The organism is Streptomyces sp. NPDC014734, from assembly GCF_043083325.1.
Classification (GTDB): domain Bacteria; phylum Actinomycetota; class Actinomycetes; order Streptomycetales; family Streptomycetaceae; genus Streptomyces.
Genome location: NZ_JBIBYN010000023.1, coordinates 88599 through 145233, shown reverse-complemented (window position 1 = coordinate 145233; position 56635 = coordinate 88599). Strand labels below are relative to the sequence as shown.

Genomic DNA, 56635 nt, shown 5'->3' with positions numbered 1-56635 from the left:
GGCGATCTGCTGATTGCTCATGCCGGACGCGATCAGCTCCATGACCTCCACCTCTCGTGAACTCAGCCCGTACTGCTGCCTGTTGAGGGAGTCGCCCGGCCCCCCAGTCACGGAAGACTGTGCCACAACCGGTTGCAGATGCGAAAGACCCTGAGAGGGTTGGACCGCTCGCGTCGCAGGTGGAACAGGTTCTGGCTCGGGTATGTGTGCAGGCGCACCGTGTTGTTCGACAGGGGCCGGGGGGTGGCCGTCGTAGCCGGATCCCTGATAGGGAACACCCGTGGTCAGGGCCGTACCGAGCCCCTCCGGGAGTGGCTTTCCGTACCCTCCGGGACCCTGGCGCATGTGGGCCAGGAGCGCGTTGGCCGCGGTGGCGGTGAAGTGGGCGCGACCGTTCTTCGTATCGCGGACGGCCTGCACCAATTGGTCGGCGGTGAATTCGCCGTGGACCAGGTAGCCGCTCGCACCCAGGCGCAGCGCCTCGTGGACGATCTCGTTCTCACGGCTGTAGGTGAGCATCATGACCGGCGCCACCTGCACGAGGTGCGGCAGCGCGGATATGCCGTCGACGCCGGGCATGCGCACGTCGAGCAGGACGACGTCCGGGCGGTGCCGGACGGCCACCTCGTAGGCCTGGCGGCCGTCCACGGCCTCGGCCACGACGTCGATGTCGTCACGGCCGGACAGCAGGACGCCCAGACCCGCCCGGACCACGGGGTTGTCGTCGGCGACGACGACCCTCAGGGCACCGGCGGGAGCGGGCGGTGACGGGGGGAAGGCGGGCATGGATCCGGATGCCGCGGACTGCTGGGAGACAGGGAGGGGGACCGGGAGCGCGCTGGTGCCGGTCTCCGAGGTGAGCGGTGTGACGTGCGGGGACGTGTGCTGGGAAGCATGGTTCCGCGCTGCCCAGTTCCGGCCCGACACACGGGAGACGTCGTCCGGCATCTGCGACCTCCTCTCAGGGTTCTATGGGGGGTGAGGGTGGACTTCAACCTGTTCGATGCGATCGCTATTCAGTTCGAGTGAAGGGTCATTGTGGTTACTTCGCTTCCTTTGCCGTGTTGAGAGCGGCGATCGGAAGTTCCAGGCGTACCTCGGTGCCCTTGGCTGCCTGACCCCTTCCGATGCGTATGCGGGCACCGATGGACGCGGCGCGTTCGACCATGCCGACGAGGCCGAAGTGTCCGGCGTACCGGAGATCGTCGAGCGTGGTGCCGACGGGCAGGCCGCGACCGTCGTCGTACACGCTGACGCGCAGGACACCGCCCTTCACACCGACCAGCACGATGAGGTACGTGGGCTGGGCGTGGCGCCGGGCGTTCTCCATCGCCTCGGAGGCGACGGTGAGCAACTGGCGTGCGACCGCCTGGGGGACCTTCGGAACCGGAATCTCATTGGAAAGGCGGAACGTGGCCGCGAGGTCACCACGCCGGGTGAAGTCCTCCGCCCGCGCGCGTAGTTCGCACACCACGTCGACGCCTCCATCGAGCCCGGACTCACGGCGCAGGTCGGAGAGAAGTTCCCGGGATTCGGCTGCTGCACGGCGGGCGGCACGGGCAACCAGTTCGGCCTGGTGCTTGATGGTGACCGGGTCCATGCGGTCGGACGATCCGGCCAGGCCGTCTGCGGCCAGCGCCAGCCCGTGCAGGGTCTTGGCGACCGAGTCGTGCATCTCCCGTGCGAGACGGGTGCGTTCGCCCTCCACCGCCTCGTTGACGGCAAGGCGAGCCCGGGTCTCGGTAAGGGCCTGACTGGCCGTTCCGAACCGGAGGAGCAGGTTGCGCAGAGTGACACCGACAGCACCTGCGATGATGCAGAAGCCGGGCAGGAGAAGCGCCGTGGAGTCGGCCGGCTGAAGCTTCGGATCGGTGGCGTACACCCCGAGGACGATGACGGTCTGAAGCGCGGCGAAGACCGCCGCGCCCCGCCAGCCGGAGACGAGACCGGCAAGCATCGGGGTGCACACCGTGACGTACGCGAGTGTGGATTCGGGGCTTGCCGTGACCAGCAGCAACGCTCCGAAGAAGGCATCAATGCCGAGCAGCCAGGGGTGACGCAGAAGCACGGGCCCGAAACGTTCCCAGTCGCGGAACAGGACGTAGGAGCCCATGAAGGTGACGAGGATGGCCGCGCCGATCAGCCAGGAGGCCGGGCCGGAGGCGGTGTGGGCGATGGCGAACGGCGTGGCCATGGCGATCATCGCGAGCCGGAATCCGAAAACCTGCCTGCACATCGCCTGGAGCGCGTTGAGCTGGATGGCGAACGCAGGACGCGACCCGGGGTCTGCTATCGCCTGCCGAACTTCCGCGCCCAGTCCGGTCTGGGCTCCGCCGAGCTGGAATGCCATGGGTCTGTCACCTCCCCCGCCCCGTCCTGTCTGCCATCCGCGTCGCTCATGTCAGCCCCCGGAGAGGAAGCCCAAGTCAATGTTGGCTCCGTAGACGAAGCCGACGGTCAGGAGCACCAACGTCCCCGGAAGGAGGAAGGTGGTAACCGCGAAGGTCGCCTTGGGAACGGCCCTGGCAGCCTTGCGACGCGCGTTCTGGGCATCGGTACGCCGCATGTCGTTGGCGATCTGGATCAATGTCTCGACAATCGGGGCACCGAGTTCCTCTCCCTGCTGGAGAGTGGTCACGAACATGGCGACCTGTTCCGAGTCGTTGCGCCTGCGCAGTTGGTCGAACGCCTCACGACGGCTGACGCCCATGTCCATCTGGCGCAACGTGATGCGGAGTTCGTCGGCCCAGGGACCCTCGTACTTATCGGCGACCCTGGCCAATGCCTGTCGGAAGCCGAGTCCTGCCGAGACCACGACGGCAAGCACGTCGAGGAAGTCGGGGAGTGTCCGGTCGATGTGGTCACGACGGATCCGGACCGCGGACCAGAGGCCGGCCTCGACCCAGAACAGGCCGAAGGCGATCAGCAGCAGGGCCAGGAAGAGCTGCCCGCGCATGAGCATGGTGAAGGCGCCGAGCCCGCCGAGGCCGCCGTAGACAGCACGGCGTGCGGCGTAGCGGTCGATGGTCAGACCGCCCGGGTTGCCCGCCAGGTCGATCTGGCGGCGCTTCTTGTTGACGGCCTTCGGGCCCATCATCCGCAGGATCGCGGGGGCCCAGCGCATGCCGAGCCGGTCGATGCCGGAACCGACCGCGCCGGTGCGGGTGGAACCGACCTCCAGGGCGATCGCGAGGTCTCCGGGGAGCTTCGCGTCACGACGGTACATACGGATGCCGGCGATGACGCCGTACACCGCGAGGCCCATCAGGCCGGCGAGCAACAGGCCCATGTTTCCCCCGCTCATCAGACGTCGATCCGGGACATGCGGCGGATCACGATGAATCCGATCGCGTACAGGGCGATGGAGATGACCACCGCGACCTGACCGATGAAGGCTCCTGTCATGCGGTCGAGTGCGCCGGGCATCACCGCGTTCATCAGGAGCATGGCACCCAGGCCGAATATCGGGACGGCGTAGGCGGTGACGGTCACCTGGGAGAGCTGGGTCTTGACCTCGCGCCGGGTCTCCTTGCGCTCCTCCAGCGTCTCGGTGAGGTTGCGCAGGGAGCTGACGACCGTACCGCCGGCCCGGTTGGACAGGACGAGCGTGGTGACGAGGACGACGAGTTCGCGCGAGGGCAGTCGGTCGGTCAGCTCGCTGAGGGCGTCGTCGAGGGTCTCGCCGACGGCGAGGCGGCGGGAGACTCTGGCCAGCTCCTCGCCGGCCGGGTTCTCCATCTCGTCCGCCGCCATACCGATCGACGTGCGCAGCGCGAGGCCGGCCTGGGTGGCGTTGGCGAGGATGCGGGCGAGCTCCGGAAGCTGGTTGATGAACCGTTCGGTGCGCTTGGTCCGCTGCCAGTTCAGGAAGGCATTGGTTCCCCAGAGCCCGATCAGGGCGGCGACCGGGCCGAAGAAGCTGGCGAGCATGGACGAGGCGATCATCCACAGGGCGGCCATGGCGAGAACCGCGTACACGAAGAACTCGCCCGGGGTGATGTCCAGGCCGGTGGCGGCCAGCTTCAGTTCGATCTTCCGGCCCAGAGTCGTGTTGCGGAGCTGCTTGTCGAAGCTCCGGAAGCGTCGGTGTCGGCCGGTCTCGGGGGTATGACCGGTGTGCGAGAGCCGGTCCACCAGGGCATCGCGATCGGCCTTGCCGCCGGAGTAGGCGTGCAGGCCGGCCACACCGGTGACTCCGGCGAGCAGAGTGACGCCAATGGTGAGAAGAGGGAGATTGGTCATGGCTCGGTACCTAGTTGGCCTCTCGGGTGGCGAGCTGTTCGGCGGAATCGGCAACCCCGAAGGCCTGCGGGATCGGTTGGCTGGCCATGTAGAGGCGGTCGGCGATCCTGCGTGGGATCGGGAGGTACTGGAACTCGCCGTTGATCCGCCCCTCGGCGTCCATCGGCTGCGCGTTGAAGCGGGCGACGGACACGATGCGGTACGGGTCGCGGCCGTGCGAGTCGAGGACGGCGATCTCGGTGATCTTGCGAGAACCGTCGGCGTGCCGGGTGAGCTGGACGATGACGTCGACGGCGCTGTTGATCTGATCGTGCAACGCCTCGAACGGGATATCGATCTCGGACATCGACGCCAGGGTCTGCAGACGCATCAGCGCGTCCTCGGCGTTGTTGGCGTGGACGGTGGCCAGCGAGCCGTCGTGACCGGTGGACATCGCCTGGAGCATGTCGAGCGACTCTCCGCCACGGACCTCACCGACGACGATGCGGTCGGGGCGCATTCGCAGGGAGTTGCGGACCAGGTCGCGGATGGTGATCTGGCCCTTGCCCTCGACGTTCGCCGGGCGGGACTCCAGTCGGATCACGTGGCTCTGCTGGAGCTGGAGTTCGGCGGAGTCCTCGATGGTGACGATGCGCTCGCTGTTCGGGATGAGGCCGGAGAGCGCGTTGAGCAGGGTCGTCTTGCCGGTGCCGGTGGCACCGGAGACGATGACGTTCAGTTTCGCCTGGACGAGACCGGAGAGCAGAATCAGCATCTGCTCGTCGAGCGAGCCGACGTTGATCATCTCCTGGAGCGTGAACGCCCTGGGGAACCGTCGGATGGTGAGGGTCGCACCGGTCAGGGACAGCGGTGGGATGATGACGTTGACACGTTCACCACTGGGCAGACGCGCGTCGACCATGGGATTCGACTCGTCGACACGGCGGTTGACGGTGGACACGATGCGCTCGATGGTCTGCATCAACTGCTCGTGCGAGCTGAAGCGCATCGGGAGCTGTTCCACCCTGCCGCTGCGTTCGACGAAGATCTGGTCCGGTCCGTTCACCATGATTTCGGTGATGGACGCGTCCTCCAGGAGCGGTTCCAGGATGCCGAGGCCGAGCGCCTCGTCGACGACCCGGCGGATCAGTTGGGTGCGCTCGACGGTCGAGAGGACCGGGCCCTCACGGCTGATGATGTGGCTGAGGACGCGCTCCAGCCTCGCCCGCCGGTCTGCGGCGGCGAGCGAGGACATCTCCGCCAGGTCGATCTCTTCGAGCAGCTTGGCGCGGAAGACCGCCACCATGTGGCTGTCCTCCCGCCCCCCGCCGTTCTTCTCGGGGGCGCTCATACGGGCCCGCAGACTCATGCGTAACTCCTCGTTCCCACTTGCTCGTCAAGCCACCGAAAGGCAGTCGTTCAGTGCGCCGCCCGGTCAGGTGCGGGGCATCGTGGCGCTTCGTTCGGCTGTGCTCCACCGGTGGAAGCCCGGGATGATGTTGGGCACTTTCACCCTGGTGACGCAGGTGACCTGATCGTCGGACGACCTGTGCGGGCCGAGAGTGGCCCGCTTGGCGGTCCAATCGCTCATCGCGTCCTTGGCCACGTCCAGATCACAGCCCCCGTAGGACATGCTGGCCATACGGGCCGCCGCTCTGGCCCCGGTCCCCGCCTGGTTGGCCGCGTACGCGGCGAGACCCGCCTGGATGGCCAGCAGGGCGACCAGGAGCAGCAGGGGAATGAAGCCCAGGTATTCCATGGCGACCTGGCCGCGGTCGCGGCGGCCGGTGCGGCCGGAGGACGCGACAGTACGGTCACCAGCCATGCGCGTGCTCATCACTCAGCCCTCCGCCGGATACGCGCCGTTGCCCTCGACGGGGAACGACCAGTTGAGTACGCCCGGCACCAGGATCGGCACCTTGAGGTCGACCTTCGCGGTGTACATGCCCGACGAGGACATCCGGCAGGTGGTCCTCATCGTTTTGGCCCAGGCCTTCGGCATGTCCTTCTTCGCCCCGTCCTGGCATTCCAGCCGCCGGATGCTCTCCGTCACCGCGCCCTGGTGAGCCGCCTGGTCCGCGGCGTTGCCCGCGAGGGAGAACGTGAAGCCGATCAGGGCGCACTGCCAGAGCACGATCACGATCAGGATGATCAGCGGCGTCATGCCCAGGAACTCGATCGCGGTCTGCCCCCGGTCGCGCCCGCGGCCGACCAGCCGCGCGCGCAGCCCGCCCGGGAGCCGACGAGACGTCAGCCCCCGGGCCCGGGCGGGCGGATCACCGGGGCGTCGCCCCCGTATCTCCATGTCTGTGGTCGTCCCGTTGAGTGCCATCGGTCAACTTGCCCCCTTGGTCGTCGCCCGGTTCCGGGAGTCGCCGTCGCGTCGGCCGACGCGCGGGCGTCCGATCGAGCCTCGGTCGTTCTTGAACTTCGCAACGGCCTTCGCACCGCTCTTCGCGCCGTTCTTCTCCTTCTCAGGAACCTTGACGATGCCCAGCTCGCCCGCAAGGGCCCAGAGGGCCTGTTTGACGGTGCTCTTGGAGTCGAGTTCGTGGAGCCGGCCGGCGTCGACGACGTTCTGGAGCTCCTTGAAGTTCGCGGGAATGGCGGTCTCGGCCATCCGCGTTCCGGTGATCTTCTCGACAAGCGGCGGCTGGATCTCGGTGTTGCGGGTGAAACGGTTGACGAGAGTGACCGTTTCCTCCGCCTTGCGGATCTGGAGCCGTTCCCACATCCGTACGAGGCGTTTGGCCCCGCGCACCGCGATCACGTCGGGGGTGGTGACCAGCAGGGCCGTGTCGGCCATCTCGATGGCCGCCGCGCTCGCGCCCTGCAGCTGACTGCCGCAGTCGATGATCACGACCTCGTAGCGCGAGCGCAGTGCGCTGACGATCTGGCGGGCCGAGCGGTCGCTCACCTCCTCGGCGCTCTCGCCCTCGCCCGGTGCCAGGAGCAGCGACAGCCCGGTGCCGTGGGTGAAGATGGCGTCGGACAGGACGCGCGGCGAGATGTCGGTGATCGTGGAGAGGTCGACGATGGACCGGCGGAACTGCACGTCGAGGTACGAGCCGATGTCGCCGGCCTGGAGGTCCATGTCGACAAGGGCGACATTGCGCCCGGACGTCTGGGCCGCCAGGGCGATTTGTACGGCGGTGACGGTGCTGCCGACGCCGCCCTTGGCGCCGCTGACCGTGATGACGGTGCCGCCGGGGCCGGTGAAGACCTCGTTCCCGGTGCTCAGGTGGCGGCGGACACCGGTGGACCACTGGGCCGCGGACTGGACCCGGTTGGCGAGTTCCTCGTAGCTCAGGGGCAGGGTGACGACGCCGCGCGCGCCCGACTCCATCGCGGACGAGAACAGGCCGGGCGTGACGTCGGCGGTGATCAGCACGACCCCGATCGCGGGGAAGCGCAGTGAGACCTCCCGGATCAGTTCCAGCGCCGGCACCGGGCCGATCCGCTCGTGGACCAGCACGACCTCGGGCAGTTCGTCGAGCGACTCGCCCGCCAACCGGGCGAGTGCGTCGATGAGCTGGGTCGAGTCGGTGACCGGGGTGGCCGGTTCGGCGTCGGGGAGCTGGCTGAGCAGCGTGGTGACGGATCTGGCCGCGTCGACGTCACCGACGGCCGGGAGGATCCTCGTGGTCATTCGATCCTCACTTGTCCTTGTTGAGCGTGTAGGTGCGGTCGCCCGGGCGGATGGTGCTGTCGCTGCCGGAGGCCAGGAGCGCGAGGCGTACGTGCTCGGCGAAGGACTCGGCGTACGCGATGCGCTGGGTGTCGAGCGTGTTGAGGGCGAAGGTGATCGGGACGGCCTCGGTGCCCATGTTCGACTTGCCGTCGCGGTTCGGCTCCAGGGCCGTCAGCTTGCCGACGTCCAGGACCTTGGCGTTGGAGACGATGACCTTCGACTGGGAGGGATCGCCGTCGCGCTCACCGGCGAAGGTGGCGTAGATGTTGACGGTGGCCCCGGGGGTGATCTTGCCGGCGACACCGGTCGCGGCGTCGATCATGATGGCGATCTCCTGTTCCCCGGGCTGCAGTTCGGGGCGCTTCTGCATCATGTCGGACTGGAGCAGGGAACCCTTGCGCAGCTGGGTGACGGCGATCTTGCCGTTCACCTCGGAGAGGTCGGTCACGGCGTTGGTGGAGAGCCAGCGCTTCGGCATCGAGATCTTCTCGAACTGCCCGGACGACAGAGCGGTGTAGGGAGCGATGTCGGACTTCAGCTGGTAGGCGGAGACCTCGGGGCCGACCTTGGAGTTGACGTCGCTGATCACCGAGAGCACACCGGCAAAGGCGCCGAAGGCGCACAGAACCGACAGGAGCAGGAGTATCACGCCGCGGCGCTGGCGGGAGTTCATGGGCCGGACAACCTCGTTCGATTCGGATGCGTGGGGCAGCGGGCAGGAGGGGGTCCACGGAGGAAAGCGGAAGCGCTAGGACTGCGGTGGGGCGAGCGCTTCGTGGCTGAGGACACCGGCTGAGTGCATTCGGTTCTCGGCTGCGGGAAGCGGGGAGGAACAGAACCCGCAGAGGTCACCGATGAGTTCCATTCGGCACCAGTGACAGATCTCCCGACGCACGGAAGAGACCAGTTGGTACAGGACGGAAATGTCTGGCAGATAGGCAGCGAATTCCACAAGTTTCCCGGTTCCCCACCAAGCCGGGGAATCGGAGGGAAGCGGGGCCTCGTGAATGGACTGGACCTTCCACGCGGGCCCGAGAGTCTGTTTCACCCACTCGGACTGCGACTGCCCCTTGGCGGTCATCAGATCGGTGGGAAATTCCGGCCCGGTCGGCGGGTCCGACTTGGGGCCGATCCTGACGAGCTGGGACTCCGGCCCCGCGACCACCGCGAACTGCGACCCCGGCACCCAGGACTTGGCATGGGTACGGAGATCCACCGGCACCCGGTCGAACTTGGTGACGGAATGCAGCAGGGCGCCCGCATGGACGTAATGGGACAGCAGCCGAGCGGCGGAGGCGACCACTCCCGGGCTGAAGTCGCAGATGGACAGCTGGCGCAGCTGCCGTACGAGTACGGCAACGCCCAGTGGAGGAAGGTCCACCTTGAGCAGAGCGATGCGATCGCTCTCCAGAACGGAGCGAACGGAGTATAGCCGACGCTCGTGGGCGGGCGCGATGCCGCTCGGGTAGACGGCGACGACGTAGCCGTGCTGCTCCAGCAGCACGTGCATGTCGCCGATGGCCATCTCCAGCGACTGGTCGTCCGGCGACTGCAACAGGGCAGCTGTCGGCGTCTGCTGATCGGTCGGAGGTAGTACCAAATCAGCACTGGTCACTGCTATTGCGGTTGGCACGCTGTTCCCCGTTTCGGCTCCAGCCAAACACCGGTCATGATGTCGGCCGCAATCGCTCCTGCGCCGCGGTTCCGTCTCAGCACTTTATCCACGTCTTACCTGGCAGAGAACACTTTTCGGAGGCCAGTACGACAACGCGAGGAAGACGTCGCGGCGGCGACCCCGAGCCAAATCGGATCAAATCGAAATTCGTTAACTCCTGTACCACTGCGGAGTGTTACGAATCAACCTTCCGGTTACCCGCGACCCCGAATTCATCGCCGCACGTCAGGCCGGATGCGGAACCGGACCCCCGCCGCCGCGGCGGCTACTGGCCGGTCACTGTCCGAGCATCCGGACGGCGTCACCCGCACGGGGCCGCCACGGGGTCAACAAATCGTCAACTCGTGGTGGGGCGGCGGGAGCTGTGAAGGGTTCGCGAGGTGTTCACAGGGGCCCGGCGCGCCGGCGTGGAGGAGCCGTCGCGAACCCGGGCCCGAACGGCCTTCGTTGCCAGAGGTCTTGACAACTCGATTGGTCTGGACCAGCTTATCGGCCAGCGGTGACCACCGCCGTCCGGCTTTCTCCTTCTCTTCATCACCGCTTCATCTCACCCCCCGCCGCACCGACTTCCCGGAACCCCGGGGCTCCCCCGATCCCCCGGACTCCTCGATTCCCCCACGGAGGCAGCAAGTGGAACCTTCCCCCGTCAGCGGACACAGAATCCGCAGGCGCCACACCCGCCCGCTCCTCGGCGCGGCGATGGCCGTCCTCGCGGCCGGCGCGCTGACCGCCACCGGCCTCGTCGGCAGTGCCCAGGCCGCCGACATCAACGTGGCCAAGAACCCCGGCTTCGAGTCGGGGCTCGCCAACTGGTCATGTTCCGGGGGCACCGGCGCCGTCGTCTCCTCCCCCGTGCACGGCGGCACCGGCGCCCTGAAGGCCACCCCGGCCGGGCAGGACAACGCCATGTGCTCGCAGACCGTGGCGGTGAAGCCCGACTCGACGTACACGCTCGGCGCGTGGGTGCAGGGCGGCTACGCCTACCTCGGCGCGAGCGGCACCGGCACGACGGACGTGTCGACCTGGTCCCCGGGCTCCTCCGCCTGGACCCAGCTCACGACCAGCTTCAAGACCGGCCCGAGCACCACCTCGGTCACGGTGTACACGCACGGCTGGTACGGGCAGGCCGCCTATCTGGTGGACGACTTCTCGGTCAACGGCCCCGACGGCGGTGGCGGCGGACCCGAGACGCCTCAGGTCCCCGGAACGCCGGCCGGCCTGTCGGTCGGTGCGACCACGACCTCCTCCGTGGCCCTGTCCTGGAACGCGGTGTCCGGCGCCACCGGCTACACCGTCTACCGGGACGGCGCCAAGGCCACCACGACCACCGGAACCTCCGCCACCGTCACCGGACTTGCCGCCGACACGGCGTACCAGTTCACGGTGAGCGCCACCAACGAGGCCGGTGAGTCCGTCAAGTCCGCCGCCGTGAGCGGCCGTACGGCCAAGGAGGGCGGCGGCACCCCGATTCCCGGCACGTCCGTTCCGAAGCACGCCGTGACCGGCTACTGGCAGAACTTCAACAACGGCGCGACCGTGCAGAAGCTCAGCGACGTGCCCGCGAACTACGACATCATCGCGGTCTCGTTCGCCGATGCCACGGGCACGCCCGGCGCCGTCACCTTCAACCTGGACACGGCGGGTCTGAACGGCTACACCGTCGACCAGTTCAAGGCAGACGTCAAGGCGAAGCAGGCCGCCGGGAAGAACGTCATCATCTCGGTCGGCGGCGAGAAGGGCACCGTCTCCGTCAACAGCGACGCCTCGGCCAACAACTTCGCCAACTCGCTCTACTCGCTCATCCAGGAGTACGGCTTCAACGGCGTCGACATCGACCTGGAGAACGGCCTCAACTCCACGTACATGACGAAGGCGCTGCGCTCCCTGTCGCAGAAGGTCGGTTCCGGCCTCGTCATCACGATGGCCCCGCAGACCATCGACATGCAGTCGACCGGGGGCGAGTACTTCAAGACGGCGCTCAACATCAAGGACATCCTGACCGTCGTCAACATGCAGTACTACAACAGCGGTGCGATGCTCGGCTGCGACGGCAAGGTCTACTCGCAGGGCTCGGTGGACTTCCTCACCGCGCTCGCCTGCATCCAGCTTGAGGGCGGCCTCGACCCGTCCCAGGTCGGTCTCGGCGTCCCCGCCTCCACCAGCGCCGCGGGCGGCGGCTACGTCTCCCCGTCGGTCGTGAACGCGGCCCTGGACTGCCTGGCCTCGGGCATCAACTGCGGTTCCTTCAAGCCCTCGAAGACGTACCCGGGCATCCGCGGTGCGATGACCTGGTCGACCGCCTGGGACGCCAAGTCGGGCAACGCCTGGTCGAACGCGGTGGCCCCGCACGTCCACGGCCTGCCGTAACCCGGACCGGTGCCCCGCCCGGTGATGCGGGACGGGGCACCGACCGGGCCGTACGGCACGCATGACCGGCAGCGCCGCCGCTCCCCCGGCGGCGCTGCCGCACGTCCGACGGCACTGCGCACGTCCGGAGCGACGGCGCCCCGCCCCGTACACAGCACGGCGCCCCGCCCCGTATACAGCACGGCGCCCCGTCCCGTAGGGGCGGGGCGCCGTCGGCGTCGTGGGGGCGGAGCCTGCCGGGTGGCCTCCGACCGGGCTCTCAGCCGAGGACCGCGAGGGCGTCGATCTCGATGAGGAGGCCCTTGGGGAGGCCGACGTAGACCGTGGTGCGGGCGGCCGGCGGCGCCTTCAGGTCCTGGTCGGCGAAGTAGGCGTTGTAGATCTCGTTCATCTCGGCGAAGTGGTCCACGTCCGTGAGGTAGACGCGCATCATCATCACGTCGTCCCAGCTCGCACCGCCCTCCTCCAGGATCGCCTTGACGTTGGCGAAGGTCTGGAGGGTCTGCTCGCGCAGCGTCGGTCCGGCGGGTGTGGGGGCCTGGCCGGACCCGGTGTGGTCGGCGGGGAGGAAGCCGACCTGTCCGGCGACCTGGAGGATGTTCCCCTTCTTCACCCCGTGCGAGAACTTCGCGGGCGGGGTGGTGTGGGTGCTCGGGGTGAGCGCGGTCTTCTCGGTCATGACTGTTCAGGCTCTCCTGGGGTGGTTGCTGCCGGAGTACTCCCGGCTGATGGTGTCGGCGGTGCGCCGCACCAGCGGGAGCAGGGTGAGGAGTTCCTCCGCCGTGACGACGACGTTGGGCGCGGAGACCGACATCGCGGCGACGACACGCCCGTCCGCGCCCCGGACGGGGGCGCCGACACAGTTGATGGACTCCTCGTGGCCACCGAGGTCGGTGGCCCAGCCCTGTTCGCGTACGGCGGCGAGCTCCTTGAGGAAGGCGCCGGCGTTCGGGGTCGAACGGGACGTGTACATGGGGTAGTCGAGCCTCTCGGCGACGGCGCGCCGCTCGGGCTCGGGGAGGTCGGCGAGGAGCAGCTTCGCGACGGCGGCGACGGTGATCGCCACCGGTTTTCCGATCCGGGAGTACATCCGGACCGGATAGCGGCTCTCGACCTTGTCGATGTAGAGGACCTCGTTCTCCTCGTACACCGCGAGATGCACGGTGTGACCGCAGCTCTCGTTGAGTTCGGCGAGGTGGGGGTGGGCGATCTCGCGGACGTCGAGGCTCTCGACGGCTTCCTGCGCGAGGGCGAAGAGGCGGGCGCCGAGCCGGTAGCGGTGGTCCTGCTGCCGGTAGACGAGTCCGTGTTCGTGAAGGGTACGAAGGAGGCGCAGGGCGGTGGACTTGTGGACGCCGAGGCGCTCGGCCACCTGCCCGAGGTCGGCGGGGCCCCGGGCCAGCAGGGGCAGGATGTTCAGTGCCCGGTCGACGGTCTGGCTCATGCGCGGGCCCCACTGCTCTCGCCGGTCCTGGTCCGGTCGCCGCCAAAAACGCCCCTCGTGTCCGTTCGCCGGGCGCTCCCCGGGTACCGGTCGTCGCCCGTGCGCTCGTCGCGGTCGTTCACGTCGTACGTACCTCCTGGTCGTCCCCCGTCCAGCCGGGGCCGAGTCGAAGTCTCCCCCAGGCCGCGTCGTCCAGCGCGGCGAGGGCGTCGGCGCGGGCGCGGGGCGGCGGGTCGGTGAAGTCGCCGGGGACGGTGAGCACGGCGGCGGCCATGAGGTGGCCGTGCCGCACCCGGTCGCGCAGCGGAAGGTCCCGGAGGGTGGCGGAGAGGAACCCGGCGGCGAAGGCGTCACCGGCCCCGACGGGCGCGACGACATCGACGCGGAGGGCGGGCACGGTGGTGACCGCGTCGGTGGAGGACGAGAAGACGGTGGCCCCCTCGGACCCGCGCTTCACGACCAGGGTCCCGGGTTCCGGGAGTGCCGCGCGGATCGCCTCGGCACCGCCTTCCACGCCCCAGGCAGCCTCCGCCTCGTCCTCGCCGACGAAGACCAGGTCGCAGCGGCGGGCCAGTTCCAGCAGCACGCCGGGGCCCGTGGCGGCGTCGCGCCACAGGCCCGGCCGGTGGTTGACGTCGAAGGAGACGAGCGGGCGGTCGGGGCGGTGTGCGGTCAGTTCGTGGAGCAGGGCCAGGCAGCCGGCGGAGAGCGCCGCCGTGATGCCGGACAGGTGCAGGATCCGGGTCGTGGGCAGGGCCTCGTACGGAACGTTGTCCGGGGACATCGCGGAGGCGGCGGACCCGGCCCGGTAGTAGGCGACCTCGTGCACGTCGGTGGCCCGGTCCGTCGCGGTGCGGAAGTAGATCCCGGTCGGCCGTGCCGGGTCGCGGCGCACGGCGGAGGTGTCGACCCCGTACCCGGTGACGGTCTCGACGAGGTGGTCGCCGAATCCGTCCGCGCCGACCCTGCTCACCCAGGCCACCCGGTGTCCGGCCCCCGCCAGCGCGCAGGCGACGTTCGACTCGGCGCCTCCGACGGCGCGGCCGAAGGACGGGACGTCGGCGAGGCGTCCGGGCCGCGACGGGAGGAACGTCACCATGGACTCGCCGAGGCAGACGACCTCGGCGGACGTGCGGGGGTCGGCGGTCCTGGCCGGGATTCCGGACACTCGGGGCTCCTCGCGTGGTCGACGGGTTCGGACGGTGTGGACGGGTCGGGGCGGTGCGCGTGGTTCGGGCGGTGCGGTGGTTCGAGTGGCTCGGCGGCTCTCGGCGGTTCAGTGGTTCTCGGCGGTTCGGTGGTTCTCGGAGGTGCGGAGCGTGTGTCGCGGGGTGGCGGTGGACGGACCGGCCGCGCGTACCGGGAGTTCGGTGGCGGCCGAACGGGTCGGGACGCCGGTTCCCGGCCATTGACCCGGCGTCGGCTCGGATGTTAGACAGCCCCGAGCGTTATACGCAATGAGCGTTGCATATGATGCAACAGCGGCTTCGGCTGCGACGACCCTTCGATCGAGGAGGCACCCTTGGCCGCCGACCGCCCCGCAGCCCGGCTCGCCGACGAGCTGGTCGACCACCGCTTCAAGGCGCTCCCGCCCGACGCGGAGGGACTGACCGTCGGCGCTCTCGCCGCCGAACGGCGCGATCTCTTCACGGGAGGCTTCACCACCCCGGTACTCGCCCTGTCTGCGGAGTCGGTCGAGCACAACCTCGTGCTGCTGGAGTCGTACGCCGAACGCCATGGGCTCGCCTTCGCCCCGCACGGCAAGACGTCCATGTCCCCGCAGCTCTTCGACCGCCAGCTTGAGCACGGCGCGTGGGGCATCACCGCGGCCGTGCCGCACCAGGCGCGTGTCTACCGGGCGTACGGCGTCCAGCGGATCTTCCTGGCCAACGAGCTGGTCGACGCCGCGGCCCTGCGCTGGCTGGCCGGCGAGCTGGACCGCGACCCGGAGTTCCGTTTCGTCTGCTACGTGGACTCGGCGCGGGGCGTCGAGCTGATGGACGAGGCGCTGCGGGCGGCGGGCGCCTCCCGGCCGGTGGACGTGGTCGTGGAGCTGGGCGCGGGCGAGGGCGCGCGCACCGGCGCCCGCACCGAGGCCGATTGCGCGGCGGTCGCCGACGCGGTGGCTGCGACGGGCACACTGCGCCTGGTGGGGGTCGCCGGTTACGAGGGAGAGGTACCGGACGCGTCCGGAGAGCGGGTGCGGGAGTGGCTGAGGCGCCTGGTCGCGCTTGCCGTCTCCTTCGACCGGGCGGGCAGGTTCGCGGCGTCGGGCGCGGCGGACGACGGCATCGTGATCAGCGCGGGCGGCAGCGCCTGGTTCGACGCGGTCGCGGACGTGTTCGCCGGGATTCCCGATCTGTCCGGCCCGGTGCTGAAGCTGCTGCGCTCGGGGGCGTACGTCTCGCACGACGACGGCCACTACCGCCACCTCACCCCCTTCAACCGCGTTCCCGGGGAGGGCGCCCTGCGCCCCGCCTTCCGGCTCTGGGCGCAGGTCGTCTCCCGCCCCTCCGCCGAGCAGGCGTTCCTGAACGCGGGCAAGCGGGACGCGGCGTACGACCTCGACCTGCCGCAGGCCCAGGTGGTCCGCTCGGGCCGCGACGGAACGGTCCGGCCCGCGACGGGCATCACGGTCAGCGGCCTGTCCGACCAGCACACCTGGGTGCGCACCGAGCCCGGTGCCGAGCTGGAGGTCGGCGACTGGGTCGGGATGGGGCTGTCGCACCCGTGCACCAGCTTCGACAAGTGGCAGCTGATTCCGCTGGTGGCGGCGGACGGCACGGTCACGGACTACATCCGCACGTTCTTCTGATCCCGGCGCCCTCCCCCTCCCCTCCCTCCTTTCCTCCCTCCTGCTCCTTCTCCCCTCTCCTCTCTCCCTCTCTCCCTCTTTCACCATCCCTTGATCCCTCGCTTCCGATCCCCGGACAGCCCGGAAGGCGATCCCCATGGACCTGGTCATCCGCGACGCATACGTCATCGACGGCACCGGAGCCCCCGGCCGCCGCGCCGACGTGACGATCGACGGCGGCCGGATCGCCGATATCCGCCCCGAGCACGCCCCCGGGCCGCGTCCGTCCGGCCGTCGGGTCCTCGACGCCGACGGGCTCGCCCTCGCCCCCGGCTTCATCGACATGCACGCGCACAGCGACCTGGCGCTGCTCCGCGACCCCGACCACAGCGCCAAGGCCGCGCAGGGTGTGACGCTCGAAGTCCTCGGTCAGGACGGTCTGTCGTACGCCCCGGTCGACGACCGGACACTGGCCGAGGTCCGCCGCGCCATCGCCGGCTGGAACGGCGGCGGGCCCGAGGACCCGGGCATCGACTTCGACTGGCGTACGGTCGGCGAGTACCTGGACCGTCTGGACCACGGTTTCGACGGCCGGGGCATCGCGGTCAACGCGGCGTACCTCGTCCCGCAGGGCACGGTCCGGATGTACGCGATGGGCTGGGAGGACCGCCCGCCCACCGATGCCGAACTGACCCGGATGAAGGGGCTCGTGGCGCAGGGCATGACGGACGGCGCGGTCGGCATGTCCTCCGGCCTCACCTACACCCCCGGCATGTACGCGGACGACGCCGAACTCACCGAACTGTGCCGGGTGGTGGCCCGGTACGGCGGCTACTACTGCCCTCACCACCGCTCGTACGGGGCGGGCGCGCTCGCCGCGTACGAGGAGATGGTGCGGCTCACCCGGAACGCGGGCTGCGCCCTCCATCTCGCCCACGCCACCATGAACTTCGGCGTGAACGAGGGCCGGGCGCCGGAGTTGCTCGCGCTGCTCGACGCGGCCCTCGACGCGGGCGCCGACATCTCCCTCGACAGCTACCCGTACACCCCCGGCTGCACGACCCTGGTCGCGATGCTGCCGAGCTGGGCGAGCGAGGGCGGTCCGGAGGCGGTTCTCGCCCGTCTCGCGGACGACGCGACGGCGGAGCGGATACGGCACGACATGGAGGTGGTCGGGTCGGACGGCTGCCACGGCGTGCCGATCGAGTGGGACACGATCGAGATCTCGGGCGTCACCGTGCCCGGCCTCGCCGGCCACGTGGGCCGCACGGTGGCCGAGTCGGCCCGGCTGCGCGGCGAGGCCCCCTGGGCGACCGCCCGCCGGCTGCTCGTCGACGACCGGCTCGGCTCCACGATCCTCCAGCACGTGGGGCACGAGGAGAACGTCCGGCGGATCATGCGGCACCGGGTGCACACCGCCGGCAGCGACGGCATCCTCCAGGGCGACAAGCCCCACCCCCGCGCGTACGGCACGTTCCCGCACTATCTCGGACGGTACGTGAGGGAGTTGGGCGTCCTGTCGCTGGAGGAGTGCGTCGCCCGGCTCACCGGCCGCCCGGCACGGCGACTGCGGCTGGCCGACCGCGGGCAGGTCCGCGAGGGCTTCCGTGCCGACCTGGTCCTCTTCGACCCGGCGACGGTGGCGGCGGGCTCGACGTTCGAGCGCCCGCGCACCCTGCCGGTCGGCATCCCGCACGTCCTGATCGACGGCCGATTCGTCATCGAGGACGGTCGCCGGACCCAGGTGCTGGCGGGCAGGACCGTACGCGGAGCGGGACGCGCCCGAAGCCTGTGAGGCCCCCGGATCCGTCTTCCGGAACCGTCACCCGGATTTGTCTTCCGGAGCCGCCGTCCCGAACCGCCGTCCCGAACCGCCTTCCGGAACCGTCTCCCGGGACGGTCCGGGAACCCACGGTTCCCTCTCCCACCCACCCACGGCACCGCCACCCACGGAACCCGCCCACGGCATCCGCCGCCCGTGGCGCCTACGGCTCCTGCCCCGCCCGTTCCCGCGCCCAGGCCAGGTCCTCCTCGGTCGGTGCGTCGTCCTGGGTGAGCTTCGCCCGCCAGTAACCGCTGAACTCCACGGCGGCCCGGGGCAGTCCGCGCTCCTCCACCAGGTGGCGGCGCAGTGCCCGTACCGCCGCCGCCTCGCCCGCCAGCCATGCGGCCCCGGCACCGGCGGGCAGTCCGGCGGACCGGACCGCGTCCACCAGTGTTCCGCCCCGGTCACGGTGCACCCAGTGGACGGTCACCTCGCCCGGCGAACCGAGCACCTGCTGTTCGGCCTCGTCGGCGACCTCGGCGTACACCACCGCCCGCGCACCGGCCGGGAGCGACTCCAGGAGCGTGCCGATCGCGGGGAGCGCCGTCTCGTCACCGGCCAGCAGCAGCCAGTCGGCGGCGGGCAACGGCCGGGCATAGGCCGACGACGGGCCGACCATGCCGAGGACGTCCCCGGGGCACGCCGCCCGGCCCCAGCGGGCGGCGGGGCCGTCGTCGCCGTGGAGCACGAAGTCGACGGTCATCAGCCCGGCCGCGCGGTCGTACCCGCGCACCGTGAAGCTCCGCATGAGCGGGCGTTCGGACTCGGGGATCGCGAGGTACGCCTCGTACCACCGCATGCCGTACGTGTCGTCGGCGTCCGGCTCCGGCAGCCGGGGCGCGTCCTGGCCCGGCCCCGGGAAGCAGAGTTTCATCTGCTGGTCGGGGCGGTCCTCCAGGATCTCCGCCATCGCGTCCCCGTCGAAGGAGACGCGTGCGACCCGCGGAGTGACCCGCTCCACGCCCACGACCCGCACGTACGACACGGGCAACACCTGGCCCATCGCGGCACCGGCCTCTCCTGATAGTTTATGGCGTAAGGAATTGAAATCGACGAGGCGAAGTTACTTTACGCCGTAAGGAGTTGCAAGTGGTGGTCTTTGCCGGACAGGGCGACGCCCGTCGCTCCATGTCCCTGCTCTGGCGCGGCGGGCGGCCCGACCGGCCGCGCCGGGGCCGTGCCCCGGGGCCCCGTCCGGGCCTGAGCGTGGACACGATCGTCACCGCCGCGATCGCCGTCGCCGACGAGGAGGGCATGGCCGCGCTCTCGATGCGCACGGTGGGCGAACGGCTGGGCCGTACGGCGATGGCGCTGTACACGTACGTCCCCGGCAAGGGCGAGCTGCTGGACCTGATGTACGACGCGGTCCACGTCGAACTCCCCGGGGCCGACGCGTACGCGGACGCCGCCGACTGGCGGGCCGGCCTGACCGCGTGGGCGCGGGACACTCTCGTGTTCCTGCTGCGCCACCCCTGGGTGCTCCAGGTCTCGCAGGCCCGCCCGGTCCTCGGTCCGCACGAGTACGCCGCGCTGGACACGCTCGTGCGCCTGCTGAACGGCACCGGGCTCGACGCCCCGCTCGTGCGGCGGCTGGTCGGTACGCTGACCCACCTCGTACGCGGCTGCGCCGCGACGGTCGCCGAGGCGCGGCAGGCGGCGGCGGTGACGGGCGAGTCGGACGAGGCGTGGTGGTTCGCGCGCTCGGCGCTGCTCGGCGAGGTGGCGCCCGACTTCGCGGACCGCTGGCCGGCCCTGAGCGCGATGGAGCACGACAGCGCCCCCCGGCCGCCCTCGGCCGAGGACACCGGGAGCGACGGAAGGGACGCGGGGGCGACGCCACTCGCCGATGGAGGGGACGCGGGGGCGGCTCCGCTCGACATCGGAGGGGACGCGGGGGCGACGCCCTACCTGGAGCGCGAGGCGCGGGGGACGCTCGCCGTCGGCCTCGGCGTGCTGCTCGACGGGATCGAGGCGGCGATCCGGCGCGCGGAGGCGATCCGCGCCCGCGGGGGCGCGGCATCACCGCACACGACATCGCCGTGACCGCCCGTCGGACGGGCGGTCACGGCGACGCTTCGTGCACCGGTTCACGGCGCCGCGTCATGCGTCCGCTTCGCAGAAGCGGGCGGTTCACCCGTTCCACGGCTTCACGGTGACGGGCGGTTCACCCGTTCACGGCTTGGGCAGCGCGCACCCCGCACGGTTCAGGTCGAACGCGTTGCCGGCTCCGATGCACGGCACGATGCCGTAGGTCTGCTGGGCGTAGTTGATGCCCTCGCGCACCGTCACGTTGCCGTTCTCGTCCACCTCGCACGGGTTGTTGTCCGTGCACTGCTGTCCGTCCTCGTTACCGGTGTTGTTGACGGCGACGACCTTGCCCGTCGCGTTGTCGACCACCGGGGAGCCGGACGTGCCGCCGATGGTCTGGCAGGCGGAGGTGTAACGGATCGAGTCCTTCCAGGTCCACGCGCCCTCCTTCAGGCGGTAGACGAACCCGTCCATGTTGCAGGAGTACGTGCGCTTCCAGTATCCGGAGACGACCGTGATCGCGGTGCCCTGGACGGGGTGTGCGGCGTTGAGCTCCAGCGCCTTGATGCCGTAGCTGCTCTCGATCTGGGCGTAGGTGCTGGTGAGTTGGTACACCGATATGTCGGTGTCGGTCATCGTCCCGTACGCGATCTTGCTCGCTCGCAGGGTGCCGACGCCACTGCCCGAGGAATTCAGCAGGGTGAAGCTGCGACTGGACGGCTGGTCGACCACGACCGTGCCCGGCGCCGGGAATCCGGTCTCCATGCAGTGCCCGTTGGAGAGCACGAGCGCGGGATCGGACGGCTGGGAGTCGGGCGTGCGGACCACGGAGCCGGAACAGTTGCTGAGCGCCACCGTCCCGGCGAAATTGACCGCCTTGGGCTTGGCCTTGAGCTTGGCCTCGGTCGCTGCCCGGACCTTCGTCCCGGCTGCGCCGGCCGTCGCCGCGTCGTGGCCGGTGGCCGCGGCGGCGGGTGCGATTCCCGCCCCGAGGAGCAGTACGGCGAAGAGCGCACCGATGAGAGGCTTCTTCATGTGGGGGTCCCCTCCAGTGACATGCGCGGGGCCTCAGTGACCCCGGCAACCGAAGTTCCTTCGGTTTGACATGCGCATGTTTGCGTACGGAGGTGACCCCCACAAGGGGCGGTTTCCGGCCAACCGACCTGGCCAACCGACCCGGCCACCCGACCCGGGCATCCGTCCACCGGACCGCAGACCGTCGGACCTCGGACCGCAGACCTTCGTACCTCGGACCTCGGACCTCGGACCGTCGGACCTCGGACCGTCGGGCACCGGACCGTCGGGCACCGGATGGCCCGCCCTCACGGCCGTTCCGGCGTCACCGCGTGGTGTGCTCCACCGGGATCCAGAGCTCGGCATCCGCCCGGGCGCCGTCCTGGGACAGCCGGGTGCGCAGGATCTCGGGCCCCGGCCTGCTCCGGTACGGATTGGACGGGAACCACTGGGTGAACACGTCCCGCCACAGGTACTGGAGGGCCTGCGGGAACGGCCCGGAGCTCTCGAACACGGCCCAGGAACCCGCCGGTACCTCCAGCGCGTCCAGGTCCTCCGGGGCGTCGACGCCCGTCACCACACCGTGGTAGTAGTCGAGTTCGGTCCCCTCCGCACGGCTCGCGGCGAGATCGTCGCTGACGCCGACGATTCCCCGCGGTTCCTGGTCGGACAGCTCCCCGACGCGTCGCACGGTGTCCTTGTCGAGGCCCCGGACGAACTCGGCGATGGCCGGGTTCGCGCCCTCGTGCACCAGGGGGACCCGTGCCTTCCTTCCCACCACACGGAAGGCTTCCTTCTCCACGATCCGGTACCGCATACTGCTGCTCCCTTCGACAACGAGCCGGAAGGACATCCGGGGCTGGGACCGCAGAACCGCACCGGTCCGCCGGGCCTCACCGGGGCCGACGCCGTGCATGGCACGGAACGCCCGCGCGAACGCCTCCCCCGAGCCGTAGCCGTGGCGCACCGCGACATCCAGCAGCGTCCGGTCCCCCGCCAGCACCTCGGCCCCGGCGAACGTGAGCCGCCTGCGCCGGATGTACTCCGACAGCGGCATCCCGGCAAGCGCCGAGAACATCCGCCGGAAGTGGTACTCCGACGTCATCGCGATCCGCGCCAACTCGGCCGCCTCGATCCGCTGATCGAGGTGCTCCTCGATGTGCTCCATGGCTTGATTCAGCCGTTCCAGCATCCCGGGCTCCTTCCCTTACGAGCAGTCACGTGAGGAAGTGCGCCCCTCGCCGGACCCGGCAGTCCGTGCCCGGCCCGGTCGGGTGCCCGGCCCACCGCTCCCGGAACGCGGCACGCCCGGCTCGGGCGAGCGGTCGGACCGCGTGCCCGGGAGGATGTTCTCCCGTCCCCAGGCACCGAGTGGCTTCAGTGCCTCGTCGAGCCCGACGCCGAGCGGCGTCAGCGAGTACTCCACGCGCGGCGGCACCTCCCCGTACACCTCGCGGTGCACGATGCCGTCCTCCTCAAGCTCTCGCAGATGCGACGTGAGCACCTTCTCCGTGATGCCGGGCACCAGTCGGCGCAACTCGCCGAAGCGGCACACCCGCTCGCTCAGCGCCCAGAGGATCAGCACCTTCCACTTGCCGCCGATCACGTCCATCGCCGCGTCGATCCCGCAGACGTACGCCCCCGGCCTGCGCACCGTTCCCATGGTCCACCCCTCCCACCTGCTCACTGACCCGGTGGTAACCACCCACTCGCAAGTGGGTACTTGATGGTTTCCGGGCTTGCGGCGAGCGTAATCGGCATGTCTCACCACACCTTCGACAAGCCCGGTCTCACCCTTCTCGGACTCGGTGCCATGGGTACCGCGCTCGCCCGCGCCTGGCTCACGGCCGGGCACCCGCTCACCGTCTGGAACCGCACTCCCGGCCGGGCCGAACCGCTCGCCGCCGAGGGCGCGACCGTCGCCCGGACCGCCGCCGAGGCCGTGGCGGCGAACCGGCTCGTGGTCGTCTGCCTGCTCGACGGTGCCTCCGTCGACGCGGTACTCGCCGACGCAGACCTGACGGGCAAGGACCTGGTCGACCTCACCACGGGCACGCCCGACCGGGCCCGGGCACACGCCGCCCTGGTCCACGAGCGCGGGGCGCGCTTCCTGGACGGCGGGATCATGGCGGTCCCGCCGATGATCGGCGCGCCCTCCTCCGGCGCCTATGTCTTCTACAGCGGGTCCCGGGCGCTCTTCGACACCCACCGGGAGGCCCTGACCCGTCCGGCGGGCGCCCGCTACGTCGGCGAGGACGCCGGCTTCGCCGCCTTGCACGACGTGGCCCTGCTCAGTGCGATGACCGGCATGTTCGCCGGGGTCTCCCACGCCTTCGCGCTGATCCGGAAGGAGAACATCGGACCGACGGCGTTCGCCCCGCTGCTCGCCGACTGGCTCGTCGCCATGTCCGGCTCGGTGCACCTGACCGCCGCCCAGCTCGCCGACGGCGACTACACGCGCGAAGTGGCGTCCAACCTCGCCATGCAGGTCGCGGGCAGTGCCACGCTGTTGCGCACGGCCGAGGACCAGGGGGTGCGTTCCGAACTCCTCACCCCTTACCTGGCCCTCCTGGAGCGCCTGCTCGCGGACGGACGGGGCGACGAGGGGACGACCGGGGTCGTCGATCTGCTGGTCCGCTGAGTCCGCCCGATCGCGGCCGGCCCCCACCCCGTCACGTACGGCCCCGCCCCGTCACGTACGGCCCCCGCCCTGTCGCGTCCGGCCCCCGCCCAATTGCGTACGGTCGGCGCATGGCATCCGACCGCGCAGCCGATCCCGACGATTCCACCGATCCGTCCGATCCGTCCGATCCCGCCGGACCCACAGCGCCCGGCCCCGGCCCCGGCCCTGGCCCTGGCTCCGGTCCCGGCCCCGACCTCGACGCCTACCTCGACCGCATCGGTCTGACCGGGGACCGACGGCCCACCCCGGAGCTGCTCCGCTCGGTGCACCGGGCCCACGCGACGGGCATCCCGTTCGAGAACCTGGACCCCGTGCTGGGCACCGTCCCCTCGCTCGCACTCGCCGACCTGGAGGCGAAACTGGTGCGCGGCGGACGGGGCGGCTACTGCTACGAGCAGAACACCCTGCTCACGGCCGCGCTGCGAGCCCTCGGGTTCCGCGTCACGCTGCTCTGCGCGCGGGTGGTGCTGGGGGCGGGGCCCGGGGACGTGCGGCCGCGCACCCACATGCTGATGCGGGTCGAGGTCCCGGGCGGCGGGCCCGTCCCGTATCTGGCCGATGTCGGCTTCGGGGCGGTCGGCTCGCTGCTGGAACCGATCCCGCTGGTCGCGGACGCGGAACTGCACGACGCCCCGCGCCGCCACCGGCTCGTGAACCCGCCGTACGAGGGACCGCTCGAACTGTGGGAACTTCAGTCGCGGACCGCCGACGGGACCTGGGAGCCCCAGTACGTCTTCACCCAGGAGCCGTTCGAGGCGCCGGACTACGAGGTGATCAACTGGCACATGGCGACCAACCCGCGCTCTCCGTTCCGGCACCGGGTGTACGCCCAGCGCACCGCCCCGGACGCCCATCTGTCGCTGGCCGGACGCACGCTGACAACCACGGCGAACGACGGCACGCGCCGGGAACGGGTGCTGGCGGACGACGACGAGGTGCTCCGGGTGCTGGCGCGGGACTTCGGCATCCGCCTCCCGGAGGGCACCCGGCTGCCGGAGTGAGCCGGGGCGCGACACCCCGTCGCGCCGTCGGGCCCCCGGCGCCCGCATGTCGGCACCACCCGCCCGGCGGCACCGTGCCCCTTCGCGGGGCGGGCACGCGGCGAACACATGGCGAAGACGCGGCAGACACGTGGCGGACACGTGGCGGATCTCACCCGTCCGTGTGGGTCACGTCCCCGTTCCGGCCCATTCCAAGCCCCGCCCCGGCCCCCGACCGGCAATCCCACGGTCCGGGGGCGGGGGCGCATGGCTATGGAAGACGGGACGGCGGCACCGGACCACCCGTGCGGGGCAGCCCGGCGCGGAAGCCCGGGCAGTCGGGGAGGGGCGGTCGTAAGCTCCGGGACATGCAGGTCATCCAGTCCACGAAGCTCGCCAACGTCTGCTACGAGATCCGGGGCCCGGTGCTGGAGGAGGCGATGCGGCTGGAGGCGGCCGGTCACCGCATCCTCAAGCTGAACACCGGCAACCCCGCCGCGTTCGGGTTCGGATGCCCGCCCGAGATCCTTGAGGACATACTGCGCAACCTCGCCGGGGCGCACGGCTACGGCGACGCGAAGGGGCTGCTGTCCGCGCGGCGGGCGGTGACACAGCACTACGAGACCAAGGGGATCGACCTCGATGTGGAGGACGTCTACCTGGGCAACGGCGTCTCCGAACTGATCCAGATGTCGATGCAGGCCCTGCTCGACGACGGCGACGAGGTCCTCGTGCCCGCCCCGGACTATCCGCTGTGGACGGCGTCGGTGTCGCTGGCCGGCGGCACGGCGGTGCACTACCGCTGCGACGAACAGGCCGACTGGATGCCGGACCTCGCCGACATCGAGCGCAGGATCACCGACCGCACCAAGGCGATCGTGATCATCAACCCGAACAATCCGACGGGTGCGGTCTACGACGACGAGATGCTGCGCGGGCTCACCGAGATCGCCCGGCGACACCAGTTGGTCGTCTGCTCCGACGAGATCTACGACCGGATCCTGTACGACGGAGCGACCCACACCCCCACCGCGACGATCGCCCCCGACCTGATGGTGCTCACCTTCAACGGGCTCTCCAAGAACTACCGGGTGGCCGGCTACCGGTCGGGCTGGCTGGCGGTCTGCGGCCCGAAGGCGCACGCCTCCTCGTACATCGAGGGGCTGACGATCCTCGCCAACATGCGGCTCTGCGCCAACATGCCGTCGCAGCATGCCGTGGCCACCGCCCTCGGCGGGCGGCAGTCGATCGACGATCTGGTGCTGCCCGGGGGGCGGATCCTGGAGCAGCGGGACACCGCGTACGAGCTGCTGACCCGGATTCCGGGCGTGACGTGCGTGAAGCCGAAGGGGGCGCTGTACCTCTTCCCGCGCCTCGACCCCAAGGTCTACAAGATCAAGGACGACCGGCAGATGGTGCTGGATCTGCTGCGGGCCGAGAAGATCATGGTCGTGCACGGCACCGGGTTCAACTGGCCGGAGCCCGATCACTTCCGGGTCGTGACGCTGCCCTCGACCGAGGACCTGACGGACGCGGTGAACCGGATCGCGCACTTCCTGGACGGATACGGCCAGCCCTGAGGCCTCCGAACCGGTCCCGGCCCGATCACGAGCGGTCCGGATTCACCGCATCCCACCCCCGGCTCGATCGCAGACAACTTTAGACTAAATCCAATGTAGGATGGTTCCACAGCAATACCAGGAGGCCATCCATGTACGAACCGATCCGCACCAAATCGGTCCACACACCGGCCGACCACGCCGGCGACTTCCCGCACCGTTCCCGCGAGGAGGAGCTGGACATCCAGCTCGCCGGGCACCTGGCCGCGCTGCTCGCGGTCACCGACGAGCTGGGGCTCGGCGCGGCGGGCGACCGCATCGCCGAGCAGGTGGCCAGGTTGCGCGGCGCACCGCCGACCCGGCACGCCGGCCGGACCGACGCACCCGCGCACGCGCTGCACCGCCGCGCGCACGCCCTCGCGGGCCGCGCCCTGGTGGTGGCGGCATCCCGCGCCGACACGGTCGCCGCCATCCTCGCGGCCGAGCGGATGGACGCCCACACGGCGGCGCTGGCCGCCGCGACCGCCCCCGCCGCTCCGCCGCGGCTGGTCGGCGCCCTCTGACGGCCCCGGTCCCCGGCCGCGACACCCGGCCGCGGACCGGGCGCCACCCAACCGGGCCCCGGGGGCCACAACCCACCCCGGACCGGACAGCGAAAGCCCGGATCCACCGCCCCCGGACCTGAAGCGGAAGCTCCCGTCACCACTCCCGTTCCCGTCCCCGCTCCCGTCCCCGCTTCCGTTCCCGCTTCCGTTCCCGCTCCCGTCCCCGTTCAACGCCGTTGCGTACTGCGATAGTTACTTCACCTGCCGTCCACCCGACTCCGTGTGGAATGTGGGTTTCCGCAAGCAGGCTGCGGATGTGAGACGCATCGTGGGAATCGTCCTGGCGGTGCTGCTGATCGGCGGAGTGGCAATGGCCGTCGCAGCGGGCCGCGACAGCAAGGGCACAGGCACGGGCACGGCAACGAGGACCGTGCGCGGAGTGATCGGGTCGGAGAAGGCCGAGTTCTTCGCCGACCCCGACGTGGTGAAGGCCCTCGCCGCCAAGGGGTTCACCGTGAAGGCGGAGACGTCCGGGTCCTGGGACATGAACCGCTTCCCCCTCAAGGGCTACGATTTCGCGTTCCCCGGCTCGAAGGCCCCGGCCGACGAGCTGCGAAGCAAGTCGTCCGTGCCCGGCGGCCCGCTCAGGCCGTTCTACTCGCCGCTCGTCGTCGTCGCCCACCGCGCCGCCGCGCAGGTGCTGGCGGGCAACGGTCTGGCGACGCTCGACGGCACGTCCAGCGGCAAGCTGCTGATGCGGCCGTATCTCGGTGCCGCACAGGCCGACCGGACCTGGCAACAGCTCAAAGGTACGGAAAAGCATGCCGAGTTGACCGGAACGGTCTACATCACCAGCACCGACCCCGTCGCCTCCAACTCCGGCGCGCTCTACCTCGCCGCCGCCTCGTACGTCGCCGACGGCGGCCGGGTCGCCGCGGACGGGGCCGCCGTCGACCGCACCGCCCCGCTGCTGCGCAAGCTGATCCAGGTGCAGGGCGCGCAACAGAGCGGCAGCGACGCCCCGTTCAGGGACTTCATCAGCGGGGTCGGCAATCCCCTGGTCCTGGTGTACGAGTCGCAGGTCGCCTCCCTCCTGATCCAGCACCAGGACGTCGGGGACCTGGTCGTGCTCTACCCCGACACCACCGTCTCCAGCGACCACACCCTCGTACCGCTTACCGCAACCGGCCGGGAGCTGGGCGAACTGCTCTCCGTCGACCCGAGGTTGCGCGATCTCGCGGTGCGGCACGGGTTCCGCCCCCAGGGGGCCGCGGCCGAGTTCACCGTCGCCACCGCCGGCCACACCGACTACATCGACCGACAGCTGACCGGGGTCCGCCAGGCGCCCGTGCCCACCGCCGCGGTGCTGCGCGCGATGGCCCGGCGGACCCGCGGCTGACGACCCGACCCCTCCCGGGAGACACACCCATGAGCCAAGAGCCGAAGCCGTTCGCACTCACCCCGCCCGACGGTCCCGAACCCCCGCTCGTCCTCACCCCGCCCGAGCCGGTCGCCCCGGTCCGCACCGAGCAGGCCGCCGGTCTCGTACCGGTCGACGCTTCGGTGCGGACGGAGATGACGCGCCGCTCCACCGAGTACGTCGGCGGCCTCGCCGGGCTGGACGCCCGGTCGCCCGAGTTCGCGACCCGGGTCGGCGAGATCACCGCGCTCGGGCAGGGCGACATCCGCGCCGCCGCCCAGCAGTCCAACCGCATGCTGGACCGCACCGTCCGCTCGCTGGCCGTGTCCGGGGACGGCTCCGGGCGGGGCGCGGGGGGCAAGGACGCGCAGAGCCGGGTCGGCACTTCCCTCGTCGAACTGCGCCGCACCGTCGAGGACCTCGATCCGCGCGCCACCCCCGGGCGGGGCGCGCGCCGCCTGCTGTCCAGGCTGCCCGGCGGCAACAGGCTCCGCGACCACGTCGCCGCGTACGCCTCGGCCCAGGGCACCCTGAACCGGATCGTGGGCTCGCTGCGCGGCGGGCAGGACGAGCTGCGCCGGGACAACGCCGCCCTGCACACCGAGCGCACCCGCCTCTGGGAGACCATGGGCAAGCTCCAGGAGTTCGTGGTGCTCACCGAGGCGCTCGACGGGGCCGTGGAGCAGCGCATCGCCGCGACCGCGGCCACCGACCCGGTGCAGGCGGACGCGTTGCGGGCCGATGTGCTGTTCCCGGTGCGACAGAAACACCAGGACCTGCTGACCCAGCTCGCGGTCTGCGCCCAGGGCTACCTGGCGATGGACGTGGTGCGCCGCAACAACGACGAGCTCATCAGGGGCGTCGACCGGGCAGCGACCACCACCGTGTCCGCGCTGCGGATCGCCGTGATGCTGGCGTCGGCGCTGGAGAGCCAGCGCAAGGTGACCGAACAGGTACGGGTGCTGCGTTCGACGACCGAGGACCTCATCCGCGGCAACGCGGAGATGCTGGCCGGCCAGAGCGGCGAGATCCAGCGCATCGCGGCCGATCCGGCGGTGGGCGCGGAGACGCTGCGCGAGGCGTTCCAGCAGATCTACCGGACGTTGGACGCCATCGACACGTACAAGGCACGGGCCACCGAGTCGATGGCGGCGACGGTGGAGTCACTGACGTCGGAACTCCGGCAGGCCGGTGCCCACTTGGAGCGCAGCCGGTCGGCGGGCGCGCCGGAGAGCGGTGGTCTCGGATGACGCCCGGCCCCCGGGCGCGGTTGAGGAGGCTGCGGCGCCGGGTCGCCCGTTCGCTCGCCTCGTTGCTGGCCGCGGCCGTACTCGTTCCGCTCGCCGCCTGCTCCGGGGCGGACCCGGGCCCGGTCGAGAGACCGGGGAAGGACGACGGCAGGCCCCGGTCCGGCACGCTGCGGGTCCTCGCCTCCAGTGAACTCGCCGACCTGGAACCGCTGTTGGAGCAGGCCCGTGAGGAAACCGGGATCACCGTGCGGCCGACCTGGACGGGAACCCTGGACGCCGTCGAACTGCTCGGATCGGGGAAGGCGGACGGGGCGTACGACGCGGTGTGGCTGTCGTCCAACGACTATGTGCGGCTGCGCCCGGACGCGGCGGGGCGCATCACGTCGGAGACCCCGCTGATGGCGTCGCCGGTGGCGCTCGGGGTCCGCCCGGAGACCGCGAGGCGGCTCGGCTGGCAGGGCGCGGACGTCACCTGGTCGCAGGTGTACCGCGCGGTCGCCGAGGGCCGGCTGACCTACGGAATGACCGACCCCGCGCGCTCCAACTCCGGATTCGCGGCGCTGGTCTCCGTCGCGTCCGGGCTCTCCGGCGCGCAGTCCGCCCTCACCGACGCCGACGTGCGCGGGGCGGGCGGGAAACTGAAGGAGTTCTTCGCCGGGCAGCGGCTGACCTCGGGATCCTCCGGCTGGCTGGCGACCGCGTACGCCCGGCGCGGCAACGTCGACGCGCTGATCAACTACGAGTCGGTGCTGCTGTCGCTGAACCGCGACGAGCACACCGGGCTGACCGTGATCCGGCCCCGGGACGGGGTGGTGACGGCCGACTACCCGCTGAGCGCGCTGTCCGCCGCCACGCCGGACGCGAAGGACGCCGTACGGGCGCTGGCGGCCCACTTCCGTACCCCGGCCGTGCAGCAGCGGCTGACCCGGGACACCTTCCGCCGCCCGGTCGTGCCCTCGGTCCGCCCCGCACCACCGCTCGCCACCGACGCGCGCCGCGAACTCCCCTTCCCCGGCACCCTGTCGGTGGCCGACGGGCTGCTGCACGCGTACGAGAACAAGCTGCGGCGGCCCTCGCGCACGGTGTACGTCCTGGATACGTCCGGGTCGATGGAGGGCGAGCGGCTGCGCAGGCTGAAGGCGGCGCTGACCCGGCTGACCGGGGACTTCCGGGAACGGGAGGAGGTCACCCTGCTGCCGTTCGGTTCCTCGGTGAAGCGGATCCGCACGCACACGGTCGACCCCGCCGGTCCGGCGGCCGGGCTCGCGGCGATCCGGGCCGACACCGCCGCGCTGACGGCGAGCGGGGACACCGCGATCTATTCGAGTCTCCGGGCCGCCTACCACCACCTCGGTGACGGCGGCGACTCCGCGTTCACCTCGATCGTGCTGATGACCGACGGCGAGAACACGACGGGCACCACGGCCGAGGCGTTCACGTCCTTCTACCGGTCGATGCCGGAGGCGCGGCGCGTCACCCCCGTCTTCCCCGTCGTGTTCGGCGACTCGGACCGCACGGAACTGGAGCGGATCGCCGCGCTGACCGGCGGCCGGCTCTTCGACGCGACGAAGGACCGGGGGCCCGGCTCCCTGGACGCGGCGTTCGAGGAGATCCGTGGCTACCAGTAGAGGACATGACGAACCGACAGGTCCCGAGGCGGGTCGCGGCGCCGGTTCCGGTACTGGTGCCAGTGCCGGTTCCGGTATCGGTGCCGGGCGCCGCGTGCTGGTGTACCTGGAGTCGCGGAAGAACCTCGCCGGGTGCGCATGCGGGATCGCCGGTCTCGCCCTCACCTTCGCGGGGCTCGCGGGGGCGTACTGGCCGGTGGTCGTCGCGGGGTTGTACGGCGCGGGCGCGCTGATCGCGCCCCCGGAGCGTCCGCCCGCCCCGGACTTCCCCGATCCCTCGTCCCGACTGGAGGCGCTGCGGGCCGACTTCGGCACGCTGCGGGACTATCTGGGGCGGGTGGAGCTGCCGCCCGCCGCCGCCGGACACCTTGCCGAGCTGATGGAGCTGCTGGACGGGCTGCTGGCACCGGGCTGGGTGTCCGAGGCACTGGCCACCGACCCGGAGGGCGTCCACGTCCTGTCGCGCGCGGTGCACCAGGACATCCCGGAGTCGGTCGACACGTTCGTCCGGACCCGTTGGTGGACGCGGATCGCGCCGGGCACGGAGCCTCCCGAACGCCATCTGGAACGACAGTTGACACTGCTGCACCGGGAGGCGGAGGGGCTGGCGGCCGGGCTGCGGGAGGCGGAGGCGCGACGGCAGCAGACCCACACCCGGTACCTGGAGGACCGGGACCGCGGCCGCGGCTGAACGGACCGCCGCGACGCGACGGGGCGGGACACGACGGGCGGCACAGGGGAACGACCCGAGGACGGACGGCAGCGGAAGCGGAGGCGGGGAGGACAGGGGTCGGCCCCCGGAACCGTGAGGAGTTCCGGGGGCCGTTCCGCGGCGGGCTGTCGGCCCCACAGGTCAGGGCGGATGTCCGAGGACCCGGCCGCGGCGCGTGCGGGGGCGCGCCCGTACGGGGCGCGCCCGGCTGCGTCAGCCCAGGCGCCGGACCAGCGCCCGGTACTCGTCCCACAGCTCCTCGGGGGCGTGGTCGCCGAAGGTGTTGAGGTGCCCGGGAATCAGGCCGGCCTCCTCGCGCCAGACCTCCTTGTCGACCGTCAGCAGGAACTCCAGGTCGGACTCGGAGAGGTCCAGGCCGTCGGTGTCCAGGGCGCCCTTGGCGGGCAGGACGCCGATCGGCGTCTCGACGCCCTCGGCGCGGCCGTCCAGGCGCTCGACGATCCACTTCAGCACGCGGCTGTTCTCGCCGAAGCCGGGCCACACGAACTTGCCCGCGTCGTTCTTGCGGAACCAGTTCACGTAGTAGATCTTCGGGAGCTTGGACTGGTCGGGCTTGTCCGCGCCGACCTTGATCCAGTGCGCCATGTAGTCGCCCATGTTGTAGCCGCAGAACGGCAGCATGGCGAACGGGTCCCGGCGCAGCTCACCGACCCTGCCCTCGGCGGCGGCGGTCTTCTCGGAGGCCACGTTGGCGCCGAGGAAGACGCCGTGCTGCCAGTCGAAGGACTCGGTGACCAGCGGTACGGCGGAGGCGCGGCGACCGCCGAAGAGGATGGCCGAGATCGGCACGCCCTTCGGGTCCTCCCACTCGGGCGCGATGATCGGGCACTGGCCGGCCGGGACGGTGAAACGGGCGTTGGGGTGGGCGGCGGGGGTGTCGGACGCGGGCGTCCAGTCGTTGCCCTTCCAGTCGGTGAGGTGGGCCGGAGCGGTCTCCGTCATGCCCTCCCACCAGACGTCCCCGTCGTCGGTGAGCGCGACGTTGGTGAAGACCGAGTTGCCCCACATGGTCTTCATGGCGTTGGCGTTGGTGTGCTCGCCGGTGCCGGGCGCGACGCCGAAGAATCCGGCCTCCGGGTTGATCGCGTAGAGGCGGCCGTCCTCGCCGAACCGCATCCAGGCGATGTCGTCGCCGATGGTCTCGACGGTCCAGCCGGGGATCGTCGGCTCCAGCATGGCGAGGTTGGTCTTGCCGCAGGCGCTCGGGAACGCGGCGGCGATGTACTTCGGCTCCTCGGACTCGCCCTGCGGCGGGGTGAGCTTGAGGATCAGCATGTGCTCGGCGAGCCAGCCCTCGTCACGCGCCATGACGGAGGCGATGCGCAGCGCGTAGCACTTCTTGCCGAGCAGGGCGTTGCCGCCGTAGCCGGAGCCGTACGACCAGATCTCGCGGTCCTCGGGGAAGTGCGAGATGTACTTGGTGGTGTTGCACGGCCAGGGGACGTCCTTCTGGCCCTCCTCCAGCGGGGCGCCGAGGGTGTGGACGGCCTTGACGAAGAAGCCGTCGGTGCCGAGCTCGTCCAGGACGACCTGTCCCATGCGCGTCATGGTGCGCATCGAGACGGCGACGTACGCGGAGTCGGTGATCTCGACGCCGATCGCGGAGAGCGGGGAGCCGACGGGGCCCATGCAGAACGGGACGACGTACATGGTGCGGCCGCGCATGGCACCGCGGAAGACGCCCCGCTCCCCCGAGAAGATCTCGCGCATCTCGGCGGGAGCCTTCCAGTGGTTCGTCGGACCGGCGTCCTCCTCCTTCTCGGAGCAGATGAACGTACGGTCCTCGACGCGGGCCACGTCGCTCGGGTCGGAGGCCGCGTAGTACGAGTTCGGGCGCTTGGCCTCGTCCAGCTTCTTGAACGTGCCCTTGGCGACGAGCTCCCCGCACAGGCGCTCGTACTCGGCCTCGGAGCCGTCGCACCAGACCACCCGGTCCGGCTGGGTGAGGGCGGCGATCTCGTTCACCCAGGAGACGAGTTCCTGGTGGTTGGTGGGGGCAGTGGGCGCCACGGTCGCTCCTTGGTGAGGGTGTGTGTTGTCTGGCCCCGTGGGGGCTGCGGCCCGGATGCTTCCACCCCTCAGAATCCCGTTGGCGCTCATCCGGTGCCGACTGCACTCATTTGATCATCCGACCCTCGCGCCCATATGTCCAGAGGGCCGCACACGTGAGCATTGCCACTCCGCAGCGTTACCTACGGTTGCGTAGGTACGATGCGGGAATGACTGCCGCCACCGCCGCACCCGAGCAGGCCGGACCGGACCCGGCCGCGCCCGAGACCGTCCCTGTGAAGCCACGGATGCGTGGCTGGCTGCACGCGGGGATGTTCCCCGCCGTGATCGTCGCCGGAGTCACGCTGATCGCGCTGACGGACAGCGCCCGCGGCAGGATCGCCTGCGGCGTGTACACGCTGACCGCGTGCCTGCTGTTCGGCGTGAGCGCGCTCTACCACCGCGGCACCTGGGGTCCGCGCGGTGAGGCCGTGCTGCGTCGGCTCGACCACGCCAACATCTTCCTGATCATCGCGGGCACCTACACCCCGCTCACCCTGCTCCTGCTGCCCGAGGCGAAGGGGACGCCGCTGCTGTGGGCGGTCTGGGCGGCGGCCGTGGCGGGCATCGCCTTCCGGGTGTTCTGGGTCGGCGCCCCGCGCTGGCTCTACACCCCCTGCTACATAGCGATGGGATGGGCCGCGGTCTTCTTCCTCCCGGACTTCCTGCACACGGGCGGGATCGCGGTGCTGGTGCTGGTCGTCGTCGGCGGGCTGCTCTACAGCGCGGGCGGTGTCATCTACGGCATCAAACGCCCCAACCCCTCGCCCCGGTGGTTCGGCTTCCACGAGGTGTTCCACTCGCTGACCCTGGCGGCCTTCGTCGTGCACTACGTCGGCATCTCACTGGTGGCCTACAACCACAAGTAGCACGCCCCTCCCCTTCCGTCCCCGTCTCCTTCCGTCTCCTTCTCCGCCGGTTCCGCTTACCGCAGTGGCCGTGGCTCCCGAAGCCGCGGCCACTGCGCGTGCATGGCCCCGGAGCCGGTGGGTGCCCGACAATGGCGACCATGGCCGCCCTCTCCCGCACCTCCCCCGTTTCCGTTTCCGCTTCTTCTCCCGCTTCCGCTTCCTCTTCCGTCTCCTCTTCCTCCTCCGTCCCGGGCGTCCCCCCGCAACTGGGTCTGCGCGAACGGAAGAAGCTCAGGACCCGGATCACGATCCGCCGGGCGACGTACCGGCTGATCGCCGAGCAGGGGTACGACGCGACGACGATCGAGCAGATCGCGGAGGCGGCGGAGGTGTCGCCGAGCACCGTCTTCCGGTACTTCGCGTCGAAGGAGGACATCGTCCTCACCGACGAGTACGGCGCGGTCCTGGAGGCCGAGTTGCGTGAGCGGCCGGCCGGCGAGCCGCCGCTGGCATCCCTGCGGTCCGTCCTGACCGGGGCCCTGTCGGCGTTCCTCACGGGCGAGGAGGAGGAACTGCGACAGCGCACCCGGCTGACGGTGGAGGTACCCGCCGTCCGGGCGCGCATGACGCAGACCCTGTGCGACACGGCGAAGCTGCTGGCCGACGTGCTGGCCGAACGCAGTGGCCGCGACCGCGACGACCTGGAGGTGCGGGTCTTCGTCGCGGCGGTGCTGGCGGCCCTGCGCGAGGTGGCACTGCACTGGGGCGAGCACGGCGGGGACGGCGACCTCGTCGCGATGGTCGACCAGGCGCTGGACACCCTGGAGGGCGGTCTGACGCTCCGAGGGCCGTCGTGATCCCAACCGGGGGGATCACGGGGCGGTCTGACGCCCTGGGGGCCGTTCCGTGAGCCCTCCGGGAGGGCTCACGGAACGGCCCCGGCCTCACCGCGCCCCGAGCCTCCGGGCCAGTTCCGCCGCGTCCGTGGTCGGCGCGTCGCACACGAAATGGCGGCACACGTACGCGGTCGGCGCGCCGTCCACCATCGGGCGGTCCGCCAACAGCGGGAACTCGGCCCCGCCCGTCTCCCCGGCCGCCACCACCGCGCCCGGCGCCGTGCCGAGCAGCGCCGTGCTGTGCAGTTCGCCGCCGACCGGTCCGGCGACCGCCACCTCGCGCGGCCCGTCGAGCAGCGCCTCGGCGACGGCGAGCCCCCAGCCGATGAACCGGGGCACCCGCGGACCGAGCGCCTTGACCACGCCCAACGCGTCCTCGGCGGCGGCGCGATGGGCCTCGGAGCCGGTGTGTGCCGCGTACGAGAGCAACGCCCCGGCCGCGGCCGTCCAGCCCGCCGGAGTGGCGTTGTCGGTGGGGTCCTGCGGGCGGCGGATGAGCTGCTCGGCGTCGTCCGCCGTGTCGTACAACTGCCCGCCTTCACCGGTGAAGTGCTGGAGCACGATGTCGAGCAGGAAGCCGGCGAACTCCAGCCAGACACCCTCCCCGGTGACCGCGGCCAGGGCGAGGAAGCCCTCCGCGACATCGCCGTAGTCCTCCAGGACCCCGGCATGCCCGCCGGGCCGCCCGTCCTTCGAGGTGCGGGCCGGCCGGGCGGTGTCCCCCAGATGGACACGGACCAGCAGATCGGCTGCCTCGGTCGCTCGTTCGACCAGGTCGGGGCGGTCGAAGCAGGCCCCCGTCTCGGCGAGCGCGGCGATCGCCAGGCCGTTCCAGGCGGCGACCACCTTGTCGTCCCGCGCGGGGCGCGGACGCGACTCGCGGGCGGCGAGCAGCCCGGCCCGCACGTCCGCGATCCGGTCCGCGTCCGCCACACCCGTGCGCGGCAGCCGGAGCACGGAGGCGCCCTCCTCGAACGTGCCCTCCTCCGTCACGCCGAAGTACTCGGCGGCGAAGGCGGCGTCCCGTTCCCCGAGGACCTCCCGCAGTTGCTCGGGCGTCCACACGTAGTACGCGCCCTCGGCGTGCCGCCCGGTCCCGTCGTCGCTGTCGGCGTCCAGCGCGGAGGCGAAACCGCCCTCGGTCGTGCGCAGTTCGCGCACCATGAAGTCGGCGGTCTCCAGCGCGACCCGCCGGGCGAAGTCCGCGCCCGTGGCCCGCCACAGGTGTGTGTACACCCGGCAGAGCAGCGCGTTGTCGTAAAGCATCTTCTCGAAGTGGGGCACGACCCACTCCCGGTCCACCGAGTAGCGGGCGAACCCGCCGCCGAGCTGGTCGTAGATTCCGCCCCGGGCCATCTCCTCACAGGTGTCGACGGCCATCTGGAGGGCGCCCTCCGCGCCGGTGCGGGCGTGGTGGCGCAGCAGGAACTCGATGATCATGGACGGCGGGAACTTGGGCGCCTTGCCGAATCCACCGTGTGTGCCGTCGTACTCGCGGGTGAGGCCGAGCAGCGCCTGGGCGAGTTCCGGTTCGCCGGGCGGTCCTTCCGCGCCGCGTGCGAGGGACCGCTGCGGCAGGTCGCGGACGATGCGCCCGGCGACCTCGGCGACCTCGGCGCGGCGTCCGGTCCAGGCCGCCGCCACCCCTTCGACGACCTGCCTGAACGACGGCATCCCGTGCCGCGGCTCGGGCGGGAAGTACGTGCCGAAGTAGAAGGGTTCCGCGTCGGCGGTGAGGAAGACGGACATCGGCCAGCCTCCCTGGCCGGTCGCCGCCTGCAACGCCTCCATGTAGACGGCGTCGACGTCCGGCCGTTCCTCGCGGTCCACCTTCACGCAGACGAAGTGCGCGTTCAGGAGGGCCGCCGTCGCCTCGTCCTCGAAGCTCTCGTGGGCGAGCACGTGGCACCAGTGGCAGGCGGAGTAGCCGACGGACAGGAACACGGGAACGTCCCGGCGTCTCGCCTCCTCGAAGGCGGCGGGCTCCCACGGCCACCAGTCGACGGGGTTGTCCGCGTGCTGGAGAAGGTACGGGGACTGGGAATCGGCCAGTCGGTTCATGGAGCAACTGTAGACACAGGGACGGGACGGCCGGGAACGACGGCGCCGACGGCCCGTGCCCGTCGGGCCCCGTCCCGTACCGCGCGTCCGTTTCCGTACCCCCGTGCGCGGCCGCCCCACGGACCGTCACCGGCCCGCCCTCACCCCGCCCACCGCCCCGACAGGAAGGTGACGGCGACGACGGTCATCAGGGGCGCGGCCACGGCGAGATAGGCGGTCCTGACGCGGGGGTGTCGCAGGCTCCACGCGGCGAGGCCGACCCACAGGGGCCACCACAGGAGGCTCGCCCGGGGGATGGACGTGTACCAGTAGGAGGTGCCCAGGGCCCACAGGCTCAGGCCGATGTACACGGCCTCCGGCCAGCGCCTGCGCCACAGCAGCAGGCCGCACAGGGCGACGCCGACCAGCATGGTGAACAGTTCGGCCTGGCTCATCACGGCGTACCCGGTGGCCTGGGAGTGGCCGAAGGCGGCGTGCCAGGTGTTCTGCCAGGCCTCCCAGGGGGCGTGGAAGTCGCGGTACCAGCCGCGTTCCTCGGCGTGCTTCCAGGCCATCCAGTCACCGGTGTGCGCGTGCAGGTACCAGCTGTACAGCAGCGGCGGGAGGGCGGGCAGGGCCAGCCAGGGCAGGCGGCGCCAGTCGGCGGCGGTGCGGGCGGTGACCAGGAAGTGGACCGCGAGCGCGGCGGCGAGGAAGAGCCCGCTGACCCGGACGGAGGTGGCCAGGGCCGTCAGCAGGGCCGCGAGCGGCCAGTTGAGGCGCTGGGCGGCCAGCCAGGCGGGCAGGGCCAGGGCCAGGAAGAGCGCCTCGGTGTATCCGGCGGCCAGGAAGACCGCGCACGGGGAGAGCAGGAAGAACAGGGCCGCGCGAGGACCGGCCCCGTCCTGCGGCAGGTGCAGCCGGGCGATCCGGGCGAGGGCGAGTACGGCGACGCCCCCGGCGACGAACGAGATCAGCGCGCCGGCGGCGGCCCAGCTCGGGACGACGGTGTGGACGGCCCGCAGCAGGAAGGGGAAGCCGGGGAAGAAGGCCTCCCGGTTGTCCCAGTCGGATATCCAGGGCCCGTTCCCGTCCGGGAAGTAGCCCTGCTGGGCTATGTGCAGGTAGTGCCACCAGTCCCACCGCTGCCACGACGAGAAGAACGAGGCGGAGTGATGGCTCTGACGGTCGTCGGAGAACAGCCAGCGGGTGCAGTAGGCGACGGTCCAGATGCCCACCCGGGTCAGCAGGTACAGCCACAGCACCTCGCGGTCGGCGGGCGTGAACCGCCGGAGCAGCCGGCCGAGGACGTTCGTCCCCGGTGACCGGGCGTCGCCGGACGGTCCGGGGGCGGTCTCGGTCTCGGTCGCGGTCACGGTCCGGTTCCGCGGGCGTTCACGCTGCCGGGAAGGGGTGGGAAGGGTCACTGCGCAAGTCTCCGGGATCGGGGCGGGCGGGTGAGCGGGGGGTGAGCGGGGGGGGGAACGGCGGGAAGGCCCGGGCGGGTGTCGCCCGGCGGACGGGCGGCGGGACGCGGGGACGGGGGCGGGGTCAGCGGCCGGCGTCCGAGGGCGGCGGGCTGGTGCTCCGGTTCGGGCCGGTCGGCGTCCCTGAGGGGTCCGGACCGGCGAGCGGATCTCCGGGCGGCGGGCTGGTCCGCGTCGAGCCGGACACGAACCGGGGCGAGGAGGAGGGCGAGGGCGAGGGCGAAGGGCCGGCGGGTGTGGGGGGTGTGGTGGCGGGGACGGTGGTACCCGCGCCTGCGGGCAGGAGCGCGGCCGCGGCGGCACCCGCGCCCGAGACGGCGAGGCAGGCGCCGACGGCCAGCGTCAGGACTCGTCGACGGCGGGCCCGCCTCCCGCGCTCGGTGATGACTGACGGCGGGGCGGAACGAGCCCGGGACCGGCCGATGTCGGCGGCCTCCCGGAACAGCGACCGCAGTGGGTCGTGGGGTTCAGACACTGGGCCCCTCCTCGGTGCACGGGTCCTGCAGACGGTGCGAGAGCGTGGCCCGGCCCCGGGCCAGGTGCGTCTTGACGGTGCCGGGCGCCAGGCCGGTCTCCGCGGCGATCTGCGCGACGGTCAGGTCGCACACGTAATGCAGTGCCAGCGTGCGGCGCTGCTTGAGCGGCAGATCCCGCAACATCTCCACCAGGGCCACCGACTCCGGGCCGGGCGGTTCCGCGTGGGGCGCTGCCCCGCTGCGCCGCCAGGCGTCCGCCGTACGGCGCCGGCCGCGCCACCGGCTCACCGCCAGACGCCAGGCGACCGTGCGGATCCACGCCTCGGGCTGCCCCTCCCGGTCGAGCCGACGCCGTCGGCTCCACCCCCTGACGAAAGCTTCCTGCACCACGTCCTGCGCCTCGTGCAGGTCACCGAGCATCACGAACAACTGTCCCGTCAGTCGGGCGACCGTCTGCGCGTAGAACTCTTCGAACTCCTCGACGGTCAACAAACAGCTCCTGGATCTCCTCGGTCTCACCGGGCATACGCCCCGCACCCCTCGTCCGGACGACATCGGCCCGGAAAAACGCACGTGACGGTCGTCACACGGGCGTCCGGGGCCGATTCCCGTCTCCGTCGCCGCCGTACCCCCGGCCCCGATCGACCGCCGCGCTCTCTCGCGCCGACACGCCGTAGGCAGGAGACTGGGCGACGGTGTCGGCCCGGGGCAGTCGCAATCCTCGCATCCGGCCGCATCCGGTCCGTATCCCTTCACATCCCACTGCCACCACCCACCGCCACCGCCACCGCCCACCGTCACCCGCACCCAGTCACCGCCACTCGCACCGTCGCGTTCAACCGCACAGCCACGCACAGCCGCACAGCCACGCACAGCCGCACAGCCACGTTCAGCAGGATTCATCACGGTTCACACATGTCCGCCGCATTCAGTCGCGTGACGGAACGAACGCCTGAATTCGGTCGCAACCAGAGGGGGAGCACATGCGAGACAGCCATCGGGCGGAGGCCGAACGGCTGTTGGCGCGGGCCGTCGAGGAAGAAGTGCGACGATCGGGCGGCCGGGCCGATACCGGGACGCTGATGTCGCGCGGGCGGGCCGCGCTCGACTCGCTGGCGGGCGGCGCCGCCGAGGAGTACGCCGCGTATCTCCGGGCGCTGGACGCCGCGGACGCCGGGCGGCAGCCGCTGTCGCAGCGGTTCAGCAGGGCGGCCCTGGGAACTCCCCTGCTGGTCACCGGAGTCGCGGCACTCGCCGCGGTCGGCGCCGACGTCGCCCTCGGCACGGCGACGGGACCGGCCCTCGGCGCGGGCGCCGTCGTCGCGGCCGCGGGGGCGGCGACGACCGTCGCCAAGGTGACCGCCTCGCACTGGCCCGCCGCCCACCGGCGGGCGGGCGCGCTGGGGCAGCCCGGCGGCGCCGAACAGCTGCGGTTGCAGTGGCTGGCGGCCCTGGAGGTGCGGGGCATCCGCCCGTTCCTCGACCAGCAGCGGATGCTGACCGCCTCGTCGCGCACACCGGCCAGGAAGGTCCCCGCGCAGTCGCGGGTCGCCTCGTCGCTGCGGGGCCGGGACCGCAGCGCGGCGGCCCGCACCCGCGCCCTCCTCGAACAGTCCTTCGGCCAGCTGCCGACCGCGGAGGGACCGTTCGCCGGGCGGCGCTCCGAGCTGGCGCGGATCGCGCAGTGGGTGCGCGAGGGCCGCGCCTCGACCGAGACCCTGCCGACCGTCGTCGTCCTGCACGGCACGCCGGGCGCCGGGCGCACCACGCTCGCGGTCCGGGCCGCACACGATCTGAAGGACCAGTTCCGGGGCGCCTGCGTGGTGGACCTGCGCGGCGAGACGGCCGGGGAACCGCCGCTGCCGACACGGGACGCGCTGCTGCACCTGCTGAACCGGCTGGGCGCGCCCCGTGAGCAACTGCTGTTCCGGGAGGGCTCCTCCTCCGGACGGACGGATCCGGAGGCGCGGGGACGGGCGTCGGCCGAGCAGCAGGTGCGGCGGCTGAGCGAGCTGTATCACCAGCATCTGACCGGCACTCCGGTGACGATCGTCCTCGATGACGCGAGCGACGCGGACCAGGTCCGCACGCTGATCCCGCAGCGTTCCGACAGTCTCGTCCTGGTCACCGCCCGCGAGCCCCTGGAACTGCCCGCCGACGTTCCGGCCCGGGTCCACCAGTTGCCCGTCGGCGCGCTCGACGCGGCGGGCGCCGAGGAGTTGCTGCGCGAGACCGCCCGAGCGGCGCAGGACGGCCCGTACGACGCCCAGTCGACGGACGCCGTGGCCGAGCTGTGCGGCGGGCTGCCGCTGGCGCTGCGCGTCGCGGGCTCCTCGCTCGGCCGCCGCACCCCGGGCACCCTCGCCGCGGATCTCGCCGCGCGGGAGGCGACGGATCCGGTCGAGCGGGCGCTGTGGCTGCGTTACGGCGACCAGTCCGAGCAGGCCCGGCGTCTGCTGCGGCGGCTGGCACTGGCCGGGCGGGCCAGTCTGGGCGCCGCGGCGGCGGCCGCGCTGCTGTCGGCCGAGGAGCAGGAGGCCGAGAGGCTGCTGGGGGAGCTGGCCCGGGCCGGGCTGCTGGACCATGTGCGGGGCTCGCGCTACCGGCTGCACGACCTCGTACGGGGCTTCGCGCTGGCCCGGCTGCGGGACGAGGAGGAGGCGGCCGACCGGACCGCCGCGCAGGAGCGGCTGATCAGGAACTACGCGGAGCTGGCGGGCGCGGTGATCCGCATGGTGGACGGCAAGATGTCCACCCGGGCCGGGCAGTTCGGCCCGCACGGTTTCGGTTCGCTGGACTCGGCGCTGCGCTGGCTGGACGAGGAGTCGAGCTTCATCACGTCGGCGCTGCGGCACGCGGAGGGCGTCGACCAGCGGACGGTGCTCGATCTGCTGGGTGCGCTGTGCGACTACTGCCTGCTGCGCGGAGACCTGTACCGGCTCGGCGAGATCAGCGAGTTGACGCAGGCCGTGGACAAGGGGCTGCTGGAGCGTTCCGTGCAGTGGCGCACCGGTATCGCGGCGCGTCAGCTCGGTGAGCTGGACAAGGCACGTTCCACACTGTCGTCGGTGGTGGGGCTCTACCGCGAGGCGGAGAACGAGGCGGGCACGGCGTTGGCGCTCTGTTCGCTCGGCATCACCCTGCACCACCAGGGCAACCTGCCGGAGGCGGCGGCGCGGCTGCGCGAGGCGATCGCGTTGCAGTCCTCCGACGAGCAGGCCGAGGACCGGGCCTGGTCGCTGCACGCGCTGGCCGCCGTGGAACGCGACAGGGCCCATCTCGTCGAGGCGGTGACGCTCCTGGACACCGCGCTGACCCTGCACCGGGAGGGGGAGTCGCTGCACGGCGAGGCGTGGACACGGTTCCAGCTCGGCCAGACCCTGTTGTGGATGGACGAGACGGAACGGGCCGAGGAGGAGTTGCGCACGGCCCTGGACCTGTACGGCCGCACCCGGGACGAGCGGGGCGAGGCGTGGGCGTTGACCCAGTTGGCCCGGGCCCGGCTGCTGGACGGCGACGCGGCCCCGGCCGTCGAGGAGCTGGAGCGCGCCCTGGCCCGGCACCGGGACAACGAGGACGCGCGCGGCGAGGCCTGGACGCTGTACTACCTGGGCCAGGCGCTGGAGGAGGGCGGTGACGCCGACGGGGCGGTGCGGCAGCTGGAGCGGGCCCGCACGATGTTCTCCCGGATGCGGGACGTGTACGGGCTGGCGTGCGCCCGGCACCATTCGGGCCGGGTCACCCGCGACCAGCGGGCCGCCCGGACCGGGAACCTGCGCAACTCCGGGTTCGCCCGCCAGCTCCTGATGGACGCCCGGGCCGATTTCCGGCGTATCGGGGTCGCGCACGGCGAGGCGTGGACGTGTCTGGAGCTGGCCCTGATCGACGCGGGCAACAACCGGTCCCCGCAGGCGCTGGAGCTGTGCGACGAGGCCGTGGAGCTGTTCGGCTCCTACGGCGACACGCGGGGCGCGGACTGGGCCCGCTTCCTGCGCTGCACGCTGCTGCCGTACGCGTCTCCGGGCGGCACGGAGGTGGGCGCGGTGGTGGCCCAGCAGGAGCTTGCCGATCTGCTGCGGGCCGGGCATCCGGCGCGCGACGGCAAGCTGGAGGAGTGCGCGGAGGCGTTCACGGTGGTGCTGCACCGCGGGGTGGATCTGGAGGACGGCTGGCAGGCGTGGCACCTGGGCATGACGCCGTCCCGCCACGCCCGGGAGGTCATGGGCGTGGCGGTCGCGCCGCGGGGGTGAGGGCACGGCACGCCGGACAACGCTCCCGTCCGCCGGGACGGTGATCCCGGCGGCCGGGGGACGAGGCGGTCCGGCGGGGGGCGACGGGACCGCGGCGGTCCCGGGACTCCCCGGCCGCCGCCGCGGTCCCGGTACCCGCGCCGTCCGAAGGGCATGGCGGGCGCGGGCGCGGTCCCGCCGCGGCCCGCCTCTCGGGGTGGGCCGTTACTTCCCCTTCGCGGACCCCGCGGCGGCAGCCTCGGCCGTCGCGGGCTCCGGGGCCTCCTCGAAGTCGACCCTGCCCATGTGCCGGTTCATGGACTTCATCAGCGCCCACACGCCGACGGCCAGTGCCGCGAAGACGATGAAGCCGAGAACGCCGGGGGTCACCTTGTTCTTGTCGAACGAGTCGGCAAGCGGAACGAGGTCGGTCAGTGCCTGAGTCGCGTACATATCAGGCATTGTCGCGGATGCCCGCGAAGAGGTCGCTCTCGGGGAGGGAGGTATCGACGAGAGACTTCGCCAGCTCGTACTCCTCGGTCGGCCAGACCTCCTTCTGGATGTCCATCGGGACGCGGAACCAGCCGCCCTCGGGGTCGATCTGCGTCGCGTGCGCGATCAGCGCCTTGTCGCGAATCTCATAGAACTCCGCACACGGGACGTGCGTGGTCAGGGTGCGCTCCTCGCGCTCGAACTCCTTCCAGCGCTCCAGCCAGTCGCCGTACGGGGACTCCAGGCCGCGGGCCAGCAGGGCCTCGTGCAGCGCCACCGTGCGCGGCCGGTTGAAGCCCTGGTTGTAGTAGAGCTTCTGCGGCTGCCAGGCCGGGCCGAACTCCGACTCGGGGAAGGTCTCGGTGTCCGTCGCGCCGTCGAAGGCGATCATCGTGATCTTGTGGGTCATGATGTGGTCGGGGTGCGGGTACCCGCCGTTCTCGTCATACGTGGTGATGACCTGCGGCCGGAAGGCCCGGATGCTGCGGACGAGACGCCCGGCGGCCTTCTCCTCGTCCTCCAGGGCGAAGCAGCCCTCGGGCAGCGGGGGCAGCGGGTCGCCCTCGGGCAGCCCCGAGTCGACGAAGCCGAGCCACTCCTGCGTGACGCCCAGGATCTCGCGGGCCTCGTCCATCTCCTTCCGGCGCACCTCGTGGATGTTCTCCTCGATGTAGGCGTCGCCCTGGAGCTTCGGATTGAGGATGGAGCCGCGCTCGCCGCCCGTGCAGGTCACGACCAGCACGTCCACCCCCTCGGACACATACTTGGCCATCGTCGCCGCGCCCTTGCTCGACTCGTCGTCGGGGTGGGCGTGAACGGCCATCAGTCGCAGCTGCTCAGTCAAAGCTCGGTCCTCAGTGATTGGGCGCGGTTACGCGGTGTCATCAACGGTGGTCGTTCCCGCGGAACGTCGGCACGGGGTGGCGGGTCGGACGGCGGTCCGGGGCTTCTATAGTGACCGAACCGGGGGGCGGAAAATTCCTCGATCCCCGGTACGGGAGGAACGATCATGACCTCGGTGCGCGACGCGCTTCCGGACAACCGCTACGGCCGCTCCGCGGACGAGCGCGCCGACCGCAAGCTGAGGATCATCGGCTCGGTGCTCGGGGTCGCCCTGCTCGGGCTGGTCGGCTGGATCGGCTACGACTACGTCTCCGGGCAGCAGATCAGCGCCGAGGTGATCAAGCGGAAGGTCGTCTCGGACGAACGGGTCGACATCCATCTGGAAGTGCGCAAGGACAAGGACGCCAAGGGCTACTGCACCCTGCGCGCGCAGCACGAGGACGGCAGGGACGTCGCCCACAAGGAATTCCGCTTCGACGACCGCACGGACCGTATCGACCGCATCGTCTCCCTGCGCACGACCGACAGGGCGACCAGCGTCGAGCTGCTGGGCTGCACCACCGACGGCGGGACGACGGACTGACCCGCTGCCGCACGGCGGCGCCGAACGCCTTCCGGCCGTCGACGAACCCCCTCCGACCTGCGCTTATACGGTCCCGGCGACCGGCCGCGCGAGGTCCACGCGGTTAACCTTCTCCCCCTTTTCCCGGTGAATTGTTAGGCTCGTGGTTTCGCCCACCCGTAGGGGCACATGCTTACGGGTAGGGCGATGCTTTGTATTCCCAGTACCGACGAGGAGCACCCTGTGACCCAGACCAGCGAAAACGTCACCTGGCTCACGCAGGAGGCGTACAACCAGCTCAAGGCCGAGCTGGAGTACCTGTCTGGTCCCGCGCGCACGGAGATCTCCGTCAAGATCGCGGCGGCCCGTGAGGAGGGTGACCTCCGGGAGAACGGCGGGTACCACGCGGCCAAGGAGGAGCAGGGGAAGATGGAGCTGCGCGTGCGCCAGCTCACCCAGCTCCTGGAGCACGCGAAGGTGGGCGAGCCGCCCGCCGACGACGGCGTCGTGGAGCCCGGCATGGTCGTCACGATCGCCTTCGACGGCGACCCGGACGACACCCTGACCTTCCTGCTCGCCTCCCGCGAGTACGCGAGCTCGAACATCGAGACGTACTCCCCGCAGTCGCCGCTCGGCACCGGCGTGAACGGCAGGCGCACCGGTGACGAGGCCGAGTACGAGCTGCCGAACGGCAAGACGGCGACCGTGAAGATCCTCGCGGCGAAGCCCTACACCGGCTGAGAGCCTGTCGGCCGGCCTTCGGCCGGAGAGCGGACGGGGCATGGTGCGTGCGGTTCCAGGACGCCGGGACGGCCCGGTGGCGGAGCCGCTCGGTCGTTCCGGCAACGCCGGAAGCGTGCGTGCCGTGCCGCGCCCGCCCGGTCAGAGGGCACCCGGCAGGCTCTGATCCGCACCACCGACGCGGGGCGATCCGCCGGGTCCGACGACCCGGCGGCTCCCCCACGTCCGCCGCCGGACGGGGTCAGCCCGTCACCAGGTACCCGGCCTCGTGCAGGGCCGCCGAGACCTCCGCGCAGTGCTCCGACCCCTTCGTCTCCAGTTGCAGCTCCACCTCGACCTCGGTCAGGCCGAGCCGGGGGTCGGTCCGGACGTGGCCGATGTCGAGCACGTTGGCGTCGACCGACGAGAGCACTCCCAGCAGCGTGGCAAGTGCGCCGGGCCGGTCGGTCAGCCGCAGCCGCAGGCTCAGATAGCGGCCGGCCGCCACCATCCCGTGCGTCAGGACGCGCTGCATCAGCAACGGGTCCATGTTGCCGCCCGACAGCAGGGCCACCACCGGCCCGCGAAACGCCTTCGGATCACTCAGCAACGCCGCGACCGGGCTCGCACCGGCCGGTTCCACGACAAGCTTCGCCCGCTCCAGGCAGAGCAGCAGGGCGCTGGACAGCTCGTCCTCGGAGACCGTGCGGACCTCGTCGACGAGTTCCCGGACCAGCTCGAACGGCACGTCCCCGGGCCGCCCCACCTTGATGCCGTCCGCCATCGTGTTCAGCGGGCCGATCGACACCGGGTGGCCCGCGGCCAGCGACGGCGGATAGCTCGCCGCGCCCGCCGCCTGCACGCCGACGATCCGCACGTCGGGCCGGAGCGCCTTCACCGCCAGCGCGATGCCCGCGGCGAGGCCGCCGCCGCCGACCCCGACGACGACGGTGCGCACCTCGGGGCACTGTTCGAGGATCTCCAGACCGACCGTGCCCTGCCCGGCGATGATGTCGGGGTGGTCGAAGGGGTGGATGAAGACCGCACCGGTCTCCCGCGCGTACTCCTGGGCGGCGGCCAGCGTCTCGTCGACGACCTGACCGTGGAGCCGGACCTCGGCCCCGTACTGGCGGGTCGCGGCCACCTTCGGCAGCGGCGCCCCGACCGGCATGAAGACCGTCGAGCGCACGCCGAGCAGTGAGGAGGCGAGCGCGACCCCCTGCGCGTGGTTCCCGGCGCTCGCCGCGACGACCCCGCCCGCCCGCTCGACCGGGGACAGTCCGGCGATCCGCACGTACGCGCCGCGCAGCTTGAACGAACCGGTCCGCTGAAGGTTCTCGCACTTGAAGTGGACGGGCGCGCCCACCAGCTCCGTCAGGTGACGGCTGCCTTCCATGGGCGTCACCCTGGCCACCCCGGAGAGCATCTTCCGCGCCCCGCGGACGTCGTCGAGGATGAGCGGGGGAAATGGGCCGGGCACACGGAAGTCCATACGGCAAGTCTCGCAGCCCGGCGGCGTGCCGTACGCCTCGCACCGGTCCCGTCCCGCACCGGTGTCCACGGGTTCGTGCAGCACTGGTACGCATTGCCCGGTGGCCGCGTACTCTGTCCCCCACCCATCCGACACCGCACGAAGAGAGCTCCCGGCCATGCCCCCTCAGGACATGACGACAGCTGCGTCTCCTTCCGGGGGCTCCGCCCCCGGGTCCACGGAACCCGAGCACGTCCTCGATGCGCTCCAGCACCAGGTCGCGGTGTTCGCCCGCCGTGCCGAGCAGACCCGCCTCGGCGGCGTCGGCCAGGTGCGCAATTCGATGGACCGGGCCGCCTATCTGCTGCTCAACCGGCTGGACCGGGAGGGTCCGATGGGCGTGAAGGCCCTGGCCGCGGGCATGGGCATCGACTCCTCGACCGTGACCCGGCAGGTCGCGCCGCTCGTCGACACCGGCCTGGTCAAGCGCACCTCGCACCCGGAGGACGGCCGGGCCGTCGTCCTCCAGCTGTCCCCGCGCGGCCTGGCCCGGCTGGACGAGGTGCGCGATTCCCGGCGCGAGCTCATGACGCGGGTGACGGACGGCTGGACGGCGGAGGAGCGCGAGACGTTCTGCGCGCTGCTCACCCGGTTCAACTCGGCGCTGGCCGCCCGGCAGACCGCGCACCAGGCTCCCCCGGCCGGTTAGGGCGTACCGGGCGCCCCCGGGCGGACGGGACTTTCGCAACACGCCCGCCGATCCGCGCGGAATCGCCGGACGCCTTCCGGGGCCCGGTCCGTGCCCGCCGGGCCCCCGCCCGTCGACGCCGGACGCGCACGCCTCTTGACCGGTGAACCGCGCAGGGTCTCGGATGAGCACTGTGCGGGGAGAGCGCAGAGCGGACCGGGAACGGCGCCGTGCCCGGGAATTCGATTCCTTCGTGGCGGGCGCGGCCGGCCGGCTGCTGCACACGGCCACGCTGCTCACCGCCGAGCCCCTGCGGCCGGCCGGCGCGAACCCGCGGGCCCTGCGGCTCCTGACGGCCGCGCTGGCCCGCACCTACGCGCGGTGGGACCGGTCGCGGGGCGAGGACCCGTACGACCGCACCCGGCAGGAGCTGGTCGTCCGGTTCGCCCGGGAGGTCTGGCGGCATCACCGGCCGCGCGGCGGGCCGCTGGACCCGCTGACCCCGCAGGAGCGCCTGGTGCTGGTGCTGCGCCTGTACGAAGGGGTCGCGGAGGAGCAGGCCGCGGCGCTGCTGGAGCTTCCGGCGGACCGGCTCCGGGCGGTCTGCAACCGCTCGGTGGCCACGATGCGAGGCACTCGCCGGCCCACGGCCCGATGGCGGCCGTACCGTGCGGCCGGGGCCTCGTCATGAGCCGCCGGAGCAACCAGGAGGACGAGGTCCGGCGCCTGTTGGAGGGGCCGCACCCGCAGGTGCCCGCCGATCTGGCGCGGCGGGCCGCCGCACGCGGTGGCGGGCTGCTGCGCCTGCGGCGTCTGGCCCGTCGGTTCCTGCTGCTGGTGGCGTTCGCCGCGGTGGTCGTGTTCACCGTGTGGGCGGTGACGGCACGGCCGTGGCAGACCCCGCCCGCCGCGACGACCCCGGTGGACGGCTGGTGAGCCCGCCGGGCGGGCCGGGAACGGCCGGCCTTCCGGGAGTCGCGCCGACCGGTCGGCGCGACTCCGGAGGTGTGCCGGCCGAAGGCCGGCCGACAGGCTCTCAGCCGAGCGCCCGCGTCAGATCGGCGATCAGGTCGTCGGCCGACTCGATGCCGACGGAGAGCCGGACGAGGTCGGCCGGGACCTCCAGCGGGGAGCCCGCCGCCGAGGCGTGCGTCATCCGGCCCGGGTGCTCGATCAGGGACTCGACACCGCCCAGCGACTCGCCGAGGGTGAACAGCTCGGTCCGGTTGCAGACCTGGACCGCCGCCTCCTCGCCGCCCGCGACCCGGAAGGACACCATGCCGCCGAACGCCCTCATCTGCTTGGCGGCGATCTCGTGGCCCGGGTGCTCGGGCAGTCCCGGGTAGAGGACCTGGGTGACCCCCGGGTGGCGGGTCAACAGGTCGGCGATCTTCGTGGCGTTCTCGGTGTGCCGGTCCATGCGCACCGCGAGCGTCTTGATCCCGCGCAGCACCAGCCACGCGTCGAACGGCCCGGCCACGGCGCCCATGGCGTTCTGGTGGTACGCCAACTCCTCGGCCAGCTCGGGGTCGTTGACGATCAGCGCACCGCCGACGACGTCCGAGTGGCCGCCCATGTACTTGGTGGTGGAGTGCACCACCACGTCGGCGCCCAGGGCGAGGGGCTGCTGCAGGTAGGGACTGGCGAAGGTGTTGTCGACGACGAGTCGCGCGCCCGCCGCACGGGCCACCCCGGCGATCGCGGCGATGTCGGTGATGCCGAGCAACGGGTTGGAGGGGGTCTCCACCCAGACCGCCTTGGTGCGCGGGGTGATCGCCGCCCGTACCGCCGCCACGTCCGAGGTGTCGGCGACCGAGAACTCCACGCCCCACCGCGAGACGACCTTCGCGAACAGCCGGAACGTGCCGCCGTAGGCGTCGTTCGGGATCACCACGTGGTCACCGGGGGTGAGCAGGGTGCGGAGGAGGCAGTCCTCGGCGGCGAGGCCGGAGGCGAAGGCCAGGCCCCGGCGGCCGCCCTCCAGGGCCGCGAGGTTCTCCTCCAGCGCGGTGCGCGTCGGATTGGCGCTGCGGCTGTACTCGTAACCGCCGCGCAGTCCGCCCACGCCGTCCTGCTTGTACGTGGACACCTGGTAAATGGGCGGAACCACGGCGCCGGTGAGGGGGTCGGCGGTGTTTCCCGCGTGGATCGCGAGTGTTTCGAAGCTCTGCTGATCGCTCATGGGGCCCGAGCGTAGTTCGTCACGAGGGCGCCCACCGGACCACCGGGCCGTCCGGTGACAATGGGGGCATGGAGATTCTGTGGTTCCTGATCGCGCTGTGCATGCTCGCCGCGGTCGTCGGCCCCTTCGTGCTGCGCCGCCGCGGCGGAATCCGGCAGGTCGCGCCGGGTTCCCCGGACGCCGCCGACCCGGACGCCTACGGCTTCGTGCGCCAGGAGGAGCTGGACATCCGGCTGCCGGGGCCGGACCAGGACCTCCTCGACGTGCTCGACGTGGTGCAGCGCTCCCAGGACTGGCGGGCGGCCTCGCAACTGCTGGCCGGCACGCCCAAGGAGGGCGAGGTGCGCTGGCAGCGGGTGCAGGCGTTCGCCGGGGCCGCCTCGCTGGAGCTGGCGGAGCGCCCCGGTGCCGGCGGCGCCTGGCTGCGCACCTGGCGGGCGGAGGCTCCGAAGGACGCGGGCGGTGCGGCGGTGCACGCCGAGTTCCTCGTGCAGCAGGCGTGGCGCTCGTCGACCGCGGGCACGGACGACTTCCGGATCATCCTGGAGGAGGCCCGTACGGTCTGCGGCGAGGCGGCGCTGCTCGCTCCCGGCGACCCGATCCCCTACCTCGTCGAACTCGCCGTCGCCCGTGGACTTGCTTACTCCCACGAGGAGTTCGACCGACTGTGGGCGAAGGTGATCGACCGCGCCCCGGCCCACATGGGCGCCCACCTCGCCGCGCTCCACTACTCGTGCGAGAAGTGGCACGGCTCCCGCGAGGAGGCCGACCGCTTCGCCACCGCGGCCGCCGCCCGCGCCCCGCGGGGCTCGCGGCTGGCCGCGCTGCCGCTCTTCGCGGTGTACGAGCACCTGCCCGAGATCAACCTCGTGCGGGGCTTCTACCAGAGCGCGGTGGTGACCAAGGCGGTCGAGGGCGCCCTGTTCGCCGTGCACGCGGCCCGCCCGGACGATCCGATGCTCGCCCACGTCCGCCACCTCCTCGTCTTCTTCCTCATCCGGATGGAACGCTGGTCGGAGGCGATGAACCAGATCGTCCGCATCGACGGCCACGTGGGCGCCCTGCCGTGGACCCAGAGCCCCGACCCGGCCGCCGAGTACACGATGCACCGGGCCCTGGCGGTCGCCGGTTACGAGGCGAACGGCGGCAACCCGGCGACGCTGCCGCGGTAGGGACCGGAGCGGGCCGGGGAACCCGCGCGACGACGGCCGGAGCCGGCCGGGCCGCGGCCGTGGGTGCCTGCCCGGGGCCGCGGCGGGCACCGCAGGAGGCCGAGGAACCCGCGCTTCCGGAGTCTCGGCCCCCTGCCCGGTCCGGCGGCGGTCGCATACCTCGTTGCGGCACCCGTCCGCGGGGCGACATACTCCGATTCCCCACGCGCACCACCGCCGCCCGCCCCGTCCCCGTCCTCGTGGGGAGTCCTCCCGATGAGCCCAACTCTGCGCGCCGTCCGCGCCGTTGTTCTGTTCGCCGGTTCCCACGTGCTGGGCGTCCTGCTGCTCGCCGTCCTCGTCGTCCTCGACTGGGCAGCGTTCCGCTGGATGTGGACCCCCATCGCCGTGCTGGTTCTCCTCCGCACCTCCCTGCCGGCGTTCGTCATCGTCCGAGGCATGTACGCGCCTCACGTGCCGAGGGACGAGGACGTGCAGGTGTGGCGCGTCGACGACACCCGCCAGCCCCGGCTCTGGGCCACCGTGCGCGATCTCGCCGAACGGCTCGGCACCCGCGCCCCCGACGAGATCGTGCTCACCGCCGACACGCACGTCTCGGCCGTGGAGGACATCGGGTTCCTCGGCCTCGCCGGCGGCAGGCGTCGGCTCCTCGTCGGCCTGCCGTTGCTGGTCGGCATGTCCGAGGCCGGGTTGCGTTCCGTGCTCGCGCACGAGATGAGCCGTTACGCCGTCTCCGGCCCCCGCCTCGCCGCTGTCACCGCGCGCGGCAGGGACCGGGCCGACCACGCCGCCGCCCACTTCCGGCGGTGGGCGGACCGGGCGGTCGCCAAGGAGCGGGCACGGCAGGAGGGGAAGGCCGCCAGGGCAAGGGCAAGGGGCGGGAAGGCCAGGGCGGTCGACGTCGGCGGCGCCGGTGTGCCGCTCCGTAACCTGGCGGCCCTGTACCGGTGGTACGCGCGTTTCTGCGACCGCGTCCACACCTCCGCCGCCGACCGCGAGGAGTTCGCGGCCGATGTCGCCGCGGCGGGCGTCGCGGGCCGCGACGTGACCGCGTCCGCGCTGCGCGACATGCAGATCCTCACCGAAACGCACAACGACTACCTGGAGACCTACGCGACGATCGGCGTGAAGGCCGGGATGCTGCCCCTGCCCGGCCAGTTCTTCGGCGGTCTGCGACATGTGCTGGACGCGCGCAGGGAGGAACTCGACGAGCTGCGCGCCTGCCTGCCGTCCGAACCGTCCGCCCCCTACGCGCACCCGAAGCTCACGGAGCGCATGGCCCGGGTCGAGGCGCTGCCGGGCGACGGACGTGCCCCGGACCCCGGGACTCCGGCCCTGGGCCTGCTCGTCGACGCCGAGCACACGCTGGCCGCCGCCGAGGAGCGGTTGCTGGAACCCTCGATGCGGCTGCTGCGCCGGCTCGACTGGCCGGACCTGGTGCACGAGTCGACGGCGGCGCAGGAGGGGTACTGGACCCGGAAGCACGGGGCGGTGGTCGCCGAGGTGACCGGCGGCGACGGCTCGGTGACCGACGCGCTCGACGCGATCGACGCGGGCTCGCAGTGGCGGATCACCGACCGCCTGCCCGAGTCCGCCGAGGCCCGGGCGGCGACCGGGCGCGCGGCCCGCGAGTTCGCCAGGCCCAGGCTGCGCAGCGGACTGGGACAACTGGCCGAGGCCGAGTACGTGCGGCAGGGACGGGCCCGCTGGCGGCAGTCCTGGACCGACGGCGAGACGTCGCTGGAGCTGCCGCCGGGCCACGAGGACCTGCTCCCGGCGGCGCTGGACGCGGCGGTGGCGGACGTCCCGGACACCGTGCCGCTGCGCGAACTGCTCACCCCCTGACCGCCCTGCCGCTTCCCCACCGGACCGGAACCCCCATGACACTTCTCCTGCTCCTGTCGACCGCCGCTCTGGGCGGGTACCTCTGGACGAAGGCACGGAGGACACGGAAGGCGTCGCCGCGCACGGCACAGGGCGCTCCCGGCCCGGCCGGGGCCGCCGCGCGACTCGGCCTGGTACCGGCCGACGAGATCGGCGGCGCACGTGTCCACACCCCCGACCCGCGCGACGAGGAGATCCGCGCCGCCGTCCGCACCGGCGACTGGCGGGCGGGCGCCGCGTTCCTCGACGGAGCGGGCCGGGACCGGCCGGAACGGTACCGGCGCGCCGCCGTCCTCCAGGACGAGGCCGCGCACGACGACGCCTGGCTCCTGGCCTGGCGCGCCGCGCGGCCGGAGGACGCGGGTGCCGCCCTCGTCCACGCCGGCGCGCTGATCGGCGTCGCCGCACAGGTCCACGGCACGAACCCGACGAGGACCCCCACGTGGGAGCAGTGCTCCCTCTTCCGTCAGGTCATGCTCAGGGCCCGCGAGGCCTGCCACGAGGCCCAGGCGCTGGCGGACGACGATCCCTGCCCGTACGTCGCCGAGATCCCCTGCGCCCTCGGCCTCGGTTACGGTCACGACGAATGCCGTGTCCTGTGGGCGAAGGTCGTCGGGCGCGGCGCGCCCGGCCTCGCGGCGCACGACGCGGTGCTCCGGTACTGGTGCCACCGGTGGGCGGGCTCGCACGTACCGGCCGAGTACCTCGCACACGAGGCGGCGCGACTGGGCGGTCCCGGCGGGCTGCTCTCACTGCTTCCGCTGTACGCCGCGTTCAAGCGGGAGCGGGCCGACCGGAAGACGGACGCGGACGTGTACTACAGGAGCCCGGAGCTGATCGCCGCCGTCGACGCCTGCCTGATCGACGTGGCCGCCGCCGTCGCGACCGCCCCGGGCGACCGGCGGATCGTCCGGGCCCGCCACATGCTCGCCTGGACGCTGTACTGGCAGGACCGGTACCGGGCGGCCGTGGAACAGTTCCGCGCGATCGACGGCCACTTCGACGGCGGTGCTCCGTGGTCGTACTGCGCCGATCCCAAGGGCTTCTACGTCCGGTCCCGCGAGTACAGCGCCGAGCGGGTCCTGGAGGGGAAGGGCGGCTGACCCGGACGTCCGCGGCGCGGGAGCCGGAATCTCCCGGCCCGCCGCCACGTTGTAAGGACTGTCGCCGCCGGATCCCCGAGGAGCCCCCGCATGTTCCTGCACCGCCGCACCCCGCAGCTGCCCACCCCCGAGGAAGCGCTGAAGGGCCGCCCCACGCCCGAGTTCACCGTCCCGTCCCGGCACACGGTCCTCGGCAACCCGCTGCTCGGCCCGTACCCGGAGGGCCTGGAGATCGCGGACTTCGCGCTCGGCTGCTTCTGGGGCGCCGAGCGGAAGTTCTGGCAGCGTGACGGCGTCTGGACGACCCTCGTCGGCTACCAGGGCGGTTACACGGAGAACCCGGCGTACGACGAGGTCTGCTCGGGCCTGACCGGCCACACGGAGGCGGTCCGCGTCGTCTTCGACCCGCGGACCGTCTCGTACCCGGAGCTGCTGAAGCTGTTCTGGGAGTCCCACGACCCGACGCAGGGCTTCCGCCAGGGCAACGACGTGGGCACGCAGTACCGCTCGGCGATCCACACCCACTCCCCCGGGCAGGCTGCCGCCGCCGAGGCCTCCCGCGAGGCGTACCAGAAGGTCCTCACGGCCTCCGGCCACGGCAAGATCACCACGGAGATCCTCCCGGCCGAGGGCCGCACGTTCTGGCCCGCCGAGGCGCCCCACCAGCAGTATTTGGACAAGAACCCGGCCGGCTACTGCGGGATCGGCGGGACAGGGGTCTCCTGCCCGATCGGGGTGGCCCCGGCCGGCGAGTGACGGGCCCGGAACCCCCACCGGCACCTGCCCCACCTGCCCCACCTGCCAGCGCGACATGTCCGGCGCCGATCCGGGCAGCACGGACAAGAGCGATCAAGCACGCCTGCATGACCATGCGGGCGTGACGTCCGTGCGGTCCCGAGCCGCACCTCATCCGGCGCGCCTCGGCTGAAGGCTCCGCCGGACGCCCACCCGGCCGCACCGGGTGTCGGTCGGCCGCACCGGGTGTCGGCCAGAAGACAGCTCCCGCTCGCACACCCCGAACGTCCACGATCCTCGGCACACCGCCTCTCCGGAGCTCGTCACACATGCGCATCAGGCCCTCTCTCCGCCGGTCTTCCGCGGTGCTCGCCGTATCGGTCGCCGTTTCCCTTCTCGTCACGGCCTGTTCGAGCGGCGGGGCCGCGCACGAGGCGCCTTCCCCGCACGCGAAATCAACCGCGGAACCGCCCTCGGGATCGCCCGCGAAAGCGCCGTCGGGATCGGCCGGGGTGGTGCTTCCGCCGGTGCACGCGGGTTTCGACTACCAGCTCGGCGAGCCGTACACACCGCCCGCCGGGGTGTCCGTCGTCGCGCGGGACCACACGCAGCCGCCCGCACCCGGGATCTACAACATCTGCTACATCAACGCCTTCCAGGCCCAGCCGGGCGCGGAGAAGGAGTGGGACACCGACCTGCTGCTGCGTGACGAGGCGGGCGGGGTCGTCATGGACGAGGAGTGGGGGGAGGCGATGCTGGACGTTCGCACCGCCGCCAAACGCGAACGGATAGCGCGGAAGGTGAACACCTGGACCGACACCTGCGCGACCAAGGGCTACAAGGCCATCGACCCGGACAATTACGACAGTTACGCACGCGCGCCCCGGGGGCTGCTCAC

General features: G+C 71.8%; 51 protein-coding genes (2 of these 51 only partly in view). 25 read left to right on the top strand and 26 right to left on the bottom strand.

Translation table 11 applies throughout. From position 1 onward, the window contains the following. From ACF1CT_RS29970 to ACF1CT_RS29925, 10 genes are all read right to left on the bottom strand, one after another. On the bottom strand, positions 1-948 hold the 5' portion of the coding sequence (locus ACF1CT_RS29970; protein ID WP_391787103.1) for a response regulator. Its footprint begins 159 nt before the window's first position; 948 of the gene's 1107 nt are visible here — the first part of the coding sequence; its start codon is at positions 946-948; its stop codon lies off the left edge, out of view. Positions 949-1042: 94 nt separating this feature from the next. Further along, a complete protein-coding gene (locus tag ACF1CT_RS29965; protein ID WP_391787102.1) occupies positions 1043-2350 on the bottom strand; it encodes a sensor histidine kinase in 1308 nt (435 codons plus the stop codon). A 51-nt stretch (positions 2351-2401) separates the two neighbouring features. Beyond that, entirely contained in the window at positions 2402-3289 is an 888-nt protein-coding gene (locus ACF1CT_RS29960) for a DUF5936 domain-containing protein (protein WP_391787120.1), read from the bottom strand. Between the two features lie 14 nt (positions 3290-3303). Then, on the bottom strand, positions 3304-4242 hold the full coding sequence (locus tag ACF1CT_RS29955) for a type II secretion system F family protein (RefSeq protein WP_391787101.1): 939 nt from the start codon (positions 4240-4242) through the stop codon (positions 3304-3306). A 10-nt stretch (positions 4243-4252) separates the two neighbouring features. After that, the gene (locus tag ACF1CT_RS29950) at positions 4253-5590 is read right to left on the bottom strand and encodes a CpaF family protein (RefSeq protein WP_391787100.1); all 1338 of its coding nucleotides are present in this window, start codon (positions 5588-5590) and stop codon (positions 4253-4255) included. A 66-nt stretch (positions 5591-5656) separates the two neighbouring features. Beyond that, the gene (locus tag ACF1CT_RS29945; RefSeq protein WP_391787099.1) at positions 5657-6046 is read right to left on the bottom strand and encodes a TadE/TadG family type IV pilus assembly protein; all 390 of its coding nucleotides are present in this window, start codon (positions 6044-6046) and stop codon (positions 5657-5659) included. A 15-nt stretch (positions 6047-6061) separates the two neighbouring features. Further along, entirely contained in the window at positions 6062-6553 is a 492-nt protein-coding gene (locus tag ACF1CT_RS29940) for a TadE family protein (protein WP_391787098.1), read from the bottom strand. Positions 6554-6556: 3 nt separating this feature from the next. Further along, complete coding sequence (locus tag ACF1CT_RS29935) at positions 6557-7870, bottom strand: CpaE family protein (protein WP_391787097.1); 1314 nt, start codon at positions 7868-7870, stop codon at positions 6557-6559. Between the two features lie 7 nt (positions 7871-7877). After that, positions 7878-8585: a Flp pilus assembly protein CpaB gene (cpaB, locus tag ACF1CT_RS29930; RefSeq protein WP_391787096.1), complete on the bottom strand. Its 708-nt coding sequence runs from the start codon at positions 8583-8585 to the stop codon at positions 7878-7880. Between the two features lie 75 nt (positions 8586-8660). After that, positions 8661-9527 carry a hypothetical protein gene (locus ACF1CT_RS29925; protein WP_391787095.1) on the bottom strand — a complete coding sequence of 289 codons (867 nt, stop codon included), beginning with the start codon at positions 9525-9527 and terminating at the stop codon, positions 8661-8663. A gap of 759 nt (positions 9528-10286) precedes the next feature. Here ACF1CT_RS29925 and ACF1CT_RS29920 point away from each other — a divergent pair. After that, positions 10287-11954 carry a chitinase gene (locus tag ACF1CT_RS29920; protein WP_391787119.1) on the top strand — a complete coding sequence of 556 codons (1668 nt, stop codon included), beginning with the start codon at positions 10287-10289 and terminating at the stop codon, positions 11952-11954. Positions 11955-12213: 259 nt separating this feature from the next. Here the strand turns inward: ACF1CT_RS29920 and ACF1CT_RS29915 are convergent, their stop codons facing one another. The 3 genes from ACF1CT_RS29915 to ACF1CT_RS29905 all read right to left on the bottom strand — a co-directional run bounded on the left by ACF1CT_RS29915 (position 12214) and on the right by ACF1CT_RS29905 (position 14566). Next, positions 12214-12633: a RidA family protein gene (locus ACF1CT_RS29915; protein WP_391787094.1), complete on the bottom strand. Its 420-nt coding sequence runs from the start codon at positions 12631-12633 to the stop codon at positions 12214-12216. Positions 12634-12639: 6 nt separating this feature from the next. After that, positions 12640-13398: an IclR family transcriptional regulator gene (locus tag ACF1CT_RS29910; protein WP_391787093.1), complete on the bottom strand. Its 759-nt coding sequence runs from the start codon at positions 13396-13398 to the stop codon at positions 12640-12642. A 118-nt stretch (positions 13399-13516) separates the two neighbouring features. Beyond that, a complete protein-coding gene (locus tag ACF1CT_RS29905; protein ID WP_391787092.1) occupies positions 13517-14566 on the bottom strand; it encodes a sugar kinase in 1050 nt (349 codons plus the stop codon). Positions 14567-14920: 354 nt separating this feature from the next. On the opposite strand from ACF1CT_RS29905, the gene ACF1CT_RS29900 reads away from it, so the two are divergent. Further along, positions 14921-16213 (top strand): alanine racemase, encoded by a 1293-nt coding sequence (locus ACF1CT_RS29900; RefSeq protein ID WP_391787091.1) that lies wholly within the window; start codon positions 14921-14923, stop codon positions 16211-16213. Positions 16214-16349: 136 nt separating this feature from the next. Continuing rightward, positions 16350-17987, top strand: coding sequence for an amidohydrolase family protein (locus tag ACF1CT_RS29895; protein ID WP_391787090.1), 1638 nt, complete (start codon positions 16350-16352; stop codon positions 17985-17987). A gap of 190 nt (positions 17988-18177) precedes the next feature. Here the strand turns inward: ACF1CT_RS29895 and ACF1CT_RS29890 are convergent, their stop codons facing one another. Continuing rightward, positions 18178-19020: a siderophore-interacting protein gene (locus ACF1CT_RS29890; RefSeq protein WP_391787089.1), complete on the bottom strand. Its 843-nt coding sequence runs from the start codon at positions 19018-19020 to the stop codon at positions 18178-18180. A gap of 86 nt (positions 19021-19106) precedes the next feature. Here ACF1CT_RS29890 and ACF1CT_RS29885 point away from each other — a divergent pair, with 86 nt between their 5' ends. Beyond that, positions 19107-20060, top strand: a complete 954-nt coding sequence (locus ACF1CT_RS29885; RefSeq protein WP_391787088.1) for a TetR/AcrR family transcriptional regulator — start codon at positions 19107-19109, stop codon at positions 20058-20060. Between the two features lie 129 nt (positions 20061-20189). Here ACF1CT_RS29885 and ACF1CT_RS29880 read toward each other — a convergent pair whose 3' ends face one another. The 3 genes from ACF1CT_RS29880 to ACF1CT_RS29870 all read right to left on the bottom strand — a co-directional run bounded on the left by ACF1CT_RS29880 (position 20190) and on the right by ACF1CT_RS29870 (position 22722). Beyond that, on the bottom strand, positions 20190-21080 hold the full coding sequence (locus tag ACF1CT_RS29880) for a serine protease (RefSeq protein ID WP_391787087.1): 891 nt from the start codon (positions 21078-21080) through the stop codon (positions 20190-20192). A 304-nt stretch (positions 21081-21384) separates the two neighbouring features. Further along, positions 21385-22251: a GyrI-like domain-containing protein gene (locus tag ACF1CT_RS29875; RefSeq protein WP_391787086.1), complete on the bottom strand. Its 867-nt coding sequence runs from the start codon at positions 22249-22251 to the stop codon at positions 21385-21387. Positions 22252-22266: 15 nt separating this feature from the next. Next, positions 22267-22722 (bottom strand): winged helix-turn-helix transcriptional regulator, encoded by a 456-nt coding sequence (locus ACF1CT_RS29870; RefSeq protein WP_391787118.1) that lies wholly within the window; start codon positions 22720-22722, stop codon positions 22267-22269. Positions 22723-22818: 96 nt separating this feature from the next. Here ACF1CT_RS29870 and ACF1CT_RS29865 point away from each other — a divergent pair, with 96 nt between their 5' ends. From ACF1CT_RS29865 to ACF1CT_RS29830, 8 genes are all read left to right on the top strand, one after another. Beyond that, positions 22819-23700 carry an NAD(P)-dependent oxidoreductase gene (locus ACF1CT_RS29865; protein ID WP_391787085.1) on the top strand — a complete coding sequence of 294 codons (882 nt, stop codon included), beginning with the start codon at positions 22819-22821 and terminating at the stop codon, positions 23698-23700. A 110-nt stretch (positions 23701-23810) separates the two neighbouring features. Continuing rightward, positions 23811-24743, top strand: a complete 933-nt coding sequence (locus ACF1CT_RS29860; protein ID WP_391787084.1) for an arylamine N-acetyltransferase — start codon at positions 23811-23813, stop codon at positions 24741-24743. Positions 24744-25090: 347 nt separating this feature from the next. Then, positions 25091-26302: a pyridoxal phosphate-dependent aminotransferase gene (locus ACF1CT_RS29855; protein WP_391787083.1), complete on the top strand. Its 1212-nt coding sequence runs from the start codon at positions 25091-25093 to the stop codon at positions 26300-26302. A gap of 131 nt (positions 26303-26433) precedes the next feature. Then, positions 26434-26844, top strand: coding sequence for a hypothetical protein (locus ACF1CT_RS29850; RefSeq protein ID WP_391787082.1), 411 nt, complete (start codon positions 26434-26436; stop codon positions 26842-26844). A gap of 271 nt (positions 26845-27115) precedes the next feature. Next, positions 27116-28225, top strand: a complete 1110-nt coding sequence (locus ACF1CT_RS29845) for a hypothetical protein (RefSeq protein WP_391787117.1) — start codon at positions 27116-27118, stop codon at positions 28223-28225. A 29-nt stretch (positions 28226-28254) separates the two neighbouring features. Then, positions 28255-29496 (top strand): toxic anion resistance protein, encoded by a 1242-nt coding sequence (locus ACF1CT_RS29840; RefSeq protein ID WP_391787081.1) that lies wholly within the window; start codon positions 28255-28257, stop codon positions 29494-29496. Beyond that, positions 29493-31124 carry a substrate-binding domain-containing protein gene (locus ACF1CT_RS29835; protein ID WP_391787080.1) on the top strand — a complete coding sequence of 544 codons (1632 nt, stop codon included), beginning with the start codon at positions 29493-29495 and terminating at the stop codon, positions 31122-31124. Before ACF1CT_RS29840 ends, ACF1CT_RS29835 begins: the two co-directional genes overlap by 4 nt. A 97-nt stretch (positions 31125-31221) precedes the next feature. Continuing rightward, on the top strand, positions 31222-31815 hold the full coding sequence (locus ACF1CT_RS29830; RefSeq protein ID WP_391787116.1) for a hypothetical protein: 594 nt from the start codon (positions 31222-31224) through the stop codon (positions 31813-31815). A gap of 234 nt (positions 31816-32049) precedes the next feature. Here ACF1CT_RS29830 and ACF1CT_RS29825 read toward each other — a convergent pair whose 3' ends face one another. Beyond that, the gene (locus ACF1CT_RS29825) at positions 32050-33957 is read right to left on the bottom strand and encodes a phosphoenolpyruvate carboxykinase (GTP) (RefSeq protein ID WP_391787079.1); all 1908 of its coding nucleotides are present in this window, start codon (positions 33955-33957) and stop codon (positions 32050-32052) included. Positions 33958-34076: 119 nt separating this feature from the next. Here ACF1CT_RS29825 and ACF1CT_RS29820 point away from each other — a divergent pair, with 119 nt between their 5' ends. Both ACF1CT_RS29820 and ACF1CT_RS29815 read left to right on the top strand, forming a co-directional pair. Then, a complete protein-coding gene (locus ACF1CT_RS29820; RefSeq protein WP_391787078.1) occupies positions 34077-34775 on the top strand; it encodes a hemolysin III family protein in 699 nt (232 codons plus the stop codon). Between the two features lie 140 nt (positions 34776-34915). Further along, entirely contained in the window at positions 34916-35614 is a 699-nt protein-coding gene (locus tag ACF1CT_RS29815; RefSeq protein ID WP_391787077.1) for a TetR/AcrR family transcriptional regulator, read from the top strand. 87 nt (positions 35615-35701) lie between these two features. Here the strand turns inward: ACF1CT_RS29815 and ACF1CT_RS29810 are convergent, their stop codons facing one another. The 4 genes from ACF1CT_RS29810 to ACF1CT_RS29795 all read right to left on the bottom strand — a co-directional run bounded on the left by ACF1CT_RS29810 (position 35702) and on the right by ACF1CT_RS29795 (position 40145). Then, positions 35702-37714 (bottom strand): thioredoxin domain-containing protein, encoded by a 2013-nt coding sequence (locus ACF1CT_RS29810; RefSeq protein ID WP_391787076.1) that lies wholly within the window; start codon positions 37712-37714, stop codon positions 35702-35704. A gap of 140 nt (positions 37715-37854) precedes the next feature. Further along, positions 37855-39069 carry a mannosyltransferase family protein gene (locus tag ACF1CT_RS29805; protein ID WP_391787075.1) on the bottom strand — a complete coding sequence of 405 codons (1215 nt, stop codon included), beginning with the start codon at positions 39067-39069 and terminating at the stop codon, positions 37855-37857. 175 nt (positions 39070-39244) lie between these two features. Further along, positions 39245-39655 (bottom strand): hypothetical protein, encoded by a 411-nt coding sequence (locus ACF1CT_RS29800; RefSeq protein ID WP_391787074.1) that lies wholly within the window; start codon positions 39653-39655, stop codon positions 39245-39247. Next, positions 39648-40145, bottom strand: coding sequence for a SigE family RNA polymerase sigma factor (locus ACF1CT_RS29795; protein ID WP_391787073.1), 498 nt, complete (start codon positions 40143-40145; stop codon positions 39648-39650). The genes ACF1CT_RS29800 and ACF1CT_RS29795 overlap by 8 nt, the downstream gene beginning before the upstream one ends. Positions 40146-40639: 494 nt before the next feature. Here ACF1CT_RS29795 and ACF1CT_RS29790 point away from each other — a divergent pair, with 494 nt between their 5' ends. Beyond that, on the top strand, positions 40640-43906 hold the full coding sequence (locus ACF1CT_RS29790; protein WP_391787072.1) for a tetratricopeptide repeat protein: 3267 nt from the start codon (positions 40640-40642) through the stop codon (positions 43904-43906). A gap of 204 nt (positions 43907-44110) precedes the next feature. Here ACF1CT_RS29790 and ACF1CT_RS29785 read toward each other — a convergent pair whose 3' ends face one another. Then, positions 44111-44338 carry a hypothetical protein gene (locus tag ACF1CT_RS29785; protein ID WP_391787071.1) on the bottom strand — a complete coding sequence of 76 codons (228 nt, stop codon included), beginning with the start codon at positions 44336-44338 and terminating at the stop codon, positions 44111-44113. 1 nt (position 44339) lies between these two features. Continuing rightward, positions 44340-45221 (bottom strand): mycothiol conjugate amidase Mca, encoded by an 882-nt coding sequence (gene mca, locus ACF1CT_RS29780; RefSeq protein ID WP_391787070.1) that lies wholly within the window; start codon positions 45219-45221, stop codon positions 44340-44342. Positions 45222-45386: 165 nt separating this feature from the next. Between mca and ACF1CT_RS29775 the strand changes: the two genes are divergently transcribed. Both ACF1CT_RS29775 and greA read left to right on the top strand, forming a co-directional pair. Then, a complete protein-coding gene (locus ACF1CT_RS29775; RefSeq protein WP_391787069.1) occupies positions 45387-45803 on the top strand; it encodes a DUF4307 domain-containing protein in 417 nt (138 codons plus the stop codon). 222 nt (positions 45804-46025) lie between these two features. Beyond that, positions 46026-46523, top strand: a complete 498-nt coding sequence (greA, locus tag ACF1CT_RS29770) for a transcription elongation factor GreA (protein ID WP_391787068.1) — start codon at positions 46026-46028, stop codon at positions 46521-46523. A 241-nt stretch (positions 46524-46764) separates the two neighbouring features. Here greA and ilvA read toward each other — a convergent pair whose 3' ends face one another. Next, positions 46765-47994: a threonine ammonia-lyase gene (gene ilvA / locus ACF1CT_RS29765; protein ID WP_391787067.1), complete on the bottom strand. Its 1230-nt coding sequence runs from the start codon at positions 47992-47994 to the stop codon at positions 46765-46767. 157 nt (positions 47995-48151) lie between these two features. Here ilvA and ACF1CT_RS29760 point away from each other — a divergent pair, with 157 nt between their 5' ends. From ACF1CT_RS29760 to ACF1CT_RS29750, 3 genes are all read left to right on the top strand, one after another. Continuing rightward, complete coding sequence (locus ACF1CT_RS29760; protein WP_391787066.1) at positions 48152-48682, top strand: MarR family winged helix-turn-helix transcriptional regulator; 531 nt, start codon at positions 48152-48154, stop codon at positions 48680-48682. A gap of 163 nt (positions 48683-48845) precedes the next feature. After that, a complete protein-coding gene (locus ACF1CT_RS29755) occupies positions 48846-49352 on the top strand; it encodes an RNA polymerase (RefSeq protein ID WP_391787065.1) in 507 nt (168 codons plus the stop codon). Next, positions 49349-49597: a hypothetical protein gene (locus ACF1CT_RS29750; protein WP_391787064.1), complete on the top strand. Its 249-nt coding sequence runs from the start codon at positions 49349-49351 to the stop codon at positions 49595-49597. Before ACF1CT_RS29755 ends, ACF1CT_RS29750 begins: the two co-directional genes overlap by 4 nt. Before the next feature lie 100 nt (positions 49598-49697). Here ACF1CT_RS29750 and ACF1CT_RS29745 read toward each other — a convergent pair whose 3' ends face one another. Continuing rightward, entirely contained in the window at positions 49698-50843 is a 1146-nt protein-coding gene (locus ACF1CT_RS29745) for a cystathionine gamma-synthase (RefSeq protein ID WP_391787063.1), read from the bottom strand. Between the two features lie 68 nt (positions 50844-50911). Here ACF1CT_RS29745 and ACF1CT_RS29740 point away from each other — a divergent pair, with 68 nt between their 5' ends. From ACF1CT_RS29740 to ACF1CT_RS29720, 5 genes are all read left to right on the top strand, one after another. Further along, a complete protein-coding gene (locus ACF1CT_RS29740) occupies positions 50912-52015 on the top strand; it encodes a hypothetical protein (protein WP_391787062.1) in 1104 nt (367 codons plus the stop codon). Between the two features lie 255 nt (positions 52016-52270). Continuing rightward, entirely contained in the window at positions 52271-53860 is a 1590-nt protein-coding gene (locus ACF1CT_RS29735; protein ID WP_391787061.1) for a peptidase, read from the top strand. A gap of 35 nt (positions 53861-53895) precedes the next feature. Then, positions 53896-55002 carry a hypothetical protein gene (locus ACF1CT_RS29730; protein ID WP_391787060.1) on the top strand — a complete coding sequence of 369 codons (1107 nt, stop codon included), beginning with the start codon at positions 53896-53898 and terminating at the stop codon, positions 55000-55002. A gap of 90 nt (positions 55003-55092) precedes the next feature. Then, entirely contained in the window at positions 55093-55758 is a 666-nt protein-coding gene (gene msrA / locus ACF1CT_RS29725; protein WP_391787059.1) for a peptide-methionine (S)-S-oxide reductase MsrA, read from the top strand. A gap of 308 nt (positions 55759-56066) precedes the next feature. Beyond that, positions 56067-56635, top strand: the 5' portion of a protein-coding gene (locus ACF1CT_RS29720; protein ID WP_391787058.1) for an endo alpha-1,4 polygalactosaminidase. It continues 337 nt past the right edge of the window; the window shows 569 of its 906 coding nt (coding positions 1-569); it begins with the start codon at positions 56067-56069; its stop codon lies beyond the right edge, outside the window.

What these genes read in the sequence shown, in the direction of transcription:
- ACF1CT_RS29965 (WP_391787102.1), bottom strand. Translation starts at nt 2,350, where the DNA reads ATGGCATTCCAGCTCGGCGGAGCCCAGACCGGACTGGGCGCGGAAGTT.
- ACF1CT_RS29960 (WP_391787120.1), bottom strand. Translation starts at nt 3,289, where the DNA reads ATGGGCCTGTTGCTCGCCGGCCTGATGGGCCTCGCGGTGTACGGCGTC.
- ACF1CT_RS29955 (WP_391787101.1), bottom strand. Translation starts at nt 4,242, where the DNA reads ATGACCAATCTCCCTCTTCTCACCATTGGCGTCACTCTGCTCGCCGGA.
- ACF1CT_RS29950 (WP_391787100.1), bottom strand. Translation starts at nt 5,590, where the DNA reads ATGAGTCTGCGGGCCCGTATGAGCGCCCCCGAGAAGAACGGCGGGGGG.
- ACF1CT_RS29945 (WP_391787099.1), bottom strand. Translation starts at nt 6,046, where the DNA reads ATGGCTGGTGACCGTACTGTCGCGTCCTCCGGCCGCACCGGCCGCCGC.
- ACF1CT_RS29940 (WP_391787098.1), bottom strand. Translation starts at nt 6,553, where the DNA reads ATGGCACTCAACGGGACGACCACAGACATGGAGATACGGGGGCGACGC.
- ACF1CT_RS29935 (WP_391787097.1), bottom strand. Translation starts at nt 7,870, where the DNA reads ATGACCACGAGGATCCTCCCGGCCGTCGGTGACGTCGACGCGGCCAGA.
- cpaB (WP_391787096.1), bottom strand. Translation starts at nt 8,585, where the DNA reads ATGAACTCCCGCCAGCGCCGCGGCGTGATACTCCTGCTCCTGTCGGTT.
- ACF1CT_RS29920 (WP_391787119.1), top strand. Translation starts at nt 10,287, where the DNA reads ATGGCCGTCCTCGCGGCCGGCGCGCTGACCGCCACCGGCCTCGTCGGC.
- ACF1CT_RS29915 (WP_391787094.1), bottom strand. Translation starts at nt 12,633, where the DNA reads ATGACCGAGAAGACCGCGCTCACCCCGAGCACCCACACCACCCCGCCC.
- ACF1CT_RS29910 (WP_391787093.1), bottom strand. Translation starts at nt 13,398, where the DNA reads ATGAGCCAGACCGTCGACCGGGCACTGAACATCCTGCCCCTGCTGGCC.
- ACF1CT_RS29895 (WP_391787090.1), top strand. Translation starts at nt 16,350, where the DNA reads ATGGACCTGGTCATCCGCGACGCATACGTCATCGACGGCACCGGAGCC.
- ACF1CT_RS29890 (WP_391787089.1), bottom strand. Translation starts at nt 19,020, where the DNA reads ATGGGCCAGGTGTTGCCCGTGTCGTACGTGCGGGTCGTGGGCGTGGAG.
- ACF1CT_RS29880 (WP_391787087.1), bottom strand. Translation starts at nt 21,080, where the DNA reads ATGAAGAAGCCTCTCATCGGTGCGCTCTTCGCCGTACTGCTCCTCGGG.
- ACF1CT_RS29875 (WP_391787086.1), bottom strand. Translation starts at nt 22,251, where the DNA reads ATGCTGGAACGGCTGAATCAAGCCATGGAGCACATCGAGGAGCACCTC.
- ACF1CT_RS29870 (WP_391787118.1), bottom strand. Translation starts at nt 22,722, where the DNA reads ATGGGAACGGTGCGCAGGCCGGGGGCGTACGTCTGCGGGATCGACGCG.
- ACF1CT_RS29865 (WP_391787085.1), top strand. Translation starts at nt 22,819, where the DNA reads ATGTCTCACCACACCTTCGACAAGCCCGGTCTCACCCTTCTCGGACTC.
- ACF1CT_RS29860 (WP_391787084.1), top strand. Translation starts at nt 23,811, where the DNA reads ATGGCATCCGACCGCGCAGCCGATCCCGACGATTCCACCGATCCGTCC.
- ACF1CT_RS29855 (WP_391787083.1), top strand. Translation starts at nt 25,091, where the DNA reads ATGCAGGTCATCCAGTCCACGAAGCTCGCCAACGTCTGCTACGAGATC.
- ACF1CT_RS29850 (WP_391787082.1), top strand. Translation starts at nt 26,434, where the DNA reads ATGTACGAACCGATCCGCACCAAATCGGTCCACACACCGGCCGACCAC.
- ACF1CT_RS29840 (WP_391787081.1), top strand. Translation starts at nt 28,255, where the DNA reads ATGAGCCAAGAGCCGAAGCCGTTCGCACTCACCCCGCCCGACGGTCCC.
- ACF1CT_RS29835 (WP_391787080.1), top strand. Translation starts at nt 29,493, where the DNA reads ATGACGCCCGGCCCCCGGGCGCGGTTGAGGAGGCTGCGGCGCCGGGTC.
- ACF1CT_RS29825 (WP_391787079.1), bottom strand. Translation starts at nt 33,957, where the DNA reads ATGAGCGCCAACGGGATTCTGAGGGGTGGAAGCATCCGGGCCGCAGCC.
- ACF1CT_RS29820 (WP_391787078.1), top strand. Translation starts at nt 34,077, where the DNA reads ATGACTGCCGCCACCGCCGCACCCGAGCAGGCCGGACCGGACCCGGCC.
- ACF1CT_RS29815 (WP_391787077.1), top strand. Translation starts at nt 34,916, where the DNA reads ATGGCCGCCCTCTCCCGCACCTCCCCCGTTTCCGTTTCCGCTTCTTCT.
- ACF1CT_RS29810 (WP_391787076.1), bottom strand. Translation starts at nt 37,714, where the DNA reads ATGAACCGACTGGCCGATTCCCAGTCCCCGTACCTTCTCCAGCACGCG.
- ACF1CT_RS29790 (WP_391787072.1), top strand. Translation starts at nt 40,640, where the DNA reads ATGCGAGACAGCCATCGGGCGGAGGCCGAACGGCTGTTGGCGCGGGCC.
- ACF1CT_RS29785 (WP_391787071.1), bottom strand. Translation starts at nt 44,338, where the DNA reads ATGTACGCGACTCAGGCACTGACCGACCTCGTTCCGCTTGCCGACTCG.
- ACF1CT_RS29775 (WP_391787069.1), top strand. Translation starts at nt 45,387, where the DNA reads ATGACCTCGGTGCGCGACGCGCTTCCGGACAACCGCTACGGCCGCTCC.
- ilvA (WP_391787067.1), bottom strand. Translation starts at nt 47,994, where the DNA reads ATGGACTTCCGTGTGCCCGGCCCATTTCCCCCGCTCATCCTCGACGAC.
- ACF1CT_RS29760 (WP_391787066.1), top strand. Translation starts at nt 48,152, where the DNA reads ATGCCCCCTCAGGACATGACGACAGCTGCGTCTCCTTCCGGGGGCTCC.
- ACF1CT_RS29755 (WP_391787065.1), top strand. Translation starts at nt 48,846, where the DNA reads ATGAGCACTGTGCGGGGAGAGCGCAGAGCGGACCGGGAACGGCGCCGT.
- ACF1CT_RS29750 (WP_391787064.1), top strand. Translation starts at nt 49,349, where the DNA reads ATGAGCCGCCGGAGCAACCAGGAGGACGAGGTCCGGCGCCTGTTGGAG.
- ACF1CT_RS29745 (WP_391787063.1), bottom strand. Translation starts at nt 50,843, where the DNA reads ATGAGCGATCAGCAGAGCTTCGAAACACTCGCGATCCACGCGGGAAAC.
- ACF1CT_RS29740 (WP_391787062.1), top strand. Translation starts at nt 50,912, where the DNA reads ATGGAGATTCTGTGGTTCCTGATCGCGCTGTGCATGCTCGCCGCGGTC.
- ACF1CT_RS29735 (WP_391787061.1), top strand. Translation starts at nt 52,271, where the DNA reads ATGAGCCCAACTCTGCGCGCCGTCCGCGCCGTTGTTCTGTTCGCCGGT.
- ACF1CT_RS29730 (WP_391787060.1), top strand. Translation starts at nt 53,896, where the DNA reads ATGACACTTCTCCTGCTCCTGTCGACCGCCGCTCTGGGCGGGTACCTC.
- msrA (WP_391787059.1), top strand. Translation starts at nt 55,093, where the DNA reads ATGTTCCTGCACCGCCGCACCCCGCAGCTGCCCACCCCCGAGGAAGCG.